Raw genomic sequence first — 56,959 nt, forward strand, 5'->3', positions numbered from 1 at the left:
AAACGGCAGCGCACGTGCGCGAGCATGGCGCTCACCTGATGACGCAGGTCGGACTCGATCCCGCCTTGCTGATGCGCTATCCGCACCAGTTGTCAGGCGGCCAGCGCCAGCGCATCGTCATTGCGCGCGCGCTCGCCATGCAGCCGCAGGTGCTGATCTGCGACGAGCCGGTCTCGGCGCTGGATGCCACCGTGCGCAACCAGGTGCTCGACTTGCTCGTGCGACTGCGCGACGAGCATGCGCTCACCCTGGTGTTCATCGGGCATGACCTCGCGGTGATGGAATCCCTGGTCGACGAGGTGCTGGTGTTGCGTCGCGGTGAGGTCGAAGAGTACGGCGCCAGCCAGGCGGTGTTCGACGCGCCGCGCTCGGCCTACGCCCGCGAGCTGCTCGACGCGGCCCGCCTGGGTCGCCGGCGGCACGGGGTGGCCGGGATGACCGAAGTGCCTGAGGCGGCCCGGACAGGGACGACGTGCGCCGCCGCACTGGCGGCGTGAACCGGGTTCACCGGCGTTCGACCAGCGCGTCGAACGTGCCCGCCCCGAGCGCGGCGCCATGCACGGCGAGGTGCGCGCCCAGTTGTATCGCCTGCAGCAGGGCGCGATCGCTCGCGCCCAGATCGAGAGCGCCCCGGACCGCGCTGCGCAGCGCGGCCGGATCGAAACCGGTGAAGCAGGCATGCAGCGCGGTTTCGACGATGGCGCGCTCGACGGGCGCCAGCCCTGTGCCGGGGCGGCCCTGCTCGAGAAAGTCCAGCATCGCCTCCAGATAACCAGGATCGGCAACGGCCAGGTGATCGATGGCCGCGTTGCGTCCAGGAAGCAGGCGGCGCGCGCGCTCGCGAGGCTGCGAGACCGGTGTCGATTCGCCCGCTGTCTCGATGCGCGCGGCCTGCCAACCGGCTTCGCTGGCCAGGATGTCCACGCTCTGGCAGACGGCGTCCAGGCCCTGCGCCGTGACCAGATGCAGCACGTCGAAAATATCGGCAGGCGTGGCCCCGACCGCCAGGGCGCGCTCCATATGCGTGCGCAGCCCCGCGCCGAACAGATGCGTCGCCGATGCGTCCAGCGCGACGTAGATCAGCTCCACCATGCGCTCGGACAGCGGACCGTGGCGCGCCGGATGGCCGGCATAGCTCGCGTAGCGCTCCAGGAACGCGGGGTTGTGCACGAGCAGCGCTTCGGTCCACGGCCGCCAATAGCCGCGCTCGGCCATGAAATGCGCCTTGATGCGTTCGCGCTCGCCAGGGCCCGCACGCCCGCCGGTATCCGGCTGCGCGGCGTCCGCTGGAGACCGGGCCGGTTCCGGTTCATGTCTGGTCATCTTGCCGTTCCTCTTGCAGTTTGCCGTTCGCTTCGGGCCGCGCGTTGGGCCGGAACACTTGTCCGGTCAGGTACTGGGCTCCCGCCCCGGCCAGAAAGCGCAGCCAAGGGGCCAGAGCCTCGGGCGACTGCCCGGGCGCCACTTCCACCGCATTGACGCGCAAGGCGCGCCCGCCCAGCTCGCACGCCAGCGTAGCGACGAGCATGCGCGCGGCAGCGGCCAGGCCGGCGTCTTCCCACGATGCCTCGCGGGCGGGAGGCAACAACAGAGTGAGGCTGGCCTGCTCGCGGTGCTCGCTCGCGAAGCGCATCGCCGCGGCACGCACGGCCTGCAGCGAGTCGGCGCACGCGAGCGGCGAGACGTCGAGCACGCCGGGATAGGCCGCGCCTGCGGGGTTCACAGCGATGCCGGACCAGATCTGCGCTCCCTCGCCCACGACACGCAGCGACGATGGCGCTTCCAGCGCCACGGGCGCCGCGTCCACCGGCGCCACGGTCGCGCTGCCGCCGAACACCGAGGACCCCCCATCCACCGACACGACCTGTCCGCTCAAGACGCGAGCATCGCGGCTGGCCAGAAAGCGCATGGCCTGCGCCATCTCCTCGGGCTGCGCCATGCGGCCCAGGGGGATCTTGGCCACGGCGCGCGCCGGGTCGAGCCGGCCGGCGGCGATCAGGCTCTGGACCAGCTCCGTCCTCACGAAGCCGGGGCACAGCACGGTCACGCCGAGATCCGGCCGGGCTCGTGCCAGCGCCTGGGTCTGCGCGATCAGGCCCGCCTTGGTGGGGCTGTACGCGCCGCGAAACGGGATCGCGTGCAGCCCGGCGCCCGAGGACACGTTGACAATGCGCGCCCCCGGCGACAGGCGTGGCGCGACCGCGCGGACGATGCGCGCCGGCGCTTCGAGGTTGATCGCGACCAGGCGCTGCCACTGCGCGTCGCCGTGCCCGACGATGGGCAGCCCGCTGGTGTCCGACATGCCGGCATTGTTGATGACGGCATCGAGCGCGGGCAGCCCGGCGGCCATGATGCGCACCTCGGCCCCGCGGGTGAGGTCCACTGGCAGCGCCATGTGCGGTGCAGTTGCAGTCGCGGCCGCGGGCAACGCCTCGACCAGCGCGTGTAGCGCCGCCGCGTTGCGATCCAGCAGCAGGCAGCGCCAGCCGTGCGTGGCGAAGCACCACGCCGCCGCGCGGCCAATGCCCGACGCCGCCCCGGTGATGAGGACTGTCTCCATCTTTGCTTCTTGTCGTTTCCGGCGCCGGCCGGCGCCTGAGCCCGTGGTCAGATGTTGGTGAAGGTCACGCCGCCATCCACCGCCAGCGACTGGGCCGTGATGAACCCCGCCTCGTCGCTGGCCAGAAAGCAGATGCCGCGCGCGATGTCGGCGACGTTGCCGAGCCGCCCCAGCGGCGTACGCGACACGCGCAATGCATCGCGCTCGGCGTTGCGATTGCGCTGGGTGCCCTCCGTGGGTACGGCGGAGGGGCAGACGGCGTTGACGCGGATGCGGCGCGCGCCCAGCTCGGCGGCCGCCGCGCGCGTGATGCCGAGCACGCCGGCCTTGATGCCCGAGTACACCACCGAGTTCAGCGTGGAGCGCAGCGCGGCGGTCGAGGCCACGTTGACGATGGCGCCGCCGCGCTCCGAGTCCATCACTTCGCTGGCCGCCTGGATGCCCCAGATGATCGCCTTGAAACCGATGTCGATCATGCGATCGACGGTTTCGGGCGCGATGTCCGGCACCGCCTGGTAGCGTACCCAGGCAGCGTTGTTGACGAGGATGTCCAGGCGCTCCCGCTGTTCGTAGGCTTGACGCACCGCGGCCTGCACGCCTTCGCGGTGCGCCATGTTCTGCACCACGCCGAAGGCGGTGCCGCCGGCGCTGCGGATGGCCTCGACGGTGGCGTCCACGAATTCTTCCTTGAGGTCGTTCACCCCCACGATGGCGCCGCGTGCCGCCATCTGGACCGCGGCTTCGCGCCCGATGCCATTGCCGGCGCCCGTGATGAGGGCGACTCGCCCTGCCATGTCCTGTTGCATGCTTGCTCCTTGCTTTGCCGTTCAGGCCGCGGCGATGAATGCGCGGCCGATGTCCTGCGCCAGCGCGCCGCTGCCGAATGCCGCATCCACCTTGCGGATGTCGCGCAGCGACCAATGCAGCGGCATCTCCCAGGTGAAACCCATGCCCCCATGCAGATGGATGGCCTTCTCCAGGATGAAGGCCGCGCTCTCGATGGCGCTCGCCAGTGCGGTGGCGGCCGCCCGGGCCTGGCCGAACTCGTCGGTGGCCAGCACGCGGCGGATCGCCGCCCCGCTCGCCTCCTGCTGCAGGCGCATGCGGGCAAGCCAATGGCGCACCGCCTGCTTGGCCGACAAGGGGCGGCCGAACTGCACACGCGTGGCCATGTAGGTGGCGGTACGCTCGAGTGCGCCCTCGGCCGCGCCGTGCACGGAGCCGGCGAGCAGCAGGCGGGCGTCTTCCTGCAGCCCCGCCCAGGCCTCGGCGGACAGGCGGGCCAGCACGCGCGCCGCATCCAGCTCGAGCCAGTAGACGGGATGCTCAGGGTCGAGCGCCGTATCGGCCTGCCGCTCCACGCTGGCCATCTCGATCAGCGCGGCGCCCTCGCCGTCGCCGACCAGCGCCCAGTCGGCCTGGTCGGCGTAGCCGGCGTCGGTGGCGACGCCATCCGCCAGGCTGCCGCGCCAGGCGATGCTGGCAAGCTTCTCGCCGGCCACGATGGCGGCCGCCTCGGGCGTGCCCGCCAGCGCCTTGGCCAACAGAACCTGCTCGACCAGCGGAAACCGCAACTGCAACCTGCCCGCGGTCTGCACGATGGGCAGCGCGAACGCGATGCCCAGGCCCAGACCACCGTCGTCCTCGGCCGCACACACGCCCAGCAGGCCGGCCTGGGCCAGCACGCCGGCGGCCTCGCGCACCTCGCGCCCCTGGGCGTCGGCAATGGCGGCGGCAGCGGCCTCGGCAAACTCCTCTGGCCGCAGGCTATCGTCTTGTATTGTCATGTCAGAGGTCCTTCGGCAGTTTCATGATGCGCTGGGCGATGACGTCCAGTTGCACCTCGGAGGTGCCGGCGTAGATCGTCTCGGCGCGGGAGAAGAGGTAGGCCGTCGTGAAGTGCTTGCGCGCGCGCTGCGCGAGCGCGCTCGAGCGCGGGCCCACGTGCGAGACCATGGCGCGGGCCAGCGCGGCGAACGCCTGATGGCACTCGGACCAGTAGAGCTTAGTCAGCGAGCCGCGCGCGCCGATCTCGTCGCCCGCCATGAGCTGCTCCACCGAGCGCTCGACCAGCCCCTTCAAGGCGTCGATCTGGCACACCACGTCGCCGATGCGGCGCTGGTAGTAGCCGTCCTCGAGCAGGCGCGCGAGCTGCGCGTCGGACTTGCAGGCACGCACCAGCGCGCGCAGCTCGGCCTCGAAGCGCCAGGCGCGGTACATGCGGTTGGTGGCCCGTTCGATCGACAGGACGCGCACCGCCGCGCCCCAGCCTTCGTCCGGCGCCCCCAGGCGTGCGCTGTCCGGCACCACGACATCGTCGAAGAACACCTCGGCGAAAGACTCCTTGTCGTCGATCGACTTGATCGGCGCCACGCGGATGCCCGGCGTGTCCATCGGCACGGCGAACATCAGCATGCCGCGGTGCTTGTCGGCCACGGTGCCGGTGCGCGTGAGCAGCAGGCAGTAGTGCGCCTTGGCCGCGCCGCTGGTCCAGATCTTCTGGCCGTTGATGCGCCAGGTGTCGCCTTCCTGCACGGCCTTGGTGCGCAGCCGGGCGAGGTCCGAGCCCGCGTCCGGCTCGGAGAAACCCTGGCACCAGTAGCGGCGCATGGCCAGGATGTCCGGCAGGAAGCCCTGCTTCTGGGCTTCGGTGCCCACGGTCATGACGATCGGGCCGGCCAGCTCCTTGCCGATCGAGCTGACGCTCTCGGGCATCATGAGCGCGCCGATCTCCTTGTTCACCGCCAGGTGTTCGCGCAGCGTCAGGCCGTGGCCGCCATAGACCTTGGGCCAGGTCATGCCGGCCAGCCCGGCCTGGTACATCGCAGTCTCCCAGTCGCGGCACTCGTCCAGTGTGGGCGCGCGATAGGCGGGACTGTCGGCCCGCATGTGCCCGGGCAGGTTGGCGGCGAGCCACTGGCGGGCGTGCGCGCGATACGCGTCGCGCCGCGCGGCGGGGTCGGGCACCGCCACGTCGGTATCGAATTGCATGGTTGTCCTCAATGAACGGATTGCGGCTCGCGCGGCGGAATCATCAGCGCGTCGAGCACGACGACGCCTTCGCCCTCGGGCTTGACGAGTACCGGGTTCATGTCGATCTCGGCCACGTCGGCGGCGTGGCGGCAGGCGAACTCGGAGAGACGGGCCACCGTGCGGGCGGCGGCCTGCACGTCGGCCCTGGCCTGGCCGCGCGCGCCGTCGAGCAGGGCGAAGAGCTTGAGCCCGCGGATCATGGCCAGGGCCTCGTCCTCGGAAACAGGCGCCACCTGCACGGCGACGTCCTTGAGCACCTCGGCATAGATGCCGCCCATGCCCACCATGACCACCGGGCCGAAGACCGGATCGCGCGAGACGCCCATGATGAGCTCGGTGCCGCCCCTGGCCATGGGCGCGACCAGCACGCCTTCGACGCGGGCGCCCGGCGCGCGCTCGGCCACGCGGGCGAGGATGCGGGCGTAGGCCGCGCGCACGGCGTCCTCGCTGGCGAGGTTCAGCTCGACGCCGCCGACCTCGGTCTTGTGCGCGATGTCCTCGGAGACGATCTTCAGCACCACGGGCCAGCCCATGCGTGCGGCGTGGCGCGCCGCGTCGTCGGCGGTCGTGGCGATCGCCTCGTCGAGCACCGGGACCCCCGCCGCGGCCAGGATCTTCTTCGCGTGGTATTCGTTCCGGAAAACCTCGGCGGGCAGCGGCGCAGCCGCGCCGCGGCAGCCGAGCGGCGCCGGCTGCGTCGCCAGCCCGCCCAGGCGCACCAGGCCGGCCAGGCCCTGGGCCGCCGCGTCGATGGTCGGAAACACCGGAATGCCCAGGGCATTGATCTCGGCGACGGCATCGGCCGGGCCGCGGCTGATGACCATCAGCAGCTTCTCGGGGTGCGCCTCGCGCACTTGCGCCAGCGCCTGCATGTACACCCCGCGCAGCCGCGAGTTGTACAGCGAGAGCGAAAGGAACAGCAGGGTGGCGTCGCTGCCCGGGTCGTCCATCAGGGCCGACAGCACGCTCAGCAGGATCTCCGGGCGCGAGGAGACCTGGGCGGAGGCATCCACCGGATTGTTGGTACCTGCGCCCGGCAACGCGGCGCGGATGCGCTCGCGCGTGGCGTCGGCCAGCGCCGGCATCCGCATGCCGGCGTTGGCCATGGCGTCGGCCATCATGATCCCGAAGCCGCCCGAGGCGGCCACCAGGGCGACCCGGTTGCCCTTGGGCAGGCGGTGCGGCATGAGCTGGGACGCTGCATGCGCGACATCCAGCAGCGCCTCGATCGAATGCACGCGCAGCGCGCCGTGGCGGCGGAACACCGCATCGATGACGGCATCCGAGCCGGCCAGCGCGCCGGTGTGCGATGCCGCCGCGGCCTGGCCCTGCTCGGTCGAACCGATCTTGAGCACGATGACGGGCTTGCCGCGCGTACGGGCGAGCTCGAGCGCCTCGATCAGCCTGCCCGCGTCGCGGCAGGTCTCCATCACGCACAGGATGACGCGCGTGGCCGGGTCGTCCACCAGCGCCGCCAGCCCGTCGGCCACGTCCACGTCGGCCTCGTTGCCGGTGGCGATGAAGCGGCTGACGCCCAGGCCGCGCTGCACGATGTTCTGCATGGCGAAGCTGCCCACATTGCCGGACTGCGACACGATGCCGACATCGCCCGCGCTGGGCATATATTCCTCGAGCACCACGGAGAACGAGCCGATCGCCGCTTCGGCCACACTGACCGTGCCCAGGCAGTTCGGCCCGAGCAGGCGCATGCCGGCCTCGCGCGCGATGTCCACCATCTCGGCCTGCATCTCGGCGCCTTCGGGGCCGGCCTCGGCAAAGCCTGCCGACAGCATGACGACTGCCCGCACGCCGCGCGCGGCGCAATCCCGGACCGCCTCCACCGCCGCGCGCGCCGGCACGGCGACGACCGCCATGTCGGGTGCCTGCGGCGTGTCGCGCACCGAGGCATAGGCCGGCAGACCCTGGATCTCGCCGCCCTTGGGGTTGATCGGGTAGATGGCGCCGGCATAGCCGTACTTGCGCAGCAGGTGCACCGGGCGGCCGCCGATCTTGGTGTAGTCCTCGGAAGCCCCCACCACGGCGATGCCGCGCGCGGCGAAGAAAGCCTCCAGCCCCGCGCCAGGGCGCGGGCGATCGGAATGCGTCATGGCTCAGCGCCCCTTGAAGACCGGCTTGCGCTTCTCGAGGAAGGCCATGCGCGCCTCGCGCGCGTCCTCGGTGCGCGACAGCGCCATGGTGAAATCCTGCTCGAAGCGATAGGCGTCGCGCTGCGGCATCAGCTCGACCATGTTGGCGGCGCGCTTGGCATAGATGATGGCGAGCGGCGCCTTGCTGGCGATCTCGCGCGCCAGCGCCATGGTGTGCGGCAGGAGCTGCTCGGCCGGCAGCACTTCCTCGATCACGTTGCGGCGATAGAGGTCGTGCGCGGTCATGCGCTGGCCGGTGAAGAACATGCGGCGCACGGTCGAGCGGCCGAACAGGGTGCGCAGCATGGACGCGCCGCCCGCCAGGCCCACGTTGATCTCGGGCATGCCGAAGGTGGCCTCCTCGGCGGCGTAGAGAATGTCGCATGCGGCGACCAGCCCCATGCCCGCGCCCAGCGCCACGCCGTTGACCGCCGCGATGACGGGCTTGGCGCATTCGCGTATGGCATTGCCCGTCTCGCGCGTGATCCGGTTGTGTTCCAGGAAATCGCCGGCGATGTCCGGGTTCGGTCTATCCTTCAGGTCCGCACCGGCGCAGAACACCGAGCCGGTGCCGGTGAGCACCGCGCACCGGATATCGTCGCGTTCCGATATCTCGTCGAAAGTGGCCACCATCTGGCGGCGCATGTCGCGGTTCAGGGCATTGACGGGCTTGCGGTCCATGGTGACCAGGGCCACGCCGTCGGTCACCTCCAGGCGTACGACTCGTTCGCTCACGGCTGCGCCCTCCGGTCCTCGCGCGAGATGCGTCCCGCCGGGCAAGGCGCGCTGCCTTCGGGCGACCGGGCGGGAGCGCCAGCCGGCGCCCCCCTGTCGAAGAATGCGCGGCCGGCTGCCGCGCCGGACCTGTGCCCAATGCGCTGAATCGTCATTCATGCCTCCTCGGTTCAAACAATTCTGCAGTTTTCGTCGGTAATCCGACTTAATGCTTGCTTTTATTATATGGACGCGACCCCGAGCGATTTCTCATATAAAGCTGGGTTGTGTTCTGCAGAAACGCCATATATTCGACGAGAAATAAAGCACTACCATGAACCCGCTCGACGAGTCGACGCATCCGGTTCATGAATAAAACCCGACGCCGGGACTGGCCTCGATTCGCTTCATTGCAATGTGTTTGCCGCGCACGGCGGCCGGCCGATATTCATGAATCGCGTTTTCTCGAATACGCATTGACCGTTATTTATCGATAGCCCACGCGCGCTGCCTTCCCGCCGGGCCGGGCGGGGCACACGCGCGAAAGACAAAACCGCACGAGGAGAACCCATGTTTGGTCTGAAGCCCCTGGCCCGTATCGGCAGCACGCTCGCCGCGCTCGCTGCCCTCGCCCTGCCGCTGGGCGCGCACGCGGAAAAACCGATGTCCATCATCGTCCCGTACGGCGCGGGCGGCCTGAACGACAACTTCGCGCGCGTGCTGGCCGAAGGCATGAGCAAGGAGCTCGGGCGCACCATCATCGTCGAGAACAAACCCGGCGCGAACGGCATCATCGGCGCGAGCTATGTCGCACGGGCCCCCGCCGACGGCTCGACCATCCTGCTCGGCGGTACGGGCCCGCTGTCGCTCAACGTGCTCCTGCGCCCCAACCTGCCTTTCGGATTCGACAGTTTCGATTCCGTGGCCATGCTGTTCGAGGGCCCGCTGACGATCACCGTGCCCACCAAGCTCGGCGTGCAGAGCATTCCGGAACTGGTCGAGTACAGCCGCAAGAACAACCAGCCGCTGCGCTTCGGCACGCTGGGACCGGGCTCGGTCACGGATCTGTATGGCCTGCTCATGGCCAAGGAGCTGGACGTCAAGATGCTCGCGGTGCCCTACAAGACCGTGCCGGCCGCGCTGATCGACATGCTGGGCGGCCTGGGCGAGGTCAACATGGCCACCCCGATCGCCTTGCTCGAGCACCAGAAGGCCGGCTCGGTCAAGATTCTCGCGCTGACGACGGAACAGCGCGATCCCGCGCTTCCCGATATTCCGAGCGTGGCCGAACTGGGTTATCCGCAATTGCGCGCGTCGTATTGGACGGCATTGCACGCACCCAAGGGAACGCCGCCCGAAGTCGTCAAGAAAATATCGGACGCCGCGATCAAAGTCGTGCAGACGGAATCGTTCCGCGAATTGCTGCGCAATAACGGCCAACTGGAGAAAACCGGCGGCCCGGACGCATTGGACGCCCAACTCGAGACCGACAGGAAATACTGGGGCCAATTGATCAAAGACAACAATATCGTTCTGGATTGATCGCCATACGGCCGGCCACGGATAAACCGGCATCATTCATTGATTGCAGCCGGCCGCCTGGCGCGGCGGCTGCCAGTGCGGGACGGGCATGAACCTGGACATCGAACGCATCGGCATGCTCGATACGGCACTGGGCGAGTGCCCACTGTGGCATCCGGCCGAGCAGCGCCTGTGGTTGCTGGACTGCCGCGCCGGTGCACTCCATACCCTGGACCCGGCGGACGGCGCAACGACGACGCGGCACGTGCCTGCGCCGGCCGGCTCGTTCGCCTTCAACGCCGACGGCCGGCTGGTGGTTGCGCTCAAGGAAGAGGTGGGCCTGCTCGATCCGGCCACAGGCGAGCTCACTGTGCTGGGCCGCATCGGCGACAGCCATCCCAACCTGCGCCTGAACGACGGCACCGCACTGCCCGACGGCAGCTTCCTGGTCGGCACCATGCATACGCAGCGCGCCGAGGGCGAGGCACCGCTGGGCGGGCTGTACCGGCTCGCGCCCGACGGCGCCTTCGGCTGCGTGGACACCGGCTACGGCGTGACCAACGGCCCGCGCGTCAGCCCGCTCGACGGCCGGCTGTACGTCTGCGACAGCAGCGTGCGCCGCATCGACAGCTATGCCCTGGCGCCGGATGGCAGCCTTGCCGAGCGCCGCCCTTTCGTGCACACCGATGACCTCGGCTCGGCGCCCGACGGTTGCGTCTTCGACACCGAGGGTGGGCTGTGGACCGCGCTGGTGCATGCGGGCGCCCTGGTGCGCTTCGCGCCCGACACCCGCGTCACGCACCGAATCGAGCTGCCGCTGACCCATCCCGCGGCGCTGTGCTTCGGCGGGCCCGAGCTGGATGAGATCTACGTAACGTCCATCCGCGACAGCGGCCGCCTGCGCGGCGACGGCCCGCTCGACGGCGCAGTGCTGCGCGTGCGGGGGGTGGGCATGCGCGGGCTCCCGAGCCCGACCTGCCGCATCGCGGGGTGAACCCGCCCTGCCGGCTTGCGGCCCGACGCAGTCTCGCGCTGCCGACGACAAAGACCACGCGCTTACCCCGGTAAGAAAGAAAGCGCGCACCGCCATCCCAACGAGGAGGAGAACCCGTGTTCAAACCGATGTCTTTCGGCCGCATGGCCTGCGGCCTGGCGCTGCTCGCCACCCTGGCCGCGCCGCTCGCCGCCCGCGCGGAACCGCCGCTCACCATGGTCATTCCCTACGGCGCGGGCAGTCCCAACGACAATTTTGCGCGCGTGCTGGCCGAGGGCATGAGCAAGCGGCTGGAGCGTCCCGTCATCGTGGAGAACAAGCCAGGCGCCAACGGCATCCTGGCGGCCACCTACGTCGCGCGCGCCCCGGCCGACGGCTCGACTGTCCTCATCGGCGGCACCGGGCCGATCTCGCTCAACGTCATGCTGCGGCCCAATCTGTCCTTCGGCTTCGACAGCTTCGAATCGGTGGCGCTGCTCTTCGAAGGGCCGCTCACCATCACGGTCCCGGCCAGCCTCGGCGTGGACAGCATTCCGGAACTGGTCGCATACAGCCGCGACAATCGGCGTGCGCTGCGCTACGCCACGCTGGGGCCCGGCTCGGTCATGGATCTGTACGGGCTGATGCTGGCCAAGGCGCTGGACGTCGAGGTGCTGCGCATTCCCTACAAGAACACGCCGACTTCTTTGGTCGACCTGATGGGCGGCCGCGGTGATGTCTCGACGGCCACCCCGAGCGCGCTGCTCGAACAGCACCGCGCGGGCAGCCTGAAAATCCTGGCGCTGACGACCGCCGAGCGCGATCCGGCGATGCCGGACATCCCGAGCGTCACCGAACTGGGCTATCCGCAACTGCGCTCCTCGTACTGGACCGCACTGCATGCTCCCAAGGGGACGCCCACCGACATCGTGCAGGCGATCTCGAATGCGGCCATCGATGTGGTGCGTACGGACGCGTTCGGCGAGCTGCTGCGCAAGAACGGGCAAGTCGAGAAAACCGGCGGGCCCGCAGCGCTGGATGCGCAGATCGAGGCCGACAAAGCGCACTGGGGCCAGATCATCAAGGACAACCATATCGTCCTCGATTGAGGCAGCGTACAAGAAGCAGAAGAGGCCCGGCCTCAGTCGGTCCTGCGATACGGCACGAAACTGCGGTCCTTGTTGACGACTCGCTCGGCCACGAAATCCAGGAACAGGCGGATCTTCGCGGGAATCATGGGCGTATCCAGAATGGTCGCGTAGATGCCTTCCTCGAAGGTGGTGTTGGTGACGCGGTACTCGGGCAGCAGGCGGACCAGCGTACCGCGGGCGAGATCGTTGGCGACCGTGTAGTCGTCCAGCAGGGCAATGCCCTCGCCCAGCCGCGCGAGCTCCAGCAGCACCATGCCATTGTTGGTGACATGGCGAGGGTTGAGCACCACCTCCTGCACGCCGGTCTGGGTCAGAAAGCGCCAGACGTAGTTGTCGCCGGGCAGCAGATAGGTGAGGCACTGCTGTTCGCTCAACTGCCCCGGCGATGTCAGCGGCGGCATCGAGCCGACATATCGGGGCGCAGCCACCAGTTGCCTTTCGCTCTTGAAGAGGATTCTGCGCTTCAACCCCGCCTCCACCGGCGGCGCAATGCGAAAGTCGATATCGATCTGCTGGCGACGCAGGTCGGCCTTCATTTCGGCCAGGAGCAATTCGACGTGGATATCCGGATACTGCCGGCGGAAATCCGCGATCAACGGCGGCAATACGCCCAGGCCGAACATGGTGCGCGAATGCACGCGCAGCAGCCCCTTGGGTGCCGCCCGGATCGCCGTGATGCTGTTGTGCGCTTCGTTGATGCTCCACAGGATGCCTTCGAGCTGGCGCGCATACTCCTGCCCGGCCTCCGTGAGCATGACCTGGCGCGTCGAGCGCAACAGCAGCTTGACGTTCAGTTCGTTCTCGAACTCGGTGATCATGCGCGAAACCGAGGTGGCCGATACCCCGAAAAGGCGCGCCGTTTCCGAGAAGCTCTGTGTCCGCGAAATGGACAAGAAAAGCTCCATCGCCCGCAGGCGGTCCATGATTCCTCCAGAATCTGCAATACAGAACGCATATTTTCTGCTATTCCGTATGATATCAACAGCAATTTAGAATTCTCTCAAGGTGCCGGATAGCGGCTTGCCAAAGAGAGGAACATTATGGAATTCGGCGTATTCATCCTTGCCCAACAACGCGGCTACCACCAGACATCGCGCGATGTCATTCAGAATTCGATCGAGCAGACGGTCGTCGCCGAACAAGCGGGGTTCGATACCGCGTGGTATGCCGAACACCATTTCAACAACTACTCGCTTTCGCCGTCTCCCTTGATGATGGTGGCCCACGCCGCCGCCAGGACTTCGCGCATCCGGCTCGGCACCGCGGTCTGCATCCTGCCGCTGTATCACCCCGCGCGGTTCCTGGCCGAAGTCGGCTTCGTCGACACGGTGTCCAACGGGCGCCTCGAACTGGGCGTCGGCTCCGGCTACCAGGAGTTCGAGTTCGAACGCTTCGGTGTGGACATCAAGGATTCGTTCGCCATCTTCAATGAATTCCTGGACCTCATCCCGAAAGGGCTGTCGCAGAAGATCTTCGAGCACGACGGCAAGTTCCTGAAGATCCCGCCCAGCTCGATCGCCGTGCGCTGCATCCAGGACCCGATGCCGCCGCTCTGGATCACCTCCGGCAACCCGACCACGCTGGGCCGGGCGGTGCGCGAGAACCATAACCTTTTCGTCACGTCCCTGCTCAACGGCAGCGATGCCATCGCCGGCCTGCGCGCCAAGCTGGAAACCGTCGCCGCCGAACACGGCAAGGACCTGGACCGCGACGTCAAGTTCGGCTTCCTGCGCTGCGGCTACGCCTCGGACAACCAGGCCGAGGTCGACGCCTACCTGGACAATGCCCGCTTCCAGCGCCGCATTTCCGAAAGCCTGAAGTACCGCCGCGCGCAATCCGAAGATGGGTACATGGTCAAGGAAGTGCCTTCCGAGACCGACCTGAGCTTCGAGCAACTGCGCAAGAACCTGCCGGTGGGCTCGGTCAACCAGGTCATCGACAAGATGCTCGAGGAAATCAGCATCCTGCGCCCGAAGCATATCGCGCTGCAGACCCAGCTCGGCGACTTCGACCAGAAGACCATGCTCAAGCAGATCGAACTGTGGGGCGAGAGGATCATCCCCGCCATCCGGAAGGAAATCAGCCAGCCGGCCAGAGCCGCCGCCTGAGGAGACGGACATGCGCGTACACCTGACGAGCGCGGGTACGATCACGATGCGCGACGCGGCGGACTTCCGCCGGCTGGACGTGCTGGTCGATCCGCAGCCATGCGAACGCCTGGAACAGGCCATCGCGCGCATCGGGCGCCGCGAGGGCGAGGATCACGTCCGCCTGGCCGCGCCGGTGCTGCGCTTTCTGTCCGGCAAGGCCGGCGATCCGGAATGGGAAAGCGGCTTCGCCAGGATGGTGGAATACGCCGCCAAGGCGGGCTGGGTGGACGCCGAGGGCGGCATCCGCGCCCACATCACGCGCAACGACGCCGACGAGGTGGTCTCCCTGGACGAGTTCAAAGCGGCCATGCGCGCCCTGCCGGCCGGCATCAGCGTCATCACCACGGGTACGGGCAACACGCGCGCGGGCATGATCGTGTCCAGCCTGACGTCGATTTCGGCCGACCCGCCGCTGGTGGGTGTATTCGTGAACCAGGGTTCGTCCATGCACGCCGTGCTGCTGCAGAACGGCAGCTTCGTGGCGAACGTGCTGGGCGTGGAGCATGGCGCGGTGATGTCGTCGTTCCTCGGCCTGCCGCAAGGCCCGACGCGCTTTGCCAACGGCAACTGGCGCGAAGGCGGCGGCGGCCTGCCGGTGCTCGACGATGCGCTGGCGAGCCTGGAATGCGAAATCGTGCACACGACCTCGCTGGGCACCCACGACATGTTCGTTGGCAAGATCCGGCGTACCGCCAGCCGGGACGCCAGCCCGGTCGTGCATTTCAATGCCTCGACCCACTGCCTCTCGGCACTGGCGGCGTCCTGATGGGCGTTCCTCGCCTGCGCGGGCCACACGGCCGGCGGGCGCATGCCGATTCGCAGGCATAAAAAAACAGCGCACCATCATGGTGCGCTGTTTTTTTCTATTCTGGAGGGATGCGGCCGACCTCTCCTCCGAAGCCGAACCGCATCTAAGCCCTCGTTTCTTATGGATACCGCCGTTGTCGCGCCATTTGGCGTCGTTCCCCATGCAGGGTCCGTCTCCTCCACTGCATGTGAGCGATTATGAGCTTATGCACCGCTATGTACACTAGGTAATAACCCTATGCACCGATATCGGGCCTGCATGCCCGGTCATGGGGTCCGGCTGTCGAGTCTCAGTTCTTGAGACGAATTCCATCTCCTGATGTTGAGCATGCCCCGGCCGCCGCTCAAGATGGATGTCACGGCGGCACTCGGCCGCGCGTTCTTTCGGACGGCAACCATGACATACCCCTTCCTTTCCTCCCTTGTGCTGGCCACGGCGCTCCTGGGCGCAAACGGCGCGGCCCAGGCCGACGCGCTGGAACGCATTGAAAAGACCGGCGTGGTGCGCGTGGCCATCATGCTGGACTACCCGCCCTTCGGGACGGTCGGAGCGGACATGCAGCCACGGGGCCTGGACATCGACCTGTCCGACCACCTGGCGAAAGACTGGGGCGTGAAGGTGGAATTCGTCCCGGTGACGGCACCGGCGCGGATTCCGACGCTGCAAAGCGGAAAAGCCGACGTTCTGCTCAACGTGGGGCGCACGGAAGAACGCGCCAAGGTGGTCGACTTCACGCAGCCCTACGCGCCCTACTACATCGGCATCTATGGCGCGGCCGACGGCACGCGCTACGAGACCCTCGATGCGCTCGCCGGCAAGTCGCTCGCGGTAACCCGCGGGGCCATCGAAGATGTCCTGCTCAGCGAGCAAGCCAAGACCGCCGACATCAGGCGCTACGAAGACAACGCCGGAACCATCTCGGCCTACATGAGCGGGCAAGCCGACACGATGGCCATCGGCAACATTGTCGCGCTCTCCCTGCAGGGGCAAGGCGCCTCGCGCACCTTCGAGGAAAAGCTCATCGTGCTGAACTCGCCGGTGCACACGGCCGTCGGCAAGGATGAAACCCGCCTGCTGGAGAAAATGAATGCGTTTCTGAGCCAGCTCAAGGCCGACGGCCGACTGGACGCATTGTCACGCAAATGGCTCAAGCAGCCGCTGGCCGAGAACATCCGCTGAGGTCGAACCCGCCCGGGCCGCGATCAGGAAGACGGTTGCAGGATCTTGCGGCGGATGTAGTGTGCTGCCGCCTGTCCGGTCAGGGCCTCGCTCCAGACTTCCTGGGCCCACGCGGTATGCAGCTCGACAGCATCCGGCGCCATCGAGATCATCGCCACGCCGCGCCAGACGTTCGGCTGACACCCCAGGCGAAAAGGACTGGTGGTCACGACCGAGCCCGCGCGTCGACGGAAGATCGTGAACCCGGAGGCCGGCAGTTCATCGAAGACGAGACCGATCTGCACACCCATCGGCGGCGCCTCGAACAGACGGGCGATGATGGCCAGCTCGGCCTGCGCCATCTCGCGCTGCGCGGCCAGTTCTGCGCGCGAGCTCTCCGCGCTGGCCAGCCCGCGTTCGGCGAATCGCAGCAGGTCCGGGACGGACAGCAGATTGGTGATGGACACAGGGCGCGCCCGGTGTTGCGCCTTGCGCCTGGCGAGGATGCCGAGCAGTTCGTCGACACTGCGCGCGCCGTGCGCGGGCACGGCGAGCTGGGCGGTGAGCACGCGCCGCAATGCCTGGTCGTAGGCGCTCGACGTCAGCAGGTAGACGATGGGGCCGAAGGCCACGAACACATGGTCGGTCTCGGCCTCGATCTGGCGGATACGTTCGAAATACGCGACGGCCGAGGGCACGTACTCGACGCCCACGCCCAGCAGTGTCTCGACCGATATGTCGAGCAGCCGGGCGATCCGCTCCAGAACGTCGATGCGGTCGATGCCGTTGCTCTCGATCCGATAGACGGAGGCGCGCGACATGTTCAGGCGCTGCCCCAGTTCCTCGGCCGAAAGCCCGGCTCCGATCCTGTAGGCGCGCAAGCGATCGCCAATGCTTTTGAGATTCGCAACCATCCGAGCGGTGACAGTCCTGAGCGGTACGCGCAAGCGCCGAGCATAGCCCGCACCCGCATGCGCCTCAAGCATCCCTGTCTCCCGTCGGCCGCGCGGCCGGCACACGCATTCGTGGAACGAACGCATGAAGAAACTAGACCTGTTGATCCGCGGTGGAACGCTCGTACTGGAGGGCCGGATCGTGCCGGGCAATCTCGGCGTGCGCGATGGCCGCATCGTGAGCGTGGGCGAACGCGATCACCAGCCCGCAGCCCACGATGTGTTCGATGCGAGGGGGCTGCATGTGCTCCCCGGGGCGATCGACTGCCATGTCCATTTCCGCGATCCGGGCTCCGAGTACAAGGAGACGTGGCGCACCGGCTCGGCAGCCGCGGCGGCCGGCGGCGTCACGACGGTGCTGGACATGCCGAACACGAACCCGCCCACGTCGGACCTGCCCGGCGCGCAGGCCAAGCGGCAGCGGGCACGGGCGCAGTCAGTCGTGGACTGGGGCTTGTACGGTGTACTGGACGAAACCAGCCTGCCGCACCTGGATGCCCTGATCGACAGCGGCATCGTGGGCTTCAAGTGCTTCATGACGGAGACGACCGGTGACCTCCCCTCGCCGGACGACGGCGTCATCTTCGAAGGCTTCGAGCATCTCGCACGACGCGGCGTGCGCTGCTCGGTGCATGCCGAAAACGCGGCCATCATGCAAAGACGCAGGCGCAGCTTCATCGCGCAGGGCCGCAGCGACCCCGCGGCGCACGAGGAATCGCGGCCCGAAGTGTGCGAAATCGAGGCGGTGCGCCGCACGGCCACGCTCGCATCGGCCGCCGGGAACCCCGTGCACATTGCGCACGTGAGCTCCGGCGGAGGCGCCCGGGCGATCGCCGAGGCGCAGCGGCTCGGCCTGGACCTGACTGCCGAGACTTGCCCCCAATACCTGCTGTTCGACAGCAGCGATGTCGCGCGCATGGGCGGCCTGCTGCGCGTCAACCCGCCGATTCGCGGCGCCGGTCACCGCGACGCCCTATGGGCAGCGATGCACCAGGGCGTGATCGGAATGATCGCCACCGATCACGCACCGCACACCTGGGCCGAGAAGATGAACCCCAGCATCTGGGAATGCTGTCGCGGCATGATCGGGCTGGAATCGCAGATGGCGGTCATGCTCACGGAGGTCCAGCGCGGACGGCTGTCCCTGCTCGACTATGTGCGCTTCGCCGCCACCAATCCCGCCAAAGCCTGGGGCTTGTACCCGAACAAAGGCACGATCGCGGTCGGCACGGATGCCGACCTCGCGCTGGTGGACCTCGACGCCTCGACGCACGTCGACCAGGAGACTCACCATTCGTTGAACCGGATCTCTCCCTGGCACGGGCGGCTGATCACCGCGAAGCCCGTCCACACCTTCGTGCGCGGCCGGTTGGTCTACACGCAGGGACGGGTGATCGGCGAGCCGGGATGGGGACGCGAAATCGGGCGATGCGCGCCATGAGCCCAGCCGACGTCCGCATCGACACCGCCTTACGCCGCTTGTGCGACTGGCTGGCCCGCACGCAACGGGCCGACATCCCGCACGACATCCAGCTCGCCGCTGCACACATCATGGCGGACGACCTGGCTTGCGGGGTTTGTGCGGACGCGCATCGTCCGCTGGCGGCGCTGACGAGCCGATACGGCACCAGCCGCGCCCCGGGCGACGGACTGGCGCGCGTCTGGTCCGCCGAACCGGTGTGGCTGCCCTGCCGGGATGCCGCCGGACTGAACGCGATACGCGCCAATTGGAACCAGCTCGATGGCGGGCATACCGCGGTCATGTGCCATGCCGGGCTCTACACCGTCGGCCCGGCCCTCGCAGCGGCCGAAGCATGGGGTGCCGATCTCCCGACGCTGGTGCGCGCTGTCGCCCTGTCGTACGAAGCCACCTGCCGCTTGGCGCGGGCCTGGTGCCAGGCCGACGCGCCGTCGCATCCGCATGCCCTCTGGGGGGCATGCGGCGCGTTCCTGGCCTTGGCCACACTCGGCGGGCTGGAGCGCGACGCGATGCTCGACGGCCTGCTGGCCGCCGCCAGCCTGAGCCCCGGCCCGTCGTTCTCATTGACCGCCAGCGGCAGCCCATTGCCCTATCTCTGGGTGGGCGCCAGCGTACGCCAGGGCTTTCTCTGCCTCGACTGGCATGCCAGCGGCCTGACACGCCCGGCCCCCGGGATAGCCACCGTCATGACGGGCCTCACTGGCGTACAAGGCGATGTGAACGCCTTGGCCGTGCCAACGCCGGACGGCTGGAGCATGCGCCAGGCATACCACAAGCACTACGCATGCGCCCAGCAAGGAACGGCTGCCCTGGAAGCCGCCTTGCTTGCACACCGCGGCGCAACCAGCACACAGCGCGCCGCGCTGCCGGATCGCATCGTCGTCACGGTGCATCCGTTCGCGCTGACGATGGACAACCCGGAACCGGAATCCGAATTCGCCGCGCGCTTTTCCATTCCGCATCTCGTGGCAGTCGCGTGGTGCACCGGCCGCGACGATGCCCTGGCGCTCGGCGGCGCCTTGCTGCATGAGCCTACGGTCGCCCTGATCCGCAAGCGAGTGCAACTCGTGCCCGCGCCGGCTGCCGGGCCCCAGGACCGGGCAGCCAGGGTGAGTGTGCAGTGGCGGGGCAAGCCGCCGCTCGAACACGAATGCACCGCCGCGCGCGGAACGCCGGGCCGTCCACTGGCAGCGCACGAGCTGCGCGAGAAATGCGACAGGCTCGCTGAGCGAGCCTTTGCCCGGCTCCGGCACGCACTGTTCGCGTTCGCGCCGGCAAACGCCTCGCCGACGCCGGTTCGCGACCTGATGGATGGGTGAGCAAGCGGGCCCGCGCCCGCTTGCTCACAAAGCCTTGCCGAGCTGCTGCAGGATGGCCGGATTCTCCAGCGTGGACGTGTCCTGCGTGACCTCCTGGCCTTGCGCCACGGTACGCAGAAGGCGCCGCATGATCTTGCCCGAACGCGTCTTGGGCAGGTTCTCGCCGAACCGGATCTCCTTGGGCTTGGCGATCGGGCCGATTTCCTTGCTCACCCAGTCGCGCAGCGTCTTCGCGACCTGTGCGGCCTCCTCGTCGCCAGGCACGCTCTGCTTGAGCACGACGAACGCCACCACCGCTTCGCCGGTCACGTCGTCGGGCCGGCCGATGACCGCGGCCTCCGCCACCAGCTCGTGCGCGACCAGCACCGACTCGACCTCCATGGTGCCCAGGCGGTGGCCGGATACGTTCAGCACGTCGTCGATGCGGCCCATGATCCAGAAATAGTCGTCGGCGTCGCGCTGGGCGCCGTCGCCGGCGAGGTAGATGGTGCCGCCGAGTTCGGGCGGGAAGTAGCTCTTCTTGAAACGCTCGGGATCGCCCCAGACGTTGCGGATCATGGCGGGCCACGGGCGCTTGATGACGAGCAGCCCGCCCTGGCCGCGTTCCACCTCGTTGCCGGTCTCGTCGACGACGGCGGCCATGATGCCGGGCAGGGGGAAAGCGCACGAACCGGGCTTGGTCGCCGTGGCACCCGGCAGCGGGGTCAGCATGTGCCCGCCCGTCTCGGTCTGCCACCAGGTGTCCACCACGGGGCAGCGCTCGCCGCCCACGTTCTTGTGGTACCACATCCACGCTTCGGGATTGATGGGTTCGCCCACCGAGCCGATGATGCGCAGGCTGGACAGGTCGAAGGACGCGGGGTGGACCTTGGCGTCGGCCTCGCTCGACTTGATGAGCGAGCGGATCGCCGTGGGGGCGGTATAGAAGACGGTGGCCTTGTGCGACTGGATCATGCGCCAGAACCGGCCGGCATCGGGGTAGGTGGGCACGCCCTCGAAGATGATCTGCGTCGCGCCGGCGGCCAGCGGGCCGTAGGCGATGTAGGTGTGGCCGGTGATCCAGCCGACGTCGGCCGTGCACCAGAAGATGTCCTCGTCCTTCAGGTCGAAGGTCCATTGCATCGTGAGCTTGGCCCAGAGCAGGTAGCCGCCGCTGCCGTGCTGCACGCCCTTGGGCTTGCCGGTGGAGCCCGAGGTGTAGAGGATGAAGAGCGGGTGCTCGGCGTTGAAGCCCTGGGCCTGGTGCGTCTCGGGCTGGCCCTGCTCGAACTCGCTCCACCAGGTGTCGCGGCCCTCGGTCCAGGCCACGTCCTCGCCGGCGCGGCGGTATACCACCACCTGCCGCACGGCCTCGCAGCCGCCCATGGCCAGCGCGTCGTCCAGCGCGGGCTTGAGGGGAATCCTGCGCCCGCCGCGCATCTGCGCGTCGGCGGTGATCGCCAGCACGGCCTGGGTGTCGAGCAGCCGCTCATGCAGGCTCTTGGCGGAAAAACCGCCGAACACCACGGAATGCGTCAGGCCCAGCCGGGCGCAGGCCTGCATGGCCACCACCGCTTCGATCGACATCGGCAGGTAGATGATGACGCGCTCGCCCGCCTGGTAGCCGGCGGCGGCGAGCGCATTGGCGAAGCGGCAGACGCGGGCGTGCAGCTCCCGGTAGGTGACGCGGCTGACGGTGCCGTCATCGGCCTCGAAGATGATCGCGGTCTTGTCGGCCCGGCCGTTCTGCAGGTTCGCGTCCAGGCAGTTGGCCGACACGTTCAGCTCGCCGTCGGCGAACCACTTGTAGAACGGCGCCTGGCTTTCGTCCAGGACCTGCTCGAAAGGCCGGGTCCATTGCAACTGCTCGCGCGCCAGGCGCGCCCAGAAGCCGGTGAAATCGCGCTCCGCTTCGGTGCACAACGCACGATAGGCGTCCATGCCAGCGATGTTGGCCTTTGCCGCCAGAGCCGCCGGCGGAGGAAAAACGCGCGTCTCCACCAGCACCGATTCGATTCCGTTAGCCATCATGCACCTTCCATCAAGTTGTGTTTCGCAAACGGCGCACGCCGCCGCGCCCTCCTGGCGTCGATGATAGCGCCGCCTCACGCCGGTCGCATTTGGACGAAAGTCGCGGGCCATGGCGCGCACCGGTTTGGTGCCGATGTAACGCGAACGGTTACGTCCGGGGTTTAGGCGCTTTGTAAGGTGTGAAACGCAAGTCGTTGATTCATTGACTTTTAAAACTTACGTCGGGTATCTTCTAGCCTGCCTCGGGATTGTTTCGGGGAATTTCCTGACCTTTTCAGTGTTTGCCGGGCGGTCCGCAAGCCGCACCACTACGCGTACTCCGACTGAGAAACCATGCGCACGAGCCAGTTCGCCCAAGAAAAAACGCAACGATTTTCAGTCCGGATGTGGGCGGCCCTCGCAGGCATCGTCCTGCTGGCCTCCGGGTGCGCCAGCACCCAGCCCCCCTCCGCTTCCGCCCAGGTCGACACCGCCTTCGTCCCCGCCCAGCAGTCCGCGCACCGCGCCAGCAATCTGGACGAGCTGGATCGCCTTCTTGCCCGCCTCGAGCAACCGGACGTCCGGCTGGCCTCCCGCAAGCCCTCCCCGGGCCTGTTCGAACAGCCGGTTTCGGCACGTGACGATTTCGTGAGCCAGGCCATGGCCTACCTGGGCACGCGCTATCTCTATGGCGGAGATTCCCCCGACGTGGGCTTCGACTGCAGCGGGCTCATCTGGTTCACTGCGCGCGAATCCCTCGGCGTGCAACTGCCGCGCAACGCCGCGGGCATGGCCAAGGAAGGCCAGCAAGTCAAGCGCGCCGAACTCAAGCGCGGCGACCTCGTGTTTTTCAATACGCAGGGCCGGCGCTATTCGCATGTCGGCATCTACGTCGGCAACGGCCGCTTCCTGCACGCGCCCAGCACTGGCGGCCACGTGCGCGTCGATGAACTGGGTGCGCGCTACTGGAATGCGCGCTACAACGGCGCCCGGCGCCTGGCCGGGCTCAATGGGCCGGTCCTGGCCGACGCCATCGCGCCCAAGCAAGCCACCAAGGTGGCCGCCAACCAGGCCAACCGCCGCACCGCGCGACGCTGAACACGCGCGCGGCTTTCCGCTCAAGCCTGACAGATTCAGACAGCACAAGGGCCGGCCTCCCCTACCCAGGGGAGCCGGCCCTTGCCATTGGCCCCTCGTCACTGGCCTTGCCGGTGATTCAGCCTCGTCGACGCAGCATCTTCACGACCTGTTCCTGCTGCGGCTCCTGCCGGCAGGCACTGCCATCGCCTCCGCACAGGCCGCAGCTCTCCAGCGCCTGCTGCATGCTGCAGACCGAACGTCGACAAGCCACCACGCGGATGCCGGCGCGCTGGGCCGCCTGGCGGAAGGTCTTCATCACGTTGTGCCCGAGGAAGTCCGTGAGCAATATGACCAGTTCCGTTCCGCTGGGCAGTTGCAGCGTCTTCTTCTGGTGCGAGGGGTCGCGCCCGCTGATGTGATGCGTGATGGCGATGTTGAGTCGCTTCAGCAGGTCGGGAATGTTGCCCAGGCGATCGGCACCTACGATCACCGCACTGATGGTCGCCGCAGACATGGTGGCTCCGTGGAATGGTTGACTGCGGATGATGATAATTATTCTCATCTTCCTGAGTCAACATGAATGCGAATTATTCCCATTTAAATTTACAATGAGCTTGTCCAGGCTGATTGACAGTGATGTTCAGACACACGCAGGGAGAGGCGTGGACCGACCGGCGCCATGGTGCTTCCGAGCATGTTCGTCCCCGCCTACGCACTGGGCCTGCGGCGCTTCCAGCCGCCGCAGGTGCGGTGGACGCGAAGACGTCAGGAACGATGGATGGCCATTGCCGGCCTATGCGGGATAAACCCCTGGTGCAATGGCCCCGCCCCTGACGGGCGCAGCGTGCTCAACGACGCGAGGAAGCCTGTGTACGCATGCGCGGATCGATGAATATGTACAGGATGTCCACCGCAAGAAACACCAGTACGTAGAGCATGGATGCGTAGATCACGAAGCCTTGCAGCGCCGCGAAATCCGATTGCTGTATGGCTTGAAGTGCATACTGGCCCACGCCCGGCCAACCGAAGATGGCTTCCAGCAGAACCGCGCCGCCGAAAATGAAGCCCGCGATCCCGCCCACCAGGGTGACGACGGGCAGCAGCGCGTTGCGCAGGCAATACCGGAACCACACCACGCGCCGCGGATGCCCCATGGCGAATGCCGTACGTACGTAATCGCTTTGCAAGGCCTCCACCATGGCTGAACGTGTCACGCGCGCGACGGGCGCCAGCGTCGTGATCGCCAAGGTGAGCGCAGGCAGGATCAAGGCGGTCAAGGCTTGCCAGAACTTGCGCGGGTCTCCCGCCAGCAAGGTGTCGACAAGCATGAAACCCGTCACGGTGGGTGGCGGCGAGACGCCCAGGGGCAGGCGCCCGACGGGGCCGGGCAGCCATTGCAGGTTGACGAAGAAAACCAGCAGCAAGACCAGCCCGATCCAGAATTGAGGCAAGGCCATCCCGGTCAGCGTGACCCAGCGCAGCAGGAAGTCGGGCCAGCGTTCGCGGTTCACCGCGGCGATGACGCCGGCGGGAATGCCAACCAGCAGCGCCAGCCCCAGCCCCAGGATGCCCAGCTCCAGCGTCGCGGGCAGGCGGTTGCTCAGGTCGGTCATGACGTCGTTGCCGGTGGAGAACGATCTGCCCAGATCGAATTGCAGCAAATCCCCGAGGTAGCGCAGAAACTGGACAGCCAACGAATCGCCCAGGCCAAGCTCCTGACGAATCTGCGCGATCAGCTCGGTGGTGGCTTCGGGCGGTGCATAGAGTTCGGTGGGGTCGCCGGTGAACACCCGGGCGGTAAAGAATGTGATGGTAACGACGCCCAGCGCGACCGGAATGATCCACAGTATGCGGCGCAGCAAGATGGCAGCCAAGGACATGCTAGAACTCCATCAAGTGGTCCCGAAAGTGGCGGTGCGTATAGCGCTCGCGCGTCAAGCCCCGGCGCTGCAGGACAGCCGCCAACCCGTCGGTGACCTCGGCGATATAGCGGCGGGTCATGGGCCCGGCGATGACGAACCCGTCGCCGCCGACTTCCTCCATCAGCTCCGCCAATTGCGATGCGACCGACTCCGGCGTGCCCGCAATATTCTCCAGGCCGAACGTGAAGTTGCCGGCGATCTCGCGCAATGTCCTGCCATACGACAGGAAGCGCTTCAGCGTGCCTTGCTGGCCGTTGGTCGTCAGCTCGGCAAGCGGGGCATCCAGGTCGAAGGTGGAGAAGTCGATATCGAACAGGCTGCCCATAGCGGCCAGCATCTTGGCGGGGTCCTGGCCGGCGCGGTGGCGTGCCAGATGCTCCCGCGCCTGCTGGTCCGTGTCGCCGAACAAGGGCATGACCTGAAACATGACCTTGATGTGGTCGGGGTCGCGGCCGTTCCGGGCGGCGCGCTGCCGCAGGTCCTGCCGGTAGGCCTTCATCTCTTGGACGGTGCTTACCGCCGCGATGACCACATCCATGTGCCGGGCGGCAAACGCGCGTCCTTGCGGCGAACCGCCGGCCTGGGCCAGGACCGGCGTGCCTTGCGGCGGGCGTGCGGTATTCAGCGGCCCTCTCGACTTGAAGAACCGGCCTTCGAAATCGATGGTGCGCACTTTGCCCGGCTCGGCGAAAACGGCACGCTCTTCGTCGGCAACGATGGCATCCGCATCCCAGGACGTCCATAGCTTCTTGACGACCTCGACGAACTCGTCGGCCATCTCGTAGCGGGTATCGTGATCGATGTGTTCGTCCAGGCCGAAGTTCTGCGCGGCCCGGGCCGCCGTGGAGGTGACGAAGTTGCAGCCGACCCGGCCTTCCGACATGAGGTCCAGCGTGGCCATCAGGCGTGCCAGCAGATACGGGGGATAGAACGAGGTCGATATCGTGGGGATGATGCCGATGTGGCGGGTGGCTTGCGCGACCAGCGGCACCAGGGGCATGGGATCGTTCTTGGGTGCGCGCAGGGCACGCTTCAGATAGAAATCCATGGACGAACCGTAGTTGTCCGGCACGAACACCGAGTCTTCGAAGAAAACGAAGTCCATGCAGGCGCGTTCGGCAGCCCGGGCAAGGTCTATCTGCAGGCTGGGACTGGCCCAGTCCAGGGCGGTGCGCCCGCCCCATGGGTCTTTCCAGCCATGTACGCCGAAGCTGTTGCCCAGGAACCAAGCCAGGTGAAACGGTTTGCTTGCCATCTTGGAATGCCTCTCGTGTGCCGCGCGCGACGCAGATGACCGGGGACAGGCTGGCTTCCTAGAATTCCAGCAGGTTGTCCCGGAAATGCTTGTGGGTGTAGTGCTTGCGTACCAATCCGCGGCGCTGCAGCGCGGGGGTCAGGCCGTCGGCCATTTCGGCGATGAAGCGTCGGTTGACCTCGCCGGTGATCATGAAGCCGTCGCCGCCCACTTCCTCCATGACTTCCGCCATCATCCCGGCGACTTGATCGGGCGTACCCACCAGGTCTTCATAGCTGTAGCGGTAGTTCTGCGTGACCTCGCGCAAGGTGCGGCCTACGGATAGAAAGCGCTTGAACGTGCCTTGCTGGCCGTTGGTGGTCAGCTCTTGCAGCGGCGCATCCAGGTCGAACCTGGAGAAGTCGATGTCGACCAGGCTGCCCATTTGCGCCAGGACATTGACGGGGTCCTTGCGCGCCTGGGCGGCGCGGTAGCGCATCTGCGCTTCCTCCTGGGTCTCTGCGACGGTAGGCGTGCAGATGAACATGATCTTGCAGGAGGCCGGGTCGCGGCCGGCTTGCTCCAGGCGCGAGAGGAAACTGGCACGAAACGCCTTCATTTCCGCGATCGTGCCCATGGCGGCGAGCACGGTGTCCATGTGCTTGCTCGCGAAGTCCTGGCCTTGGGACGAATTGCCGGCTTGCACCAGCACAGGGTGGCCTTGCGGCGGCTGCACGGTGTTCAGCGGCCCGCGGGAGCGGAAGAAACGGCCTTGGTGGTTGACCACATGCACTTTGCCGGGATCTGCGAAAACGCCGTTCTGCTCGTCGGCGACGACGGCGTCCGCGTCCCAGGACGTCCATAGCTTCTTGACGACCTCGACGAATTCGTCGGCCATCTCGTAGCGGGTGTCGTGCTCGATATGTTCGTCCAGGCCGAAGTTCTGCGCGGCCCGGGCCGCCGTGGAGGTGACGAAGTTGCAGCCGACCCGGCCTTCCGACATGAGATCCAGCGTGGCCATGAGACGTGCCAGCAGGTAGGGGGGATAGAACGAGGTCGAAATGGTGGGAACGATGCCCAGGTGCCGGGTGGCCTGCGCCAGCAGGGGAACCAGCGGCAGCGGGTCGTTCTTGGGCGCGCGCATGGCTCGCTTCAGGTACAGGTCCATCGACGAGCCGTAGTTGTCCGGCACGAAGACGGAGTCTTCCATCAGCAGGAAATCGAAGCAGGCGCGGTCCAGCGCCCGCGCCAGATCGAGCTGCAGGCTGGGGTCGGCCCAATTGACGGCTGAGCTGCCGCTCCATTGGCCCATCCAGCCATGAACGCCATAGCTGTTCCCCAGGAACCAACCCATGTGAAAGGGGCTAGCCGCCATTTTTCGATTCTCCTGTGCGTCGGTGCGAGACAGGCGTCGGCGCGCGGATGCGCCGACGCGTGCCGGTGACTATTCCTTGGGGCGGATGTAGGTGTAGCGCGCGTAGGGTTCCTGCGTGAACGTCACCCCTTTGATTCGATTGCTGGTGGCGATGGTGCGGCCCAGCACGATCAGCGGCACCTGGTTGGTGGCGGCTTCGGCGAGCTTGTCCTGGATCTCGTGGTAAGCCCTGGTGCGTGCTGCGGTGTCCGTCGAGTTGCGATAGGTGTAGTGCAGCGAGTCGACTTCCGGATCGCCGTAGCGCGACCAGTTGCCCGCGCCGCCGGCATCGCTGAAGCCGACCATGCAGCAGTTGGTCACAGTGACTGGATCCGCCAGCCAGAACGTCGCCTGGTGCAGATACATGCCGGTCATGGTGCTGCCTTCGCCATAAGTGCGCGCCCGTACCGCGGTGAGCAGTTGCACCTGGGGCGTGGGTTTGAGATTGGCCGTGACGCCGATCTTGCTCAGCGAATTCTTGATCAGAATGGCAATGTCGTCGTTGTACGGCAACGCATTGGAATACCAGAAGTCGAAGGAGATATCCTTCTTGCCGGACTGTTCGAGCAGGGCCTTGGCCTTGTCCGGATCATAGGCATAGCGGGCGTAGCTGTTGTTGCAGGTGGGGTCATCCGCGTTGTACATGCAAGGGGAAGGCGAGCCGCGGCGCCCCAGCGCGACGTCGATGATCTGCTGAACCGGGATGGCATGCAGCATGGCCTGCCGGACCAGCTTGTCGTCGAACGGCGGCGTGTCGTAGGCCATGGAAACGCGCAGAATGGTCGGCGTCGGGCCATGGATGACCGGAAAGCCCGCCTGCTCGATAGCCGTGTATTGACGGCCGCTCAGGCCTTCCGCGGCATAGTCCACGACACCACCGCGAATCAGGGACACCACGTCCGACTTGCCCGTGACGCGCAGCACGATATTGTCGAAGCCTGGTTTCGGCCCCCAGACCCGGTCAGGCACCGACTTCAGCACGATCTGCTGGTTGGGCGTGCGTTCGGCAATGTAGTAGGGCCCGGTGGACGCCACGTTCTTCTGCAGCCACTCGCGCGCCCAGGGGTCTTTGTCGGTGGCGTGCTTCTTGACCTCGACCGAATCGACCACGCCGAATTGCAGGAATTTCATCGAGGTCAGCCGCACGGCGATTTCGGCAGGCTTGCCTTGCGGGCCGTCCATGAAGGTAATCTGCACCGTGTGGTCGTCGATCTTCTTCATCTGGTCCACGGTGTACAGGCCCGCCACACCAGCCTGGTTCTTGCCGTTGGCCGGAATCTCCAGCAGGCGCGTGAAGCTGTAGATCACGTCATCGGCCGTCATGGGATTGCCGGTGGGATAGAACTTCACATCCTTGCGCAGCTTGAAGGTGATCGTGGGGCCGTCGACTTCCCAGGATTCGGCCAGATTGGGCTCGACTTCCATGGCATCGCCTACCAGGCTGCCGTCGGGCTGTTCCTTGAATATCGGTTCGACCAGATGGTCGTATAGATTCAGCACCAGATCCTGGTCGACTTCGCCGCGTGTGTCGGCCGGGTCCAGGCTGTTGGGGTCCGAGGCAACGGCCCGGATGAGGGGCTTGACCTCCTGCGCGTGAGCGGTCGTCATGATGCAGGCGGCGAGCATGACGGCGGTCATGGCCTCGCCCAGGTATTTCAGGGCACGGGATTCGATCATCTGGCTGCGCGCTCCAAAAAAAGCCTCCACGCTGCGCCTTCGGCTTGCTGCCCCCCGAGGGGGCGCTTTTTACCTTGGGGCGGCCCGGCGGCAAAAAAGGACGGGTACCGCTCGAGAAAAACGACAGCGAGAACACCGTCTGGCACGCTCGTATCCTAGCGAGCACTCACGCATTGTGCTCTGCACAATTTCTCATCCCTCGAATGAAAATTCCTCATTAGGCGCGGCCGCTCCCGTCCTCCAATATCGCCCTGTGGATCGAGTGGCAGATATCCGTAGGAGCTGAAACGATGCGGCTCAAACCAGGGATGGATGCAATATGTCGAGTCTGAGTCCGAGTTTGAGCTTGAGCTTGAGCCGCAGCACGAAACGGGCACCCATGTCATGGTCGATGCGCATCGGCCTGGGGATTCTGTCGTTCTACATCGGCGTGGCGATACTGTCGGTCTTCTGGACGCCCTACGATCCGACCATGCCCGGAGCCGGCCCGGCGTACGCGCCGCCAAGCCTGGATCACTGGCTGGGAACCGATCGCCTGGGCGGCGACGTGCTGTCCCGCATCATGGCGGGCGCGCAATACGATCTGGGGATCTGCCTGGCCGCGGTGACGATTTCCCTGGTGGTGGGTTGCATACTGGGCGTCATCGCGGGCTATTACGGCGGTGGTATCGATACGGTGATCCTGCGTATCGTCGAAATCTTTTCCGCCTTTCCCGGGCTGCTGTTTGCCATGCTGGTGGTGCAAGCGGTCGGGCCCGGCATCATCAATGTCATCGCCGTACTGTCGTTCGTGGGCATTCCCGACTATTTGCGTCTGGCCCGCGCCGAAATCCGCGCCCGCCGCGAGTGGCAGTTTGCCGAGGCCGCGCGCCTGGTGGGCAACAGGCCCCTGGTCGTGGCCTTCAAGCATCTGCTGCCCAACAGCATCGGGCCGGTGCTGGCCTTCACCTCGGTCAACGCCGCTTTTTCCGCGCTCATCATCGCCAGCCTGGGCTTTCTCGGGATCGGCTTGAACCCGGACGATCCCGAATGGGGCAACATGATTGCGCGTGGCCAAGACAGCGTCATGACGGGGGAATGGTGGATCTCGCTGTTTCCCGGGCTGGCCATCCTTGGCATGACCGGAGCGTTCTACCTGCTGGGCGACGGCGTGTCCGATGCAACCGACCCCAGGAGGCGCCGATGACGGCTCCCTTGCTGGAAATCCTCGACTACAGCGGCGCCTTTCGTGCGGTCAACGGCGAGCTCAAACCGGTTCTGCACGAGGTCGGCTATCGCATCATGCCTGGCACCATCACCGCGGTGGTCGGAGAGACGGGTAGCGGCAAGTCCTTGACGGCCTTGTCCATTCTGGGCTTGCTGCCCGCGACGTTCGTGCGGCTGTCGGGCGAGATCCGCTTCAAGGGGCGCAACATTCTGGATCTGGATGCATCGGCATCCCGCCGGCTACGCGGCGAGCAGATCAGCATGGTCTTCCAGGATGCCCGTGCCGCGCTGAATCCCGTGTTCACGATAGGGCGGCAACTTGCCGACACGCATCAACTGCACCACGGCGGGTCGCGCCGCGCAGCCATGGCGCAAGCCGTGGAGGCACTGCGTCGCGTGCACATTCCCGAACCGGAACGCCGGGCGCGGCAGTACCCGCATGAGTTCTCGGGCGGCATGGCGCAGCGTGCCATGATTGCGCTGGCGGCCCTGATCTGCCAGCCCGAACTGCTGATCATGGATGAGCCCACCACGGGTCTGGATGTGACCACGCAGGCCGAGATCATGGCCTTGATCGTCGATCTGGCCAGAACGCGCGGGCTGACGGTTTGCCTGATTACCCATGACCTGGGCGTGGTCGTGGAAACCTGTGACGCGGTGGTGGTGATGAATGCCGGCCGTGTGGTGGAGACCGGCACGACGGAACAGATATTCACCGCGCCGCGCGAGCAATACACCAGGCGCCTGCTGGCGGCCAGCCAGCTTGGCGAAGAGGAGGCCGTATGAGAAAGAAGAGCAGCCCCCCAAGGGGGCGCTGTTTCATCTTGGGAGCGGCCCGGCGATGAAAAATGCCCCCACGCTTGCCGCTGCGCGGCGGCGCTGCCCCCCGAGGGGGCGCTGTTTCATCTTGGGAGCGGCCCGGCGATGAAACAACACTATCCAGCCAATTACCCTGTGCTGCAGGCCCGCCACCTGCGCAAGCAGTTTCCGGTGGGGGGCGGTCGCAAGCTGGTGGCCATCCATGATATGGACTTCGACTTGTACCCAGGCAGGACGCTGGCCCTGGTTGGCGAGAGCGGTTCCGGAAAATCCACGGTGGCGCGCTGTCTGGCGCGGCTGATCGAGCCGACCGACGGCGAAATCCACATCCACGGGAAAGCCATCCGCTCCTTGAATACCTATGACATGTCGCAGATGTACCGACATATCCAGATGGTGTTTCAGGACCCCAACGCCTCGCTCAATCCCAGGATGAGCATTCGGCAGGTGCTGGAAGAACCCCTCAAGCTGCATCTGCGCCTGTCGGCTCAAGAACTGCAGGCCCGCGTCGCCACCCTGATCACCATGGTGGGCTTGACGGAGGAACACCTCGATCGCTATCCGCACGAATTGAGCGGCGGTCAGCGCCAGCGCATCGGCATTGCCCGGGCCGTAGCCGTCAATCCCGACATTGTGCTGCTCGACGAGCCCACCGCGTCCCTTGACGTATCGGTGCGCGGCCATGTGCTGGCGCTGCTGCGCCGTTTGCAGCGCGAACTCAACCTGGCCTACCTGTTCATCACGCACGATCTGCAGGTCGTGCGGCATATGGCCGACGAAGTCGCCGTCATGTATCTGGGCGTCATCGTGGAGCGCGGGCCGACCGGGGAGGTCTTCGAGAATCCCACGCACCCGTACACCAGGGCCTTGTTGTCCGCCGCGCCGGTGGCGCAGTGGGGCGTCAAGCGGGAGCGCATTCGTCTCAAGGGCGAGATTTCCAGCCCCATCGATCCGGCCGACGCCTGCCGTCTGGCCGGACGCTGCCCGATAGAACAACCTTCGTGCGTTGAAAGAATGCCGCCGCTGGTGGGGGTGCGTGACGGGCATCGGGTTGCCTGTACGGTCATGGCGCCGTCCTCCCGGGCGGATATCACCTTAAAGGATGATCATGTCTGAGTCATTGCAGGAATCCGCCGCACTGCTGCGGGATGTCGTGGGCTATGAAGGCGATCCACCCCAGGCGGCCTGGCCCGGCCGTGCCCGGATCGCGATTTCCGTGGTGGTCAATTATGAAGAAGGGGCGGAACGGTCCATTGCCGACGGCGACGAAACCCGCGAGCCCGGCGGGCCAACGGAGAAACCGCTGACGTTTCGCGACCTGGGTGTGGAAACGCACTTCGAGTATGGCTCGCGCGCAGGATTCTGGCGTCTGCTGGATGTGTTGGAAGAGGCCGGTATCACTGCCACCTTCAGTGCATGCGCCGTGGCGCTGGAACGCAACCCCGACGCCGCGCGTGAAATACGCCGTCGCGGCCATGAAGTCATGGGCCACGGATGGCGTTGGGAAGACGTGACTTCGATGGCGCCCGACGAAGAGCGCGATCGCATCCGCAAGGCGGTGGCGTCATTGGCCAGCACCACGGGCGAGCGGCCCGCCGGCTGGCTGTGCCGTCGCGGGCCCAGCGAGCACACCCGTCGGTTGCTGGTGGAAGCGGGCGGCTTTGTGTACGACAGCGACGCCTATAACGACGACCTGCCGTACTTCACCCTGGTGAATGATCATCGGCATCTGGTGATCCCTTATTCCATGGCCAATGACGACAGCAAGTACGACTGGGGAGCGTTCGGCTCGCCGGTACATTTCGAGACGCACCTCAAATCCGGCTTCGACTGGCTGTACAAGGAAGGCGCAAGCCGGCCCCGGCTCATGACCGTAGGCCTGCGTCCGCGCATCTCGGGCCATCCCGCCCGGGCGCAGGCCCTGGCCAATTTCATTGCGTATGCCAAGTCGTTTCCGGACGTCTGGTTTGCGCGGCGTATCGATATCGCCCATCACTGGATTGCCCATCATCCCGATACGGTGCTGCCCAAGACCCGTTATGCGCGCCTGGACCCCACTGCCCGCTGAGTCCTTCCGAGGAGATTGAAGATGCATGTGACAGAACCCGATTCCCCAGGGCCGCAGCGCGATCTGGTCGGCTATGGCGGCAAGCCGCCCGAGGTGGTGTGGCCCGGCAATGCGCGCATTGCCATTCTGCTCGTGGTGAATTACGAAGAAGGCTCCGAGGCTTCGGTGGGCGATGGCGACCCCAAGGCCGAGCAGGCCCTGTCCGAATTTCCCACGAGCCCGTGGCCGGACGGCAAACGCGACCTGGCCGTGGAAAGCATGTACGAATATGGGGCGCGCGCGGGCTATTGGCGTTTGCTGGACATTTTCGACGAGCTGGACGTCAAGTGCACGTTCTACGCGTGCGCGGTCGCGTTGGAACGAAATCGCGCCGCCGCCCGGGAGATGGTTCGCCGCGGGCATGACATCATGTGCCACGGCTGGCGCTGGGAAGACGTGGCCTTGCTCACGCGCGAGCAAGAGCGTGAACATATCCGCATGGCGGTCAAGTCCATCGAGGAAACCACCGGCGTGCGGCCGCGAGGTTGGTATTGCAGAAGCCGGCCCAGCACCAATACGCGCGAGCTGGTGGTCGAAGAGGGCGGATTTCTTTACGACTCGGATGCCTACAACGATGACCTGCCCTACTGGGAAATGGTCGGTGACAAGAAGCATCTGGTGATCCCGTATTCGCTGGTCAACAACGACAGCGGTTTTGGCCGAGGCGCGTTCGGGCCGCCCAATGAATTCGAGGAGCATCTTCGCTATACATTCGACCGTCTTTACAGGGAAGGGGAAGCATCCCCCAAGATGATGAACATCGGTCTTCACATGCGGGTCGTCGGGCATCCCGCTCGCGCCAAGGCGCTGTACGACTTCATTCAATACGCCAAGTCCCATGCCGATGTATGGTTTGCCACGCGTATCGACGTGGCCCGGCACTGGATGGAGAAGCACGCATGATGCGTGTCGATGACCTCAAGGCCCGCGCTGCGGCGGCCATCGACGAGGTGGCGCCCCGACTGTATGAAGTCAGCGAAGCCATGCATGCGCATGTCGAACGGCCTTTTGAAGAGGTCAAAGGGCAGGCATGGCTGTGCGAGGTCTTGAGCGAAGCGGGTTTTCAGGTGGAGAAGGGGCTGGGCTCCTTGTCCACCGCCTTTCGCGGCACGGTGCGTTCGTCCGGACCCGGGCCGCGCATTGCCTTTCTCTGCGAATACGACGGGCTGCCGCCCTATGGCCATAGCTGCGGCCACAATGTGGGCGGTCCGGCCAGCATAGGGGCCGCCGTGGGGCTCAAGAGCGTCATGGACATGCTGGGCGGCGAAGTCATTGCCTTGGGCACCCCGGGAGAAGAAGGCGGCAACGGCAAGCACATCATGCAGCGCGAGGGTTTCTTCGACGGCCTGGATGCCATGATGCTGATCTATCCCGGGCGGGACAACATTGCCCATTCCCGCGCGCTAGTGGCCACCCGCGTGAATTTTTCCTACTTCGGCCGGGCCGCCCACGGCGCGGCGCGGCCGGAGTGGGGCATCAACGCGCTGGACGCCATGACCCTGGCCTTCAACGGTATCGGCCTGCTGCGGCAGCAAACGCCGTCCGACGTGCGCATGCACTACATCGTCACGAAAGGCGGCACGTTGTCCAACGTCATTCCGGATCACACGTCGGGTGTGTTGACGGTGCGGGCAAATGACAACGCCACCATCGACATGATGATCCCACGCATCAACGGCGTGCTCGAAGGCGCGGCCTCGATGACGGGCGCCACGCTGGAGAAGACATGGGCCGAAGGGCCTCGCGGCAAGCCCTTGCTCAGCAATGACGCCATGGCGCAGCTATTCGACAGAAACCTGCAGGCGCTGGGACGCGCCACCCGGGCGCGCGATGAGCTGTCGGGTGCGTGGAGCGGAGATACCAGCAACGTAAGCTGGGCCGTACCGACGATACAGCCGCAGATTGCGATGACGGCTCATCCGCCCCATTCGCACGAATTTCACGAAGCGTCGGTCGGCCCGGCTGCCCGCGCCGCACTGGCCGATTCGGCCAAGGCCATGGCCATGACCGCAATCGACCTGATGCTGGACGCATCGGCGCTCGATGCCGTCAAGGCGGAGTTTATGGCGCGAACGCGCTAGTTGGCCTGCATGCTCAGGCTCGAAAAATCATGTGCTTGCACGACCGATGGAAAACGCAATGGACGTTGAAAAATTCAAGCATGGCATGCGCCGCCTGGCATCCGGGGTGAGCCTGATCACCACCGTCAGAGATGGCCAGCGCCATGGATTGACGGCCACCGCCGTCAGCTCGGTGAGCGCCGCCCCGCCGTCGCTGCTGGTTTGCGTTGCGCAATCCGCCTCCGCGCACGACGCCATCGTGGCTGCGGGCAAGCTATGCGTCAACATATTGTCCGCACAGCAAGAGACGAACGCCATGCGGTTCGGCCGCTCGGATGGCCGGGACAGCCGGTTCGAACATGGCAATTGGCAAACCCTGAAAACCGGCGCGCCCGCCCTGGCTGGCTCGCTGGCCACGTTCGACTGCGAGGTACGGCAGACCATACCTTACACCTCGCATTCGATTCTGATCTGCGAAATCGTGGATGTGGCCTTGTGGGATACGCCGCTTCAGCCGCTGGTCTACTTCAACAGCGCTTTCGTTCAGCTATAGCCGTGTGCGGCTACAGCACCTGCACGCGTGCTGAACCCTGTACCTGGCGATACAGCCAGTCCTTGAACCGGGTAACCGCGTGCGGCGCCCTGGGTTTCCAGTGCGACACCAGGTAGTAGCGGTTGCGTACAGGAAAGGGGGCGCCGATCTGTACCAGTTCGCCTCTTTCCAGCGCGCCTTCGACCAGCAACGATCGGCCCAGATAGGCGCCAAACCCCGCCTTGACCGCATCGATGGCCGCGACGTTGTGGTTGAATCGCGTGCCCTGGTTGACGTCGTCCCGATTGATGCCGTACTTGCGCAGATACTGCACCCAATCGGGAAACTCATTGATGGCCGGTGCTTGCTGTTCGAAGTGGATCAGCGGCGCGTACCTGAAGAGCTGGGCCGGGTCGCTGCCATAGTGCGCGGCCAATGTGGGCGAACAGACCGGTATGATTTCCTCCTCCATGAAGGGTTCGATCAGGCGGTCCAGGGTGGTTTCCCACTCGCAGATCTGGAGGTCGGTGGACTCGACCTCGATTTCGGCACGGCTGTGATAGGACTTCACTGTGATGTCCATGTCGTTGGACTCTTTCAGGAAGGTTTGCAGCCGCGGCATCAGCCACAGGGAAGTAAAAGAAGAAGAAGCGCCCAGCATGAAGCGCTCGCGCTGGTTGTCGGGCTCGCTCAGCTCCTTGAGCGCGCTATCGATCAGATCGAGGGCGGCGGTGATCTTGCCAACGCTGGTGACGGTGGCAGGCGTCAGTTCCAGCTTGCTGCTGCGCCGGGTGAACAGCTTGAACTGCAGGAACTCTTCCAGCAGCCGTATCTGGTGGCTGATGGCCGTGGGGGTGACGCAAAGTTCGGTGGCTGCCTGCGTAACGCTCTTGTGCCGGGCCGCAGCTTCGAAGGCCCTGACTGCATTCAAAGAAACCCTTCTTCTCATTTTGAACGCCCTGTACGCCGGTTACCTCCTCCATTGGCATGCTCAAGCAGATTTTTGTTTCAGCTTATTGTCAGAATTGACTGTATGGATCGGACTGATGAGTGTCAACCCCTGACACGTCCAACACCCTGCGGGCCGCCCGACGCGGCCCGCAGGGTGTTGGACGTTAGCGCGTACGGGACGTTCCGGCCGGGCGATACCGGGACAGCGCCGGCCCGCGGTGCCTACTTGATGAGCGGCTTGTACCGGATGCGCTTGGGCTTGGCGGCTTCCTCGCCCAGGCGGCGCTTCTTGTCCGCCTCGTATTCCTGGTAGTTGCCGTCGAAGAACACCACCTGCGACTCGCCCTCGAAAGCCAGGATGTGCGTCGCGATGCGGTCGAGGAACCAGCGGTCGTGGCTGATCACCATGACGCTGCCGGCGAACTCGAGCAGGGCGTCTTCGAGCGCGCGCAGGGTTTCGACGTCGAGGTCGTTCGACGGCTCGTCCAGCAGCAGGAAGTTGCCGCCCGAGGACAGCGTCTTGGCCAGGTGCAGGCGGCCGCGCTCGCCGCCCGACAATTGGCCGGCCAGCTTGCCCTGGTCCGCACCCTTGAAATTGAAACGGCCGATGTAGGCGCGCGCCGGCATCTCGAACTTGCCCACGGTGATGAGGTCGGCGCCGTCGGCCACGATGTCGAACACCGACTTGTTGGCCTCGAGCTTGTCGCGGTGCTGGTCGACGTACGAGAGCTTGACCGTGCTGCCCATCACGACTTCACCGCTGTCCGGCTTCTCCTCGCCCGCGATCATGCGGAACAGCGTGGACTTGCCCGCGCCGTTGGGCCCGATCACGCCGACGATGGCCCCGGCCGGCACCTTGAAGCTGAGATCGTCGATCAACAGCCGATCGCCGTACGCCTTGGTGACGTTCTTGAACTCGACCACATCATTGCCCAGGCGCTCGGCGACCGGGATGAAGATTTCCTGCGTCTCGTTGCGCTTCTGGTACTCGTGCGAGCTGAGTTCCTCGAAACGCGACAGGCGCGCGCGCGACTTGGCCTGGCGCCCCTTGGGGTTCTGGCGCACCCACTCGAGTTCCTTCCTGATCGTCTTCTGGCGCGCGGATTCGCTCGCCTCCTCCTGCTTGAGACGGTTCTCCTTCTGCTCCAGCCATGAGCTGTAGTTGCCCTTCCAGGGAATGCCGTGGCCGCGGTCGAGTTCGAGAATCCACTCGGCGGCGTTGTCCAGGAAGTAACGATCGTGGGTGACCGCCACCACCGTGCCCGGGAACTTCTGCAGGAACTGCTCCAGCCAGTCGACGCTCTCGGCGTCCAGGTGGTTGGTGGGTTCGTCCAGCAGCAGCATGTCGGGCTTGGACAGCAGCAGGCGGCACAGCGCCACGCGGCGCTTCTCGCCGCCCGACAGGTTGCCGATGACGGCGTCCCAGGGTGGCAGGCGCAGCGCATCGGCCGCGATCTCGAGCTGGTGCTCGGCGTCGCCGCCGCTCGCCCCGGCGGCGATGATGGCTTCGAGCCTGCCCTGCTCCTCGGCCAGCGCGTCGAAGTCCGCGTCCGGCTCCGCATAGGCGGCATACACCTCGTCCAGCCGCTTCTTGGCCGCGAACACCTCGCCCATGCCCTCCTCGACCGCCTCGCGCACCGTGTGTTCGGGGTTCAGCTCCGGCTCCTGCGGCAGGTAGCCGATGCGCAGGTTGGGCATGGCCTGGGCCGTACCTTCGATGTCGGTGTCCACGCCCGCCATGATGCGCAGCACGGTCGACTTGCCGGCACCGTTCAGGCCCAGCACGCCGATCTTGGCGCCGGGGAAGAAGGACAGCGAGATGTCGCGCAGGATCTGCCGCTTGGGCGGCACGATTTTGCCGACGCGATGCATGGTGTAGACGTATTGGGCCATGAAGGAAGAGACCTTGGATGTCGCGGGATTCAAAGGAGGGATTGTAGGCCAGGGCCCCGGACGCAAGTCGTCACCGACCTTACGAACAGAAATCATTCTCATTTATAATCCAGACGTTCAGTTCGGCCCACGGCCGGGAAGGAGAAGCATCGTGTCGGGCCGGCCGGACGCCGCAGGATCACAGCCCTTGCTGCAAGCCTTGCTCGCGCATTACGACGAGCTGGTGCGCCACGTGCGCCGTCGCTTCGGAGGAGCGGGTTTCGCCCGCGACGTCGTACACGACACCTGCCTGCGCCTGATCGAGAAGCCGGTTGCGCCGGCGCGGGCGCCGCTCGCCCTGCTGCGCCGCATGCTGCACGATGCGGCGGTGGATCACTGCCGTCGCGAGGATGCGCGCAGACGGTGGGTGGAGCCGATGGCCGAGTTGCCCGAGGTGGCTACGCCGCCCGCCGCCGGCCCGGAACGCATCGTCGCCGCGCGCCGCGAGCTGGACCTGCTGATCCTCGCCATCGATGCACTGCCCGAGCGTTGCCGCACCAGCTTCATCCTGCACCGCATCCACGGCCTGCCCCAGGCGCAGATCGCGCAACTTCTCGCCATCACCGTCAAGACGGTGGAAAAGCACGTACGCACTGCCTCCCGGCTGTGCCAGGCCCGGCTCGACCTCCAGCAGGGACGGTCCGCATGACGGCAAAGCCGCCCTCGATTCCCGCCGACGGCACGGCATCCTCATCCGCATCCGACCAGGCCACCGCCGTGGACGCCCTGCTCGATCAGCACATGGAAGCGCTGCGAGCACAGTTTCCGCTGCCCGACCTGGAGGAACTTGCCCGCCGCGCGCAGCGTCGGCGCAGGCGTTCGCGCACGGCCGCCGCCACGCTGGGCGTCTGTGCGCTCGCCGGCGCACTCTGGTGGGCCGATCCGGCCCTCCGGCACGCGAGCTACGCCGCCGGCGCGCACACGATCTCCCAGGTGACGCTGCCGGACGGCTCGCAGGCCGTCCTCGACGCCGGCGCACGCCTGCGCGTGGACTGGCATCTGCGCTCGCGACGGGTCACGCTGGACGAGGGTCGCGCGGCCTTCGACGTCGAGCATGCTGCCTGGCGGCCTTTCCACGTCGACGCAGGCAGCGCACGAGTGCGCGTGCTCGGGACAGTGTTCTCCGTCGCACGGGATACGGATAGCGCCACCGTCACGGTCGCGCAGGGACGCGTGCAGGTCCGGGCCGACGGCGAGCCGCAGCCACGCGAGTTGGCCGCCAACCAGACGGTCCAGGTCCGGGCCGGCCGGTTCTCCACGACCGGCGACGTCCCGGCCGAGGACGCCCTCGCCTGGCGCAAGGGCGTGCTCGTGCTGGACGACGTATCCCTGGCCGAGGCCATCGAGCGGATCCAGCCCTACCGTGCCGCTCCGATCCGCCTCGCCGCCGGCGCACCCGTCGGTCTGCGCGTGTCGGGAGTGTTCGCACTGGACCAGCCCGACGCCCTGCTCGATCTTCTGCCCCGCATCGGGTCGGTGACGGTGCGGCAAACCGCCGACGGTACGGCATGGATCGAACCGCGCTAAGAATGTAAAATATTGCAACGGAAGGTAGGGGCGGCGCTACCGGCAAACGGCTCTGAAGCGTACCCATTCACTTACCTGCCGGAGCTTCCGACATGCCTTGCCTGCCGTACCTGCGCACACCCCTCGCCGCGGCGCTGCTCGCCCTGTCCGCCCTTGCCCACGCTCAAGCCGTCCATGACTACGATCGCCCGGCTGCGCCGCTCGCCAGTGCGCTGAACGCCCTGGCGCGCGACGCCGGGGTGCAAGTGCTCTACGCCAGCGAAATCGCCGCCGAACGCACGGCGCCGCCGCTGCGCGGGCGCTACACGCCGCAAGCCGCGCTGGACGCCTTGCTCGAGGGCTCGGGCCTGGCTGCCCGCGCCGAGGGGCCCGGCCGCTATGTCGTGGTGCCGGCCGCCGAGGGCCAGCCCTCCGCCGCCACCGGCCCGGACAACGTGGCCACCCTGCAGGCGATATCCGTCGTGGCCAGCCGTACGCCGCGCGCCATCGACGAGCTGCCCAATACGGTATGGATCATCGAACGCGAGCAGATCGAGGAGCAGGCGCGTGCCGGGGTTCCCTTGAAGGAATTATTGGGCCAATTGGTGCCGGGCCTCGACCTGGGCGGCCAGATGCGCACCAACTTCGGCCAGAACCTGCGCGGCCGCGCCGCACAGGTGATGATCGACGGCATTTCGCTGAACGGATCGCGCACGCTGAGCCGTCAGTTCGACTCGATCAGCCCCTTCAACATCGAGCGCATCGAAGTCCTCTCCGGAGCCACCGCCGTGTACGGCGGCAACGCCACGGGCGGCATCATCAATATCGTCACCAGGCGCAGCGACCCCGCCGACAGTCCCTTCACCAGCGAGGCGGGCCTGCGCTCCGGGCTGCGCGGCAGCGGCGACCTCGATTGGCACGTCGCCCAATCGGTGCAAGGCGGCAACGAACGCCTGCACGGGCGACTGGCGGTCTCCTACGAGCGCAACGGCGCCGCCTACGACGGCAGCGGCGCTCGCGTACTGCCCGACATCACCCAGACCGATCTGCAGAACAACCAGGCCGTCGACGTGCTCGGCACGGCCGATGCCGACCTGGGCCGCGCCGGCTCGCTCAAGCTGCTCGCGCAGCTCTACGACTCGGGATACCATCCCGGCGACGCGCTCTGGCTGCAACCGGGCCCGGGTGACGACGTCCTCAACCCCAGCCGGGTCGAGGTCCGCGGCGGCTTCTTCTCGGACGTGGAGCCGCGCACCAAGCGGCACCTGCTCGCCGGCGACTACAGCCTGCCGGGCGTGCCCGGGGGGCAGACGCTCTACCTCAAGACCTACCACCGCAAGGAGTCGCTGCAGTTCTATCCGTTCCCGGGCGCCGACGCCAACCCGCTCGGGGGCGGGCGTGTGCCCTACTGGAGCACGTCGACCCAGGAAACGACCACGTACGGCTTCAAGGCCCTGCTCGACAAAAGCTGGGACCGCGCACACCTGAGCTACGGGGTGGACTACGATCACGAACGCTTCACCGCGCGGCAGAGCATGTTCGATATGCCCACCGCCCTGCAGAGCGGCGGCCTGAACTTCGCCAAGACCGACGAGCTGGGCCGCTACCCGAGCTTCTCGACCAACATCTGGGCCGGCTACGTCCAGGGCGACTGGACCCCGGTGGACACCTTCACCCTGAGCGCCGGGGTGCGCCACCAGCGCGTGGACATCGCCGTGGACGACTTCGCCCAAGTGGCCCAGCAGCGCCTGGTCTCGGCCGGATATGGCCGCTACGCCGAAGCCATCCCGGGCGGCAAGAACGACTACGCGGTCACCCTGTACAACGCCGGCGTGGTCTACCGTCCCTGGACCGGCCATCAGCTTTGGGCCAACTATGCCGAGGGCTTCGAACTGGCCGACCCGGCGAAATACTACGGCACAGGTGCCAGCTACAGCCTGATCGGCGAGCGCGACGGCTACTGGCGCCTGAACCGCTATCTCAGCGTGGGCGACACGAACATGGCGGCGATCAAGACCCGCTCGACCGAGCTCGGCTGGCGCTATGCCGGCGGTCCGCTGCAACTACAGGCCGCCCTGTTCCACTTGCAGTCGGACGATGCGATCGCGGTGGATCGCAGCACGCTCACCATCGCGCTTTCGGACAACAAGGTACGCAACTACGGTCTGGAAGCCCAGTTGAACTATCGCGTGGGAGACGGCTGGGCGCTGGGCGGCAACCTGCTGCTCATCCGGAGCGAAGAGGAGCGCAACGGGGACTGGGTGCGCCGCGGCATCTATTACGCGAGCCCGTCCAAGGCCACCGTCTACGTCGGCCGGCAATGGGGCCGCTGGTCCGCACGCGCGCAGCTCGCGCACAGCTTCCGCCTGAAGAGCGATGTGCCCAGCTTCGGCACCGGCGACGGCGAGACGCTGCCTTCGCTCACCCTGGTCGACGTGCTGGGCAGCTACACCTTCGACCACGGACGCGGCCGCAAGGGCACCCTCACGGCCGGGATCCAGAACCTATTCGACAAGACCTACACCACGCGCTGGGCGGAGCAGGCCAGCCTGGCCTATGCCGGCTCGATCGACCCGAGCGTACTGGACTTCAAGGGCCGCGGGCGGACCGTGGCACTGACGTACACGCTGGCGTATTGATCCCGCAGCCGGAACGGCCGCCGCCGGCGGCTCGCCTGGCCCGCGACACCGTCAGTACATGTGCTGGCCGCCGTTCATCGCTACGTTGCTGCCGGTCATGAAGGCGCCGGCCTCGCTCGCGATGAAGCCCACCAGGGCGGCGATTTCGGCCGGCCGGCCCAGCCGGCCGACGGGGATGTTGGCGATGATCTGCGACTCCAGCACATCCTTGGGCACGGCCGTGACCATCTTCGTTTCCAGGTAGCCGGGCGACACGGTGTTCACCGTCACGCCCTTGCGCGCGACCTCCTGCGCCAGCGCCTTGGTGAAGCCGTGGATGCCGGCCTTGGCCGCCGAATAGTTGGCCTGGCCGAACTGGCCCTTGCTGCCGTTGATCGACGAAATGTTCACGATGCGCCCCCAGCCGCGGTCGATCATGCCTTCGATGAGGGGGTGGGTGACGTTGAACATCGAGTCCAGGTTGGTGCGCAGCACGGCGTCCCAGTTCACCTTGCTCATCTTGCGGAACGTGCCGTCGCGCGTGATGCCGGCGTTGTTGACCAGGATGTCGACCGCATGCCCGTCGGCGGCGATGCTTGCGGCCATCGCGGCGCACGCCGCGTCATCGGCCACGTCCACGCCATAGGCGATGAAGCGATAGCCGTCGGCGGCCTGCTTTTCCAGCCAGTTGCCGACGTGGTCGTTGGCCGGCGAATGCGTCACCAGCACGGTATGGCCGCGCCCGTGCAGCTCGCGGGCGATGGCCTCGCCCAGTCCGCCCATGCCGCCCGTCACCAGGGCCGTTCGTTGCCTGTCTTGCATGATGTCATTCTCCTTGGGTTGCCCGGGCTGGGACCGGCGCCGCGGCGCGGACGGGGCCCGGGGGTTCGCGGCGCTCGATCAGGCCGCGCCAGGCGGTGCCCAGCGGATGCGCGGCGGCCAGGCGGCCGAGCGCGTCCACCGTCTCCCGCTGCCAGGCCTGCGCCGCATCCTGCAGGCCCGCGGCGAACGCCGTCTGCGCGGTGATGGCGATGCGCGCCGCCGCCCGCGCATCGTCGAAGCGCTGCTGCACCTGGCGCCAGAACGCCTCGGCGGGCAGCGTCGACAGCTTCTGCCAGTTTTCCGTGTGCAGCAGCGCCTCGACCTCGGCATCGCTCTCGGCGATGCCGTCGGCGACCAGTTGGTGGCAGAAACCCAGCCAGCGGCGGGCGCCTTCCTGGTACAGCCGGTTCACGCTGGTGTGGAACTTGAGATGGGCCTTGTACAGCGCCAGCGGCGAGTCGTCGTCCGGATCGGGCATGTCATTTCTCCTTCACGTAAGTGCCGGGGGCGTCGCAGAGGGCGGCATAGCCGCGCGCAGGCGCCCCCATGCCCGGTGGCGGCTGCGCGGGGCCCGAGCGCGCCGCCAGCCAGGCCTGCCACTGCGGCCACCACGAGCCCTCGTGCGCGGGCGCCGTGCGCTCCCACTCCTGCGGGGCGATGTAGTGGCCGCCGGCCGGACGGGCCAGCACCTGGTAGCGGCGGTGCGGCCGGCCCGGCTCGCTGACGATGCCGGCGTTGTGCCCGCCGCTGGTCAGCACGAAGGTGAGCTGCGCCGGGCAGAGGTAGTGCAGCTTGTATACGGAGCGCCAGGGCGCGACGTGATCGGTCACGGTCCCCACGCAGAAGGTGTCCAGCGTCAGGCCGCCCAGCGACACCGGCCTGCCGTCCACCGGATAGCGGCCTTCGCTCAGGTCGTCGTCCAGGAACAGGCGGCGCAGGTACTGCGCGTGCATGCGCGCGGGCAGCCGGGTGGCATCGGCGTTCCAGGCCATCAGGTCGTTGATCGGCCGGCGCTCGCCCAGCAGATATTCGTTGACCACGCGCGACCACAGCAGGTCGTAGGAACGCAGCATCTGGAACGCGCCCGCCATCTGGTCGGCGCGCAGGTAGCCCTTGTCCTGCATCTGCGCTTCGAGCAGGGCGAGCTGGCTCTCGTCGATGAACAGCGCCAGCTCGCCGGGCTCGCTGAAGTCCGTCTGCGCGGCGAACAGGCTCAGCGAAGCCAGGCGGTCGAGTTCGCCATCGCGCGCCATCGCCGCGGCGGCCATCGCCAGCAGCGTGCCGCCCAGGCAGTAGCCGGTGGCGTGCACCCGGCTGCCGGGCACGATGGCCTCGACCGCGGCCAGCGCGGTGCGGAATCCCAGGTCCAGGTAGTCCTCCATGCCGAGGTCGCTCTCGGCCGCGCCGGGGTTCTTCCACGAGATGCAGAACACCGTGTGGCCCTGGGCGACCAGGTAGCGGATGAGCGAGTTGTGCGGCGACAGATCGAGGATGTAGTACTTCATGATCCACGCCGGCACGATCAGGATGGGCTCGGGCCGCACCTGGCCCGTGGCCGGCGCGTACTGGATGAGTTCGATCAGACGGTTGCGCAGCACCACCTTGCCGGGCGTGACGGCCAGGTCGCGGCCGACCTCGAACGCCTCGGCGCCCTCGGGCGGCAGCCCGGTCAGGCGCCGCCGCTGGTTGTCCAGCAGGTACAGCATGCCGCGCGCGAGGTTGGCGCCGCCTTCTTCGGCGGTGCGCCGCAGGGCCACGGGGTTGGTCAGCAGGTGGTTGCCCGGGGACAGCATGTCCAGCCATTGCCGGGCCCAGAACGCCGCCAGCTTCTCATGGTGGCGTTCGACGCCGCGCACGCCCCGCGTGGCCTCGGCCCACCACTGCTGCGCCATCAGGAAGGACTGGTGCCACAGGTTGTACGGCCAGCCGCGCCATTCCGGCGCGTCGAACCGGCGGTCCTGCGCCGGCGGCTCGACGCAGGCGCGCGCCGCGCCCGGCCCGGCCATCAGGCACTCGCGCAGGTAGCCTGCCAGTTGCGCCGCCTGCGACAGGGCAAGCCCCGCCAGGTCCGCCTGCCTGCCCGGCGACACCGCCATGTGTGAGGCCCAGTCCAGCCACGCCAGCATGGCCGACTGCGGCGACAGCGACGCCCACGCGCGGGCCAGGATCGCATGCACCCGGGTGTCCAGCGCTGCGGAACCCTCGTCCTGACTGCCGTTCATACCGCTCCACTCCCCGGAACCGGCGCGCTGCCGCGCCTCGCCGCGCGTCCCGACGGGATGCCGGGGCGCGTATTCGACGACTTCAGTGGAACTTATACTCGCATATGACGGCACATTCCTTGATACGCATCAGGTTGCGTGCGCAACGGAGGCGCACGCCTGACGCCGCGCCCGGCCGTTTCACCGCGTCCGCCTTCACGGCGGAGAGGTCGCGGGATCCACGTCCAGCAGCCTCAGGAAGTTGTGCGCTTCAGGAAGGATGGGGCGATCACCGCCGCGCCACATACACGTACAACCCCGGAATCGGCTCGCCCTGGTCCTCGCGGATCGGATGCTGCTCGATCGCCAGCACCTGCAGGCCGTGGCGCAGGGCCATGTTGCGCAGGTATTTCTCGGAATGGGCGTACGTGAGCCGCGGCAGCAGCACCACGTCGGTGTCGTCCTCGCCGCGCTCGGCGGTGAAGCAGAAGACACCATCCGGGCGCAGCACGCGCTGCACGCCGTCGAATACCTGGGCGAGGTCGCCGACGTAGAGCAACACGTCGGCGGAGACGACGAGGTCGTAGCGCTCGGGGGTGCGGGCGAGGTAGGCGGCGAGATCGCCGCGCGAGACTTCACGGTAGCCGCCGCGCGCCCTGGCCTTCTCGACCATGCGGCCCGAGAGATCGACGCCGTCCAGGCTGTCCACCAGCGGGGCGAGCAGCGGCGCGCACAGGCCGGTGCCGCAGCCGAGGTCCAGGCCGCGCGCGTAGTGCCGCCCGGGCGCGTGCGTGGCGAGCCCGGCGATGAGCCGTTCGTGGCCGCGGTAGTTCAGGACGTCGACCAGGTGGCTGTCGAACTCGTCGGCGTAGTCGTCGAAGAGGGATTGCACGTAATCGGTGGGCGCATGCAGCGGCGCCTTGCGTCCGGTGACGGAGGCGAGCAGAAAGCCGTTGAGCTCGCGCGCATCGCCCAGCGAGATGGCGCGCTGCAGGGCATCGATGGCTTCTTCGCGCTTGCCCTGCTCCTTGAAGATGGCGCCCAGGCGGCTCCAGGCGGCGCCGATGTCGGGATCGATGGCGAGCGCGCGCTCGAACGAGGCCTGGGCTTCGTCGGGCCGGCGCAGGCGGATCAACGCTTCGCCGTGCAGCAGCCAGGGATCGGCGCGTTCGGGCAGCAGTCGGACGAGGGCGGCGAAGCTCGCCAGCGCATCCTCGTCGCGCTGCAGGCGCTGCTGCATCACGCCGCGGTGCCGCCAGACGGGGGCGGCGTCGGCGTTCAGCGCCAGGGCACGATCGTCGGCCTGGATGGCCTCTTCGGGGCGACCCAGGTCGCCCAGCGCGACGGCCAGGTGCCCCCAGGCTTCGAGATTGTCCGGCTCGGCGGCGACGGCGGTTTCCAGCAGCGGCAGTGCGTCCGCGGCGCGCCCCAGGCGCAGGCGTACCGCGCCGAGGTTGGTCAACACCGAAGGGCGGCCGGGCATGGCCTGCAGCGCGGCGGCGTAGCAGCGCTCGGCGTCGGTCAGCCGTCCGGCCTCCATGTGCGCATTGCCTTCGAAGAACAGCTCGCGCGCGCGTTCGAATGCCGGGGTCATGCAGTTACCTCCTGGGTGCGCCGGGGCGCGGAATTCGGCCCCCGATAATAGAGGAGGATCATTCCACCGCCCAATGCGCCATGCCCAGGCTGCATTCGCTTCCTACATCGTTGGGAGCGGGTTGATGCTCCATGCCATGGCCGAACACGCTTTGGTGGCATGGAAACTCCCGCCTTCAGGCGGGAGCGACTCACGGCAGAGAGGGTTGCTCAGTCCACGCTGGCGCCGGAGATCTCCACCGCCTTCTTCCACTTCTCGATTTCGCCTTCGACGAAGGTGCGGAACTCGGCGGGCGAATTCGGCGTGAACTCGCTGCCGGCGGCGGCCATCTTCTGCTTGAGCTCCGGATCGGACATCACCTCGCGCATGTCGGTCGACAGCTTGTCGACGATGGGCTGGGGCGTGCCCTTGGGCGCGAAGAAACCCGACCAGGGCGGTGCATCGAAGCCCGGGAAGCCCTGCTCGGCCACCGTGGGCAGCTCGGGGGCGCCGCTGAAGCGCTCGCCGGTGGTCACAGCGATCAGCTTGAGCTGGCCGTCCTTGAGATACGACTGGACCGCGGGCAGGCCGGTGATGCCCACCTGGATCTGGCCACCCAGCAGGTCCGTGACCATCGGCGTGCTGCCGCGATACGGGATGTGGATGAGTTCGAAGCCGCCGGTGTTCTTGAGCAGTTCCATGCCCAGGTGCGAGGCCGTGCCGTTGCCGTCCGAACCGTAGGCGTAGCGCTGGCCTTCCTTGGTCTTGAGCAGCGCGACGAGCTGCTCAAGGTTCTCGGCCGGCACGTCCTTGTTCACCACGATGGCGTTCGGGTAGAGCGTGGCCTGGGTGATCGGCTCGAAGCTCTCGAGCGGGTGATACCGCATGTTGGTGTAGAGCGAGACGTTGATGCCGTGCGAGCCGGTCACGCCCAGCACCAGGGTGTAGCCGTCCGGCGCGGCCTTGGCCACGGCTTCGGAGCCGACGTTGCCGCCGGCGCCGGGACGATTCTCGATCACCACCGGCTGGCCCCATTTGCGGCTCAGGCCGTCGCCGACCAGGCGCGCGGTCAGGTCGGTGGCGCCGCCGGGAGGAAAGGGCACGACGATGGTCACCGGGCGCTGCGGAAAATCCTCCGCCGAGGCGGCGAGCGCGGGCGCCGTCGACAGCATGCCCAGGGTGGCGGCCAGGCCCGCCAGGGCGGTCTTGGTAAATGTACGGCGGGAAATGCTGCTTGCAAAACGCATAGGTAAAGGCTCCGAAAGCAAGGAAAGGAATGGCCCGCGGTGCGAGAACCTGTGGACGCCAGGTTCTCCGCGCGCGTTCGAAGGCAGGAAGAACATCGCGTTGACGGGCCCTAGACGGCTGTGTAACCGCCGTCCACGAGAAGATCGGTACCACTGACGAAGGACGCCCGTTCGCTGACCAGGAACTCGGCGGCGGCGACGACCTCGTCCAGCGTGCCCAGGCGGCCCGTGGGATAGCGCCCGGCGAGGGCTGCGGTGGCGGCTTGCGTGCTGCCGTAGCGGCCCACGACGCGGCTGGTGAGCACCGCGCCGGGCGAGAGACTGACGGCGCGGATGCCCTCGGCGGCGTGGTCCACTGCGAGCGCCCGGGTCAGGGCCAGCAAGCCGGCCTTGCTTGCGCCGTATGCCCCGCGTCCCGGGGCGGCCACGTGGCCGAGCTGCGAACACACGTTGAGGATCACCCCGCCGCCCGCTGCGCGCATGGCCGGCAGGCAGGCCCGCGCCATGAGCCAGGCGCCGGTCAGGTTCACGTCCAGCGCCCTGCGCCAATCGGCAGGCTGCAGCTCGCCCACCTTGGCCGAGGCCGTGACCACGGCCGCGTTGTTGACGAGGATGTCTATGCGGCCGTAGCGGCCGCGCACAGCCTGAACCGCGTGCTCGACCTGGGCCTCGTCGGCCACATTGCAGGCCAGGCAGAGCAAATCGTCCGGCAGGCTCGGCCAGCGCGCCGCCACGGCATCGGCGTCGAGATCGAGCGCGGCCACGCGCATGCCCTGAGCAAGGAAGGCGGCCGCGATGCCATGCCCGAGATCGCCGGCCGCACCGGTCACCACGGCCACGCGCTGCACGCGGCCAGGGCCGAAGACGCTGGCCGAGGGTGCCTGGACGTTCGCTGTGAGCGTCATGTCTGGGCCCCCAACGATGCGCCGCCACAGACGTACAAGGTCTGCCCGGTGATGGCGCCGGCATCCTCGCCGATCAGGAAGGCGATGCTTGCGGCGACCTCGTCGGCGCGCACGAGACGGCCGATGGGCAGTTCCACGCGGGGCGGCTCGCCGCGCTGCGGATCGCGCAGCATCGGCGTATCGGTGGCGCCCGGAGCGACCACGTTGACGGTGATGCCGCGCCCCACAAGCTCGGCCGCGAGGCTGCGCGCCAGACCGATCTGGGCCGCCTTGCTCGAGGCGTAGGCAGCCCGCTTGGCCCGGCCCAGCACCGCGCGGCTGGACACCAGCACGATCCGGCCGCGCCCGTCCGGCATCGAAGGCGTCAGCCCGCCCAGCAGCACGAGAGGCGCGATCGCGTGCAGATGCCACATGGCATCGGCGTCATGCAGATCGCTGTCGCCCAGACCGCCCGAGCGCACCACGCCCGCGGCATGCACGAACGCGGTCGTACCGTCCCCGTCCAGGGCGGCCAGGGCGCTGCGCGCACCTGCCGGCGTAGCCAGGTCGGCGACGAGCTCGCGATAGGCCGGGTGCGCGACGGGAGAAGGCTGCCGGTCGACGCCCGTGACCTGCCAGCCGGCCGCCAGCAGGCGTTCGGCCAGGGCGAGCCCGATGCCGGAGGCGGCGCCGGTGATCACGCATCGAAGGGGCAAGGCAGTTTGCATGGCTCGGGTTCGGGTGGCTGGGCGCACACGGGGAGCGGGCCTCGCGTGCGGTGTAAAGCTATGACTGCAGGATATCCAAGCCTCGGCCGAAGTGTCAACTCTTTATCGGAGAACTGAAGCCGTCAAATCAGCGTGCCATCGATAACGAGCACTATTTTCCGCGAAAATCGGACAACGTAAAAAATCCGGACTGCGTGCCGTTTCGCGAACTGTCAACAGATTGAGGAGAAATGAGGGGAGTCCCTGACGCGGCTCAGGACACGCGGGTCGTCGGCGTCCATGCCGCGCCCCCTGCCAGCGGGTGCGGTCAAGGCAGCACCAGGATCAGGGTATGAGGGAGAACACCAGCGCATCGACCGGGACGCCGGCCATCAGCAGGCGGTTGCGCGCCCGGCCCTCGAAGAGGGCGCCGGCCCGGCGCGCGGTGGCGATGCTGGCCTGGTTGCCCTCGGCGATGACGATCTCGATGCGCGTCAGGCCCAGGCGGCTGAAGCCGAAGCGGGCGAGCGCGGGCACCACCTCGGCCGCCAGGCCCTGCCCGCGCGCCGAGGCGCGCAGCCAGTACCCCAGGTTGCAGAAGTTGTGCTCGGGATGGAAGAAGTTGAGGCCGGCGCCCCCCAGCAGGCGGCCCGTACCAGCGCTAAAGAGACCGAACTCGTAGCCCGTGCCCTCGGCCAGCGAGGCCGAGCACAGCCGGAACCAGTGATAGGCTTCGGACTTGGTGTAGGCCGCGTTGCACCAGGGCATCCAGCGGGTCATGTCGGGCGCGGATTCACGCACGGCACGCGCGAACTCCTCGGCATCGTCGGGAACGAAAGGACGCAGGCGCAGGCGCTCGGTGGTGAGCTCCAGCCTACCGGCGGCGGCCAGGGGCTTGGACAAGACGGCTCCTCGAAGGGCAGGCCACCATGTTAGAGCAAGGCGGCGCGCAGAGCATGCGCCGCCCGTCTGGCGCAGATGCGATCACCCCCGCGCCTTGCGCACGGCGCGCGCGATCACCATCTTCTGGACTTCCGAGGCGCCTTCGTAGATGCGCAGGGCGCGCACTTCGCGGTACAGGCTCTCGACTGCCTCGCCCACGCGCACGCCGCGACCACCGTGCAATTGCACGGCGACGTCGACGATGCGCTGCGCCGCTTCGGTCGCGTAGAGCTTGGCCACGGCGGCCGGCCGGGTGGTCGGCCGATCGAGCACGTCGCGCTCCCAGGCCGCGCGATACACCAGCAGGGTGGCGGCATCGATGTCGGTGGCCATATCGCCGATCGCCGCCTGCGTGAGCTGCAGGTCGCCCAGCGTGGCGCCGAACATGCGCCGTTCGCCGGCATGGCGCACGGCGGCGTCGGCGGCGGCCTCGGCAAAGCCCAGCGCAGCGGCACCCACCGACGCGCGGAACACGTCCAGCGCCTGCATCGCCACCTTGAAGCCGGCGCCCGGTGCGCCCAGGCGGTGCGCGTGCGGTACGAGGCAGTCGGCGAAGACGAGCGTGCCCAGCGGATGGGGCGCGCACACGTCGATGCGCTCGGTCACGGCCAAGCCGGGTGTATCGGCATCCACCACGAAGGCGGTCACTCCGGCCCCTTCGGCGTCGTCCTCGAGCTTGGCGAACACGCAATAGAAGTCGGCCAGGCCGGCGTTGGAAATCCAGGTCTTGGTGCCGTTCAGCACATAGCCGTCGGCCGTGCGGCGCGCGCTCGTCGTCATGGCCGCTGCGTCCGAACCGGCGTCGGGCTCGGACAGCGCGAAGGCCGCGATCGCCGTGCCTTCGGCCACGCGCGGCAGATAGCGCCGGCGCAGGGCGTCGTCGCCGAACAGCGTGATGACGCCGCTGCCCAGGCCCTGCATGGCGAAGGCGAAATCCGCCAGCCCGTCGTAGAAGCCCAGGGTCTGGCGCAACACGCACAGGCTGCGCGAATCCAGCCGCGGCAGCGCGCCGCCAAACGCTGCGGGCACGCAGTAGCGCAGCCAGCCGGCCTCGGCGAGCTGGCCGACGCGCTCGCGGCACAGCGCGTCCACGTCGCCGCTGTGGATGCGGCTGGGCAGGGCCGTGCGGGCCCATGCGTGCAGCCGTTCGTGCAGCTCGCGGTGACCGTCGTCGAAGAAGGGCAACAGCAGGTTGTCGGGATTGAACATCGGTGGCACCTCGGCGGATGGCAGGGGATGAATGCGCTCAGCGGCCCGCGGGCCGCGCGGCTTGGCCTTCGCGCGAAGGGCGCGCGAGCAGGTCCAGTTCGAGCTTGACGAAGCGCGGCGGGAACTCCAGCCGCGCGTAGTAGATGATCTCGCCCCGCGCGCAGGCGTGGCGACGGACCTCGGCCACGGCGTGGCCCACTTCGAGCCGCAGCGCATCGGCCGAGCGGAACCCCGCCTGGATGATGGAGAGCTTCTGGCGCGACTCGCTCACCACCAGGCGCGGGATGCGCGCTATCACCGAGGCCGCGGCGTGGGCCTCGAAGCGGTCCGGGTAGCGCCGGTACAACTGCGCGGCGACGTACACCTCGCTGTAGCAATACGGCACGCCGTCCCGGCTGTGCAGCCGGCACAGGTAGCGATAGGACGGCGCCGGCGCCGCCGTGCAGACCATGCCCATGTCGGGCAGCGTCTGGACCTCGGTGTCGGACGTGACGATGGCATGCGTGCCGAGCAGGTCGCTCAGCGCCACCGCTTCCTCCCAGGTGCTCGGCAGCTCGAGCTCGGCCACGCCGGGCATGCGCCGCTCGACGAAGGTGCCCTTGCCGCGCCCGCGCCGCACCAGCCCCTCGGCTTCGAGCTCGCCCAGCGCGTTGCGCACCGTCATGCGCGACACCTCGTATCTGGCCATGAGGGCCTCGAGCGGCGGGATCTGGCCGTCCACCGGCCACGTGCCGGCCTCGATCATGCCGCGAAACTCCGCGGCCAGTTGCAGATACAAGGGTTGACGGCTGCGGGCGAGCACGGCGGCAGGGGCGGACATGGCAAGGTTTTCCTCGGCGCGACGGCCATCACTGCTGCAGCAGCGCGCGCGCCATTTCCTGGAGTCGGTGACGCTGGACCTTGTTCGAGTTCGCGCTCTGCACGACCGGGAACGCATCCAGGAGCGCGATTCTACGCGGCGTCTTGTAGCGTGCCAGATGCCGCGCGCACTGCGCGATCATGGCCGCTTCGTCCGGCGGCGCCTCGCCCTCGCGCGCGACGACGAAGGCCACCACCACGGTGCGCCCTTCGTACTCCACGCCCACCGCCTGCGCGGCGGCCACGCCCGGCAGCGCGGCGATCTGCTGCTCGATCTCGGCCGGGTGCACGAGAAAACCATTCAGGCGCAAGGCATCGCCCCGGCGGGCGAGGAACACGAAAGTGCGCTCGTCGCTCGCATGGCCCAGGTCGCCCGTGCGGAACCAGCCTTCGTCGTCAAGCGCCTGCGCGGTGGCCTCGGCGTTGCCGAGGTAGCCGCGCATCGCGCTGGGCGCCCGGATCTCCAGTTCGCCGGCCTCGCCGAGGGCGAGCAGCGCGCCGGTCTGCGGATCGCGCACGCGCACGCGGGCGTCGGGCGCGACCAGCCGGCCACCGGCGCGCGCCCGGGTCTCGCGGGGTGCGTCCAGCGGCTGGGCGGCGACCAGCGCCTGCAACTCGCTCGAGCCGTACAGGCCGGCCAGGGGCACGCCCAGGCGCTCGGCACGGTCGAAAAAAGCATCCATCCCCGGCGCGAAGCTCGCAAACCCCACGTAGCGCAGGCTGGACAGATCGTGCTGTGCCGCCTCGGCGGCATCCAGCACACGGGCGATCAGCTCGTTGTTGGCGAAGGTGTGGGTGACACCGGTGCGGGCGACCAGCATCGCCAGCTCGGCCGGGTCCAGGCTCGCGCTCGTCACCAGGCGCGCCCCGCCGCCCAGGGCGGCCAGCGCCGTGGAGAAGCCGAACGCCCCGCACAGCGGCGCCGCCAGCAGCACCGCATCGCCGGCCCGCACGTCGAGCGCGGCGGCGACCGCGGCACCGTGGCGCAGCAGGGTGTCCTGGTCGTGCAGCACCAGCTTGGGGGCCGCCGTCGTGCCGGAGGTGGTGTAGACAATGGCGCCATCGGCCGCGCGGCCCGTCGCCGGCGCGCAGGCCGCGTCGGGCGCCTGGTCGAACGGGGTCACCGGCACACCCGCGATCTCCCGGTCGGACGGCATGGGTTCGCCATACGCGATCACGCCGCGCAGCCCGTCCAGCAGGCCGGCCGGCACCTCGCGCAGGATGTCGCGAAAACCGATCCCGCGATAGTCCGGCCAGCAGGCAAGCCAGCGCGCGCCGGAGCGGGCCACCACGTCGCCCACCTCCTGGCTGCGAAAGCGCGTGTTCAGCGCCACCGCGATCATGCCCAGCCGGGCGCAGGCGAGAAAGCCGACCAGCCAGGCCAGGCCGTTGGGCAGCCACAGCGCCATGCGATCGCCCCGGGCCGCGCCGCGCTCGGCCAGCACGGCCGCCAGGCGCTCGGCCTCGCCGGCCACCTCGCGATAGGTCCATGCGCGCTGAGGCTCGTGCAGGAACACGGCGTCGGGGCTGTCGGCCAGGCGGCGCGCGAGCCAGGCGTGGAAGGTCGCGCCTCCCTCGTGCCCCGAGGCGGTGTGCGCGGCCTCTCGCCCTGTGTCGACGACGGGCTTCATACCGTGGCCACCGGGGTGACGGGCGAGCCCACCGCGCCGGGCAGGCGCAGCGGCGGCGCGGTGAGCAGGAAGCGATTGCGGCCTTCGGCGCGCAGGTACTCGGCCAGCTCGCGCAGGTACCAGAGTTCGGCCAGGGGCAGGCCGAGCTTGAACAGGCAATGGTGGTGCAGCGGCAGCAGCGACTTGCGGCCCTCGCGCTCGCGCGCGGGGTAGGCTTCGACCGCGTAATTATCGGCACAAATGCAGGCGATGCCGCTGTCGGTGATCCACTGCAGCAGGCGTTCGTCCGCGCCGTCGAGCACCGCGCCCGCATTGTGCAGCGTCTCGGCGTCGGCATGGCCGGCGCCGTCCATCACCACATCGGCAAAGCCCGTGCGCAGCACCAGCATGTCGCCCGGCTCCACCGTCACGCCGTCGCGCCGCATCACGTCCTGCAGGATGTCGTAGCCGACGAGGGTGCGCGCCGTGCCGAAGTGCGGCACGAAATCCACCAGCACGCCACGGCCCTGCATGCCCTTGACCGCGAAGTTCTCCACGCCGAGACGGCGCGCGCCCATGCCGTGCGTGCCGCCGCAATCGTGCTCGTGGCCGTCGTCCTCGCCACCCAGCACGTGCTCGCCCGCGCGATAGCCGTTGTAGTAGACCTTGCGTTCCTCGCCCTTGCCCTCGACGTCGAACCAGGCCCCCACGTGCGCGAACGCATCCCATTGGGTCGAATACTGCAGCGTGAGCAGCACCTGGTCGTCGCTGAGCACGTCGATCGACGTCGGGTCCAGGTTCTGCATGGGGAAGTTCATGTACGGCACGCCGTCGCGCTCGGTGGCCGCCAGCCGGGGCGGATGCCGGCGCGCGTTGAGCGCGTTGCCGCCCGGCAGGTCCAGCGGCAGCGACAGGCAGAAGGTCTGCCCGGTGCGCACCTCGCGCACGCCCTTCAACACTTGCTCGGGCGTGAGCAGGTTGACGCGCCCGAGCTGGTCGTCGGGCCCGAAGTCGCCCCAGGTCGAGCCGTCCGGACGGCGCTGCCAGCGCGGTGAGTTCGTGTCTTGCATGGTGTCTCCTTCTCGAATGTGTGCGATGCGGCGCAGGCCGCCTTCAGAAAGTTCCGGCGCGCGGCGCGCCGGTTCACGCCGCGCCGATCGTCATGCCACCGCATACGTAGTGCGTCTGCCCGGTGACGAATCCCGCGCGCGCGTCGAGCAGGTAGGCCGTGGCGTGCGCCACCTCGTCGGGGCGGCCGAGGCGGCCGACCGGTATCGATGCCTCCAGCCTGCGCGTGGATTCGGCGCCCGGCGGGTTGGCCTCGCGAAAGAACTCGGTATCGATGGGCCCCGGCGCCACTGCGTTGACCGTGATGCCCTGCGCCGCCGTCTCCAGCGCCCAGGTGCGGGTCATGCCGATCAGGCCGGCCTTGGTGGCGCTGTAGACGCTGCGCCCGGCCTTGCCCAGCGCCGCGCGCGACGCGATGTTGACGATGCGCCCGATGCCAGCCGCGCGCATGCCGGGCAGCAGCGCCTGGGCGCAGTGAATGGCGGTGGCCAGGTTCATCGTGACGGCCTGCATGAGGTCGGCCTCCTCGATCTCGCCCAGGGCGGCGAGCGGCACCGCGCCCACATTGTTGACCAGCCCGTAGAACGCCCCGTCCGCGGCGAGCGCGCCCAGGGCGGCCTCGGCGGCGGCGCGATCGGACAGATCGACCGCGTGAAACGCCACGCCGTCCAGGCCTGCGGGCGGCGTGCGCGCAAGCCCGACCACCTGGTAGCCGTCGTCGCGCAGGCGCGCGCAGATGGCCTTGCCGATGCCGCGGCTGGCGCCGGTGACCAACACTTTGCGATTGCGGTCCATGTTCTCCTTGCCTTGCTTTTTCGTGATTG

The 56,959-nt window shown here is 67.5% G+C and carries 50 protein-coding genes (1 of these 50 running past the window's edge); 20 read left to right on the forward strand and 30 right to left on the reverse strand.

The features are described 5' to 3' along the window. On the forward strand, positions 1-497 hold the final stretch of the coding sequence (locus tag FOZ76_RS15310) for a dipeptide ABC transporter ATP-binding protein (RefSeq protein WP_143949138.1). 1,147 nt of this gene lie to the left of the window's left edge; only the last 497 of its 1,644 coding nucleotides appear in the window; its start codon lies beyond the left edge, outside the window; its stop codon occupies positions 495-497. Positions 498-504: 7 nt separating this feature from the next. On the opposite strand, the gene FOZ76_RS15315 is transcribed toward FOZ76_RS15310, so the two are convergent. Genes FOZ76_RS15315 through FOZ76_RS15345 form a run of 7 tightly spaced genes read right to left on the reverse strand, consistent with a single transcriptional unit; the run spans position 505 to position 8,475 of the window. Next, a complete protein-coding gene (locus FOZ76_RS15315; RefSeq protein ID WP_143949139.1) occupies positions 505-1,323 on the reverse strand; it encodes a carboxymuconolactone decarboxylase family protein in 819 nt (272 codons plus the stop codon). Then, positions 1,310-2,560: an SDR family oxidoreductase gene (locus FOZ76_RS15320; protein WP_143949140.1), complete on the reverse strand. Its 1,251-nt coding sequence runs from the start codon at positions 2,558-2,560 to the stop codon at positions 1,310-1,312. Before FOZ76_RS15320 ends, FOZ76_RS15315 begins: the two co-directional genes overlap by 14 nt. Before the next feature lie 47 nt (positions 2,561-2,607). Continuing rightward, on the reverse strand, positions 2,608-3,366 hold the full coding sequence (locus FOZ76_RS15325; protein WP_143949141.1) for an SDR family NAD(P)-dependent oxidoreductase: 759 nt from the start codon (positions 3,364-3,366) through the stop codon (positions 2,608-2,610). A gap of 21 nt (positions 3,367-3,387) precedes the next feature. Beyond that, positions 3,388-4,347 carry an acyl-CoA dehydrogenase family protein gene (locus tag FOZ76_RS15330; RefSeq protein WP_143949142.1) on the reverse strand — a complete coding sequence of 320 codons (960 nt, stop codon included), beginning with the start codon at positions 4,345-4,347 and terminating at the stop codon, positions 3,388-3,390. 1 nt (position 4,348) lies between these two features. Next, on the reverse strand, positions 4,349-5,551 hold the full coding sequence (locus tag FOZ76_RS15335; protein WP_143949143.1) for an acyl-CoA dehydrogenase family protein: 1,203 nt from the start codon (positions 5,549-5,551) through the stop codon (positions 4,349-4,351). Positions 5,552-5,559: 8 nt separating this feature from the next. Then, the gene (locus FOZ76_RS15340) at positions 5,560-7,701 is read right to left on the reverse strand and encodes an acetate--CoA ligase family protein (protein ID WP_143949144.1); all 2,142 of its coding nucleotides are present in this window, start codon (positions 7,699-7,701) and stop codon (positions 5,560-5,562) included. 3 nt (positions 7,702-7,704) lie between these two features. Further along, positions 7,705-8,475: an enoyl-CoA hydratase/isomerase family protein gene (locus FOZ76_RS15345; RefSeq protein WP_143949145.1), complete on the reverse strand. Its 771-nt coding sequence runs from the start codon at positions 8,473-8,475 to the stop codon at positions 7,705-7,707. A 549-nt stretch (positions 8,476-9,024) separates the two neighbouring features. Between FOZ76_RS15345 and FOZ76_RS15350 the strand changes: the two genes are divergently transcribed. From FOZ76_RS15350 to FOZ76_RS15360, 3 genes are all read left to right on the forward strand, one after another. Continuing rightward, the gene (locus FOZ76_RS15350) at positions 9,025-9,996 is read left to right on the forward strand and encodes a tripartite tricarboxylate transporter substrate binding protein (protein WP_143949146.1); all 972 of its coding nucleotides are present in this window, start codon (positions 9,025-9,027) and stop codon (positions 9,994-9,996) included. Positions 9,997-10,084: 88 nt separating this feature from the next. After that, positions 10,085-10,969, forward strand: coding sequence for an SMP-30/gluconolactonase/LRE family protein (locus FOZ76_RS15355; protein ID WP_246129537.1), 885 nt, complete (start codon positions 10,085-10,087; stop codon positions 10,967-10,969). Between the two features lie 116 nt (positions 10,970-11,085). Further along, entirely contained in the window at positions 11,086-12,057 is a 972-nt protein-coding gene (locus FOZ76_RS15360) for a tripartite tricarboxylate transporter substrate binding protein (RefSeq protein WP_246129539.1), read from the forward strand. Between the two features lie 32 nt (positions 12,058-12,089). Here the strand turns inward: FOZ76_RS15360 and FOZ76_RS15365 are convergent, their stop codons facing one another. Continuing rightward, a complete protein-coding gene (locus FOZ76_RS15365) occupies positions 12,090-13,022 on the reverse strand; it encodes a LysR family transcriptional regulator (RefSeq protein ID WP_143949147.1) in 933 nt (310 codons plus the stop codon). A 117-nt stretch (positions 13,023-13,139) separates the two neighbouring features. Here FOZ76_RS15365 and FOZ76_RS15370 point away from each other — a divergent pair, with 117 nt between their 5' ends. From FOZ76_RS15370 to FOZ76_RS15380, 3 genes are all read left to right on the forward strand, one after another. Further along, complete coding sequence (locus FOZ76_RS15370; protein WP_143949148.1) at positions 13,140-14,207, forward strand: LLM class flavin-dependent oxidoreductase; 1,068 nt, start codon at positions 13,140-13,142, stop codon at positions 14,205-14,207. Positions 14,208-14,217: 10 nt separating this feature from the next. Beyond that, positions 14,218-15,015: a flavin reductase family protein gene (locus tag FOZ76_RS15375; RefSeq protein ID WP_143949149.1), complete on the forward strand. Its 798-nt coding sequence runs from the start codon at positions 14,218-14,220 to the stop codon at positions 15,013-15,015. Between the two features lie 438 nt (positions 15,016-15,453). Beyond that, positions 15,454-16,236 (forward strand): transporter substrate-binding domain-containing protein, encoded by a 783-nt coding sequence (locus FOZ76_RS15380; protein WP_170235477.1) that lies wholly within the window; start codon positions 15,454-15,456, stop codon positions 16,234-16,236. A 23-nt stretch (positions 16,237-16,259) separates the two neighbouring features. Here the strand turns inward: FOZ76_RS15380 and FOZ76_RS15385 are convergent, their stop codons facing one another. Continuing rightward, a complete protein-coding gene (locus FOZ76_RS15385) occupies positions 16,260-17,096 on the reverse strand; it encodes a helix-turn-helix domain-containing protein (protein ID WP_170235478.1) in 837 nt (278 codons plus the stop codon). 157 nt (positions 17,097-17,253) lie between these two features. On the opposite strand from FOZ76_RS15385, the gene allB reads away from it, so the two are divergent. After that, positions 17,254-18,609 (forward strand): allantoinase AllB, encoded by a 1,356-nt coding sequence (gene allB, locus FOZ76_RS15390; protein ID WP_143949152.1) that lies wholly within the window; start codon positions 17,254-17,256, stop codon positions 18,607-18,609. Continuing rightward, positions 18,606-19,967, forward strand: coding sequence for an MmgE/PrpD family protein (locus tag FOZ76_RS15395; protein ID WP_170235479.1), 1,362 nt, complete (start codon positions 18,606-18,608; stop codon positions 19,965-19,967). The genes allB and FOZ76_RS15395 overlap by 4 nt, the downstream gene beginning before the upstream one ends. A gap of 24 nt (positions 19,968-19,991) precedes the next feature. Here FOZ76_RS15395 and acs read toward each other — a convergent pair whose 3' ends face one another. Further along, on the reverse strand, positions 19,992-21,974 hold the full coding sequence (acs, locus tag FOZ76_RS15400; protein ID WP_143949478.1) for an acetate--CoA ligase: 1,983 nt from the start codon (positions 21,972-21,974) through the stop codon (positions 19,992-19,994). 387 nt (positions 21,975-22,361) lie between these two features. Between acs and FOZ76_RS27725 the strand changes: the two genes are divergently transcribed. Then, positions 22,362-23,054, forward strand: coding sequence for a C40 family peptidase (locus FOZ76_RS27725; protein ID WP_143949154.1), 693 nt, complete (start codon positions 22,362-22,364; stop codon positions 23,052-23,054). A 118-nt stretch (positions 23,055-23,172) separates the two neighbouring features. Here FOZ76_RS27725 and FOZ76_RS15410 read toward each other — a convergent pair whose 3' ends face one another. From FOZ76_RS15410 to FOZ76_RS15430, 5 genes are all read right to left on the reverse strand, one after another. Continuing rightward, positions 23,173-23,550 (reverse strand): DUF2325 domain-containing protein, encoded by a 378-nt coding sequence (locus tag FOZ76_RS15410; protein WP_143949155.1) that lies wholly within the window; start codon positions 23,548-23,550, stop codon positions 23,173-23,175. A 334-nt stretch (positions 23,551-23,884) separates the two neighbouring features. Continuing rightward, entirely contained in the window at positions 23,885-24,916 is a 1,032-nt protein-coding gene (locus FOZ76_RS15415) for an ABC transporter permease (RefSeq protein ID WP_143949156.1), read from the reverse strand. 1 nt (position 24,917) lies between these two features. Next, the gene (locus FOZ76_RS15420) at positions 24,918-26,213 is read right to left on the reverse strand and encodes an NtaA/DmoA family FMN-dependent monooxygenase (protein ID WP_143949157.1); all 1,296 of its coding nucleotides are present in this window, start codon (positions 26,211-26,213) and stop codon (positions 24,918-24,920) included. A gap of 58 nt (positions 26,214-26,271) precedes the next feature. After that, positions 26,272-27,567: an NtaA/DmoA family FMN-dependent monooxygenase gene (locus FOZ76_RS15425; protein WP_143949158.1), complete on the reverse strand. Its 1,296-nt coding sequence runs from the start codon at positions 27,565-27,567 to the stop codon at positions 26,272-26,274. Positions 27,568-27,636: 69 nt separating this feature from the next. After that, positions 27,637-29,283 (reverse strand): ABC transporter substrate-binding protein, encoded by a 1,647-nt coding sequence (locus tag FOZ76_RS15430; RefSeq protein WP_143949159.1) that lies wholly within the window; start codon positions 29,281-29,283, stop codon positions 27,637-27,639. A 379-nt stretch (positions 29,284-29,662) separates the two neighbouring features. Between FOZ76_RS15430 and FOZ76_RS15440 the strand changes: the two genes are divergently transcribed. The 7 genes from FOZ76_RS15440 (at position 29,663) to FOZ76_RS15470 (ending at position 36,028) form a co-directional block, all read left to right on the forward strand. Further along, on the forward strand, positions 29,663-30,469 hold the full coding sequence (locus FOZ76_RS15440; RefSeq protein ID WP_170235480.1) for an ABC transporter permease: 807 nt from the start codon (positions 29,663-29,665) through the stop codon (positions 30,467-30,469). Continuing rightward, positions 30,466-31,275 (forward strand): ABC transporter ATP-binding protein, encoded by an 810-nt coding sequence (locus FOZ76_RS15445; protein WP_170235481.1) that lies wholly within the window; start codon positions 30,466-30,468, stop codon positions 31,273-31,275. Before FOZ76_RS15440 ends, FOZ76_RS15445 begins: the two co-directional genes overlap by 4 nt. Positions 31,276-31,413: 138 nt before the next feature. Further along, the gene (locus tag FOZ76_RS15450; protein WP_143949163.1) at positions 31,414-32,424 is read left to right on the forward strand and encodes an ABC transporter ATP-binding protein; all 1,011 of its coding nucleotides are present in this window, start codon (positions 31,414-31,416) and stop codon (positions 32,422-32,424) included. Beyond that, positions 32,417-33,376 carry a polysaccharide deacetylase family protein gene (locus FOZ76_RS15455; RefSeq protein WP_143949164.1) on the forward strand — a complete coding sequence of 320 codons (960 nt, stop codon included), beginning with the start codon at positions 32,417-32,419 and terminating at the stop codon, positions 33,374-33,376. The genes FOZ76_RS15450 and FOZ76_RS15455 overlap by 8 nt, the downstream gene beginning before the upstream one ends. Positions 33,377-33,397: 21 nt before the next feature. Next, a complete protein-coding gene (locus FOZ76_RS15460; protein WP_143949165.1) occupies positions 33,398-34,318 on the forward strand; it encodes an allantoinase PuuE in 921 nt (306 codons plus the stop codon). Further along, positions 34,315-35,496, forward strand: a complete 1,182-nt coding sequence (locus tag FOZ76_RS15465; protein WP_170235482.1) for a M20 family metallopeptidase — start codon at positions 34,315-34,317, stop codon at positions 35,494-35,496. Before FOZ76_RS15460 ends, FOZ76_RS15465 begins: the two co-directional genes overlap by 4 nt. A 46-nt stretch (positions 35,497-35,542) precedes the next feature. Then, complete coding sequence (locus FOZ76_RS15470; RefSeq protein ID WP_211366274.1) at positions 35,543-36,028, forward strand: flavin reductase family protein; 486 nt, start codon at positions 35,543-35,545, stop codon at positions 36,026-36,028. Between the two features lie 10 nt (positions 36,029-36,038). Here FOZ76_RS15470 and FOZ76_RS15475 read toward each other — a convergent pair whose 3' ends face one another. Together FOZ76_RS15475 and ettA are read right to left on the reverse strand one after the other, a co-directional pair. Next, positions 36,039-36,938, reverse strand: coding sequence for a LysR substrate-binding domain-containing protein (locus tag FOZ76_RS15475; RefSeq protein WP_170235483.1), 900 nt, complete (start codon positions 36,936-36,938; stop codon positions 36,039-36,041). A 242-nt stretch (positions 36,939-37,180) separates the two neighbouring features. Continuing rightward, complete coding sequence (ettA, locus tag FOZ76_RS15480) at positions 37,181-38,851, reverse strand: energy-dependent translational throttle protein EttA (protein ID WP_143949168.1); 1,671 nt, start codon at positions 38,849-38,851, stop codon at positions 37,181-37,183. Positions 38,852-39,038: 187 nt separating this feature from the next. Between ettA and FOZ76_RS15485 the strand changes: the two genes are divergently transcribed. From FOZ76_RS15485 to FOZ76_RS15495, 3 genes are all read left to right on the forward strand, one after another. Further along, entirely contained in the window at positions 39,039-39,539 is a 501-nt protein-coding gene (locus FOZ76_RS15485; protein ID WP_246129542.1) for an RNA polymerase sigma factor, read from the forward strand. Further along, positions 39,536-40,417, forward strand: coding sequence for a FecR family protein (locus tag FOZ76_RS15490; protein ID WP_143949170.1), 882 nt, complete (start codon positions 39,536-39,538; stop codon positions 40,415-40,417). Before FOZ76_RS15485 ends, FOZ76_RS15490 begins: the two co-directional genes overlap by 4 nt. Before the next feature lie 92 nt (positions 40,418-40,509). Then, positions 40,510-43,035, forward strand: coding sequence for a TonB-dependent receptor (locus FOZ76_RS15495; protein WP_143949171.1), 2,526 nt, complete (start codon positions 40,510-40,512; stop codon positions 43,033-43,035). 51 nt (positions 43,036-43,086) lie between these two features. Here the strand turns inward: FOZ76_RS15495 and phbB are convergent, their stop codons facing one another. The 13 genes from phbB to FOZ76_RS15560 all read right to left on the reverse strand — a co-directional run bounded on the left by phbB (position 43,087) and on the right by FOZ76_RS15560 (position 56,930). Further along, complete coding sequence (gene phbB, locus FOZ76_RS15500; protein ID WP_143949172.1) at positions 43,087-43,836, reverse strand: acetoacetyl-CoA reductase; 750 nt, start codon at positions 43,834-43,836, stop codon at positions 43,087-43,089. Positions 43,837-43,840: 4 nt separating this feature from the next. Further along, a complete protein-coding gene (locus FOZ76_RS15505; protein WP_143949173.1) occupies positions 43,841-44,314 on the reverse strand; it encodes a phasin family protein in 474 nt (157 codons plus the stop codon). A 1-nt stretch (position 44,315) separates the two neighbouring features. After that, complete coding sequence (locus tag FOZ76_RS15510; protein WP_143949174.1) at positions 44,316-46,058, reverse strand: PHA/PHB synthase family protein; 1,743 nt, start codon at positions 46,056-46,058, stop codon at positions 44,316-44,318. A gap of 268 nt (positions 46,059-46,326) precedes the next feature. Continuing rightward, positions 46,327-47,631 carry a tetratricopeptide repeat protein gene (locus tag FOZ76_RS15515; protein ID WP_143949175.1) on the reverse strand — a complete coding sequence of 435 codons (1,305 nt, stop codon included), beginning with the start codon at positions 47,629-47,631 and terminating at the stop codon, positions 46,327-46,329. Between the two features lie 209 nt (positions 47,632-47,840). Beyond that, positions 47,841-48,857 carry a Bug family tripartite tricarboxylate transporter substrate binding protein gene (locus FOZ76_RS15520; protein WP_143949176.1) on the reverse strand — a complete coding sequence of 339 codons (1,017 nt, stop codon included), beginning with the start codon at positions 48,855-48,857 and terminating at the stop codon, positions 47,841-47,843. Positions 48,858-48,967: 110 nt separating this feature from the next. Then, positions 48,968-49,762 (reverse strand): SDR family NAD(P)-dependent oxidoreductase, encoded by a 795-nt coding sequence (locus FOZ76_RS15525; RefSeq protein WP_143949177.1) that lies wholly within the window; start codon positions 49,760-49,762, stop codon positions 48,968-48,970. Next, positions 49,759-50,457: an SDR family NAD(P)-dependent oxidoreductase gene (locus FOZ76_RS15530; protein ID WP_425473291.1), complete on the reverse strand. Its 699-nt coding sequence runs from the start codon at positions 50,455-50,457 to the stop codon at positions 49,759-49,761. Before FOZ76_RS15530 ends, FOZ76_RS15525 begins: the two co-directional genes overlap by 4 nt. A gap of 336 nt (positions 50,458-50,793) precedes the next feature. Further along, the gene (locus tag FOZ76_RS15535) at positions 50,794-51,351 is read right to left on the reverse strand and encodes a GNAT family N-acetyltransferase (protein ID WP_342781877.1); all 558 of its coding nucleotides are present in this window, start codon (positions 51,349-51,351) and stop codon (positions 50,794-50,796) included. Positions 51,352-51,432: 81 nt separating this feature from the next. After that, positions 51,433-52,599, reverse strand: a complete 1,167-nt coding sequence (locus FOZ76_RS15540; protein WP_143949179.1) for an acyl-CoA dehydrogenase family protein — start codon at positions 52,597-52,599, stop codon at positions 51,433-51,435. Positions 52,600-52,636: 37 nt separating this feature from the next. After that, entirely contained in the window at positions 52,637-53,419 is a 783-nt protein-coding gene (locus FOZ76_RS15545) for a GntR family transcriptional regulator (RefSeq protein WP_143949180.1), read from the reverse strand. Positions 53,420-53,447: 28 nt separating this feature from the next. Beyond that, positions 53,448-55,088, reverse strand: a complete 1,641-nt coding sequence (locus FOZ76_RS15550; protein WP_143949181.1) for an AMP-binding protein — start codon at positions 55,086-55,088, stop codon at positions 53,448-53,450. After that, positions 55,085-56,137 carry a cyclase family protein gene (locus FOZ76_RS15555; RefSeq protein ID WP_143949182.1) on the reverse strand — a complete coding sequence of 351 codons (1,053 nt, stop codon included), beginning with the start codon at positions 56,135-56,137 and terminating at the stop codon, positions 55,085-55,087. The genes FOZ76_RS15550 and FOZ76_RS15555 overlap by 4 nt, the downstream gene beginning before the upstream one ends. Before the next feature lie 73 nt (positions 56,138-56,210). After that, a complete protein-coding gene (locus FOZ76_RS15560; protein WP_143949183.1) occupies positions 56,211-56,930 on the reverse strand; it encodes an SDR family oxidoreductase in 720 nt (239 codons plus the stop codon). Positions 56,931-56,959 lie beyond the last annotated feature (29 nt).

Origin of the sequence: Verticiella sediminum, assembly GCF_007558815.1 — a bacterium.
Lineage (GTDB): Bacteria > Pseudomonadota > Gammaproteobacteria > Burkholderiales > Burkholderiaceae_B > Verticiella > Verticiella sediminum.

Coding starts and splice junctions, on each gene's coding strand:
- FOZ76_RS15315 (WP_143949139.1), bottom strand. CDS start 1,323: ATGACCAGACATGAACCGGAACCGGCCCGGTCTCCAGCGGACGCCGCG.
- FOZ76_RS15320 (WP_143949140.1), bottom strand. CDS start 2,560: ATGGAGACAGTCCTCATCACCGGGGCGGCGTCGGGCATTGGCCGCGCG.
- FOZ76_RS15325 (WP_143949141.1), bottom strand. CDS start 3,366: ATGCAACAGGACATGGCAGGGCGAGTCGCCCTCATCACGGGCGCCGGC.
- FOZ76_RS15330 (WP_143949142.1), bottom strand. CDS start 4,347: ATGACAATACAAGACGATAGCCTGCGGCCAGAGGAGTTTGCCGAGGCC.
- FOZ76_RS15335 (WP_143949143.1), bottom strand. CDS start 5,551: ATGCAATTCGATACCGACGTGGCGGTGCCCGACCCCGCCGCGCGGCGC.
- FOZ76_RS15340 (WP_143949144.1), bottom strand. CDS start 7,701: ATGACGCATTCCGATCGCCCGCGCCCTGGCGCGGGGCTGGAGGCTTTC.
- FOZ76_RS15350 (WP_143949146.1), top strand. CDS start 9,025: ATGTTTGGTCTGAAGCCCCTGGCCCGTATCGGCAGCACGCTCGCCGCG.
- FOZ76_RS15355 (WP_246129537.1), top strand. CDS start 10,085: ATGAACCTGGACATCGAACGCATCGGCATGCTCGATACGGCACTGGGC.
- FOZ76_RS15365 (WP_143949147.1), bottom strand. CDS start 13,022: ATGGACCGCCTGCGGGCGATGGAGCTTTTCTTGTCCATTTCGCGGACA.
- FOZ76_RS15370 (WP_143949148.1), top strand. CDS start 13,140: ATGGAATTCGGCGTATTCATCCTTGCCCAACAACGCGGCTACCACCAG.
- FOZ76_RS15375 (WP_143949149.1), top strand. CDS start 14,218: ATGCGCGTACACCTGACGAGCGCGGGTACGATCACGATGCGCGACGCG.
- FOZ76_RS15380 (WP_170235477.1), top strand. CDS start 15,454: ATGACATACCCCTTCCTTTCCTCCCTTGTGCTGGCCACGGCGCTCCTG.
- allB (WP_143949152.1), top strand. CDS start 17,254: ATGAAGAAACTAGACCTGTTGATCCGCGGTGGAACGCTCGTACTGGAG.
- FOZ76_RS15395 (WP_170235479.1), top strand. CDS start 18,606: ATGAGCCCAGCCGACGTCCGCATCGACACCGCCTTACGCCGCTTGTGC.
- acs (WP_143949478.1), bottom strand. CDS start 21,974: ATGGCTAACGGAATCGAATCGGTGCTGGTGGAGACGCGCGTTTTTCCT.
- FOZ76_RS27725 (WP_143949154.1), top strand. CDS start 22,362: ATGTGGGCGGCCCTCGCAGGCATCGTCCTGCTGGCCTCCGGGTGCGCC.
- FOZ76_RS15410 (WP_143949155.1), bottom strand. CDS start 23,550: ATGTCTGCGGCGACCATCAGTGCGGTGATCGTAGGTGCCGATCGCCTG.
- FOZ76_RS15415 (WP_143949156.1), bottom strand. CDS start 24,916: ATGTCCTTGGCTGCCATCTTGCTGCGCCGCATACTGTGGATCATTCCG.
- FOZ76_RS15420 (WP_143949157.1), bottom strand. CDS start 26,213: ATGGCAAGCAAACCGTTTCACCTGGCTTGGTTCCTGGGCAACAGCTTC.
- FOZ76_RS15425 (WP_143949158.1), bottom strand. CDS start 27,567: ATGGCGGCTAGCCCCTTTCACATGGGTTGGTTCCTGGGGAACAGCTAT.
- FOZ76_RS15430 (WP_143949159.1), bottom strand. CDS start 29,283: ATGATCGAATCCCGTGCCCTGAAATACCTGGGCGAGGCCATGACCGCC.
- FOZ76_RS15440 (WP_170235480.1), top strand. CDS start 29,663: ATGTCATGGTCGATGCGCATCGGCCTGGGGATTCTGTCGTTCTACATC.
- FOZ76_RS15445 (WP_170235481.1), top strand. CDS start 30,466: ATGACGGCTCCCTTGCTGGAAATCCTCGACTACAGCGGCGCCTTTCGT.
- FOZ76_RS15450 (WP_143949163.1), top strand. CDS start 31,414: ATGAAACAACACTATCCAGCCAATTACCCTGTGCTGCAGGCCCGCCAC.
- FOZ76_RS15455 (WP_143949164.1), top strand. CDS start 32,417: ATGTCTGAGTCATTGCAGGAATCCGCCGCACTGCTGCGGGATGTCGTG.
- FOZ76_RS15460 (WP_143949165.1), top strand. CDS start 33,398: ATGCATGTGACAGAACCCGATTCCCCAGGGCCGCAGCGCGATCTGGTC.
- FOZ76_RS15465 (WP_170235482.1), top strand. CDS start 34,315: ATGATGCGTGTCGATGACCTCAAGGCCCGCGCTGCGGCGGCCATCGAC.
- FOZ76_RS15470 (WP_211366274.1), top strand. CDS start 35,543: ATGGAAAACGCAATGGACGTTGAAAAATTCAAGCATGGCATGCGCCGC.
- ettA (WP_143949168.1), bottom strand. CDS start 38,851: ATGGCCCAATACGTCTACACCATGCATCGCGTCGGCAAAATCGTGCCG.
- FOZ76_RS15490 (WP_143949170.1), top strand. CDS start 39,536: ATGACGGCAAAGCCGCCCTCGATTCCCGCCGACGGCACGGCATCCTCA.
- FOZ76_RS15495 (WP_143949171.1), top strand. CDS start 40,510: ATGCCTTGCCTGCCGTACCTGCGCACACCCCTCGCCGCGGCGCTGCTC.
- phbB (WP_143949172.1), bottom strand. CDS start 43,836: ATGCAAGACAGGCAACGAACGGCCCTGGTGACGGGCGGCATGGGCGGA.
- FOZ76_RS15505 (WP_143949173.1), bottom strand. CDS start 44,314: ATGCCCGATCCGGACGACGACTCGCCGCTGGCGCTGTACAAGGCCCAT.
- FOZ76_RS15510 (WP_143949174.1), bottom strand. CDS start 46,058: ATGAACGGCAGTCAGGACGAGGGTTCCGCAGCGCTGGACACCCGGGTG.
- FOZ76_RS15515 (WP_143949175.1), bottom strand. CDS start 47,631: ATGACCCCGGCATTCGAACGCGCGCGCGAGCTGTTCTTCGAAGGCAAT.
- FOZ76_RS15520 (WP_143949176.1), bottom strand. CDS start 48,857: ATGCGTTTTGCAAGCAGCATTTCCCGCCGTACATTTACCAAGACCGCC.
- FOZ76_RS15525 (WP_143949177.1), bottom strand. CDS start 49,762: ATGACGCTCACAGCGAACGTCCAGGCACCCTCGGCCAGCGTCTTCGGC.
- FOZ76_RS15540 (WP_143949179.1), bottom strand. CDS start 52,599: ATGTTCAATCCCGACAACCTGCTGTTGCCCTTCTTCGACGACGGTCAC.
- FOZ76_RS15545 (WP_143949180.1), bottom strand. CDS start 53,419: ATGTCCGCCCCTGCCGCCGTGCTCGCCCGCAGCCGTCAACCCTTGTAT.
- FOZ76_RS15550 (WP_143949181.1), bottom strand. CDS start 55,088: ATGAAGCCCGTCGTCGACACAGGGCGAGAGGCCGCGCACACCGCCTCG.
- FOZ76_RS15555 (WP_143949182.1), bottom strand. CDS start 56,137: ATGCAAGACACGAACTCACCGCGCTGGCAGCGCCGTCCGGACGGCTCG.
- FOZ76_RS15560 (WP_143949183.1), bottom strand. CDS start 56,930: ATGGACCGCAATCGCAAAGTGTTGGTCACCGGCGCCAGCCGCGGCATC.